Annotated in this window: 51 protein-coding genes (2 of these 51 cut by a window edge); 29 read left to right on the plus strand and 22 right to left on the minus strand. The window is 55.4% G+C overall.

The features are described from left to right. Positions 1–3,578, minus strand: partial view of a two-partner secretion domain-containing protein gene (locus ACFQPC_RS05680; RefSeq protein WP_382270697.1) — the 5' portion only. It extends 1,231 nt beyond the left edge of the window; only the first 3,578 of its 4,809 coding nucleotides appear in the window; it begins with the start codon at positions 3,576–3,578; the stop codon falls past the left edge of the window. Positions 3,579–3,790: 212 nt separating this feature from the next. Here ACFQPC_RS05680 and ACFQPC_RS05685 point away from each other — a divergent pair, with 212 nt between their 5' ends. From ACFQPC_RS05685 to ACFQPC_RS05695, 3 genes are read left to right on the plus strand one after another with little or no spacing between them, the layout of a single operon-like run. Continuing rightward, positions 3,791–4,486 carry a response regulator gene (locus tag ACFQPC_RS05685; protein ID WP_382270699.1) on the plus strand — a complete coding sequence of 232 codons (696 nt, stop codon included), beginning with the start codon at positions 3,791–3,793 and terminating at the stop codon, positions 4,484–4,486. 53 nt (positions 4,487–4,539) lie between these two features. Next, positions 4,540–6,465, plus strand: coding sequence for a sensor histidine kinase (locus ACFQPC_RS05690; protein ID WP_382270700.1), 1,926 nt, complete (start codon positions 4,540–4,542; stop codon positions 6,463–6,465). A 27-nt stretch (positions 6,466–6,492) separates the two neighbouring features. Then, a complete protein-coding gene (locus ACFQPC_RS05695) occupies positions 6,493–6,810 on the plus strand; it encodes a GNAT family N-acetyltransferase (RefSeq protein WP_382270702.1) in 318 nt (105 codons plus the stop codon). A gap of 56 nt (positions 6,811–6,866) precedes the next feature. On the opposite strand, the gene ACFQPC_RS05700 is transcribed toward ACFQPC_RS05695, so the two are convergent. The 3 genes from ACFQPC_RS05700 to ACFQPC_RS05710 are packed head-to-tail and all read right to left on the minus strand — an operon-like array spanning position 6,867 to position 9,460. After that, entirely contained in the window at positions 6,867–7,925 is a 1,059-nt protein-coding gene (locus tag ACFQPC_RS05700) for an alkene reductase (protein ID WP_382270703.1), read from the minus strand. A gap of 38 nt (positions 7,926–7,963) precedes the next feature. Then, entirely contained in the window at positions 7,964–9,142 is a 1,179-nt protein-coding gene (locus ACFQPC_RS05705; protein ID WP_382270705.1) for an MFS transporter, read from the minus strand. Positions 9,143–9,163: 21 nt separating this feature from the next. Beyond that, the gene (locus tag ACFQPC_RS05710; RefSeq protein ID WP_382270707.1) at positions 9,164–9,460 is read right to left on the minus strand and encodes an ArsR/SmtB family transcription factor; all 297 of its coding nucleotides are present in this window, start codon (positions 9,458–9,460) and stop codon (positions 9,164–9,166) included. A 346-nt stretch (positions 9,461–9,806) separates the two neighbouring features. On the opposite strand from ACFQPC_RS05710, the gene ACFQPC_RS05715 reads away from it, so the two are divergent. From ACFQPC_RS05715 to ACFQPC_RS05730, 4 genes are read left to right on the plus strand one after another with little or no spacing between them, the layout of a single operon-like run. Beyond that, entirely contained in the window at positions 9,807–12,227 is a 2,421-nt protein-coding gene (locus ACFQPC_RS05715; protein WP_382270709.1) for a HAMP domain-containing protein, read from the plus strand. 53 nt (positions 12,228–12,280) lie between these two features. Continuing rightward, a complete protein-coding gene (locus ACFQPC_RS05720) occupies positions 12,281–13,000 on the plus strand; it encodes a methyl-accepting chemotaxis protein (RefSeq protein ID WP_382270711.1) in 720 nt (239 codons plus the stop codon). A gap of 6 nt (positions 13,001–13,006) precedes the next feature. Then, positions 13,007–13,558 (plus strand): hypothetical protein, encoded by a 552-nt coding sequence (locus tag ACFQPC_RS05725; protein ID WP_382270713.1) that lies wholly within the window; start codon positions 13,007–13,009, stop codon positions 13,556–13,558. 18 nt (positions 13,559–13,576) lie between these two features. Continuing rightward, on the plus strand, positions 13,577–13,942 hold the full coding sequence (locus ACFQPC_RS05730; protein WP_382270715.1) for a response regulator: 366 nt from the start codon (positions 13,577–13,579) through the stop codon (positions 13,940–13,942). A 17-nt stretch (positions 13,943–13,959) separates the two neighbouring features. Here ACFQPC_RS05730 and gltS read toward each other — a convergent pair whose 3' ends face one another. Both gltS and ACFQPC_RS05740 read right to left on the minus strand, forming a co-directional pair. Further along, positions 13,960–15,171, minus strand: coding sequence for a sodium/glutamate symporter (gltS, locus tag ACFQPC_RS05735; protein ID WP_382270717.1), 1,212 nt, complete (start codon positions 15,169–15,171; stop codon positions 13,960–13,962). A 131-nt stretch (positions 15,172–15,302) separates the two neighbouring features. Then, the gene (locus ACFQPC_RS05740) at positions 15,303–16,199 is read right to left on the minus strand and encodes a LysR substrate-binding domain-containing protein (protein ID WP_382270719.1); all 897 of its coding nucleotides are present in this window, start codon (positions 16,197–16,199) and stop codon (positions 15,303–15,305) included. A gap of 135 nt (positions 16,200–16,334) precedes the next feature. Between ACFQPC_RS05740 and ACFQPC_RS05745 the strand changes: the two genes are divergently transcribed. Both ACFQPC_RS05745 and ACFQPC_RS05750 read left to right on the plus strand, forming a co-directional pair. Then, positions 16,335–17,582 carry a YbfB/YjiJ family MFS transporter gene (locus tag ACFQPC_RS05745; protein ID WP_382270720.1) on the plus strand — a complete coding sequence of 416 codons (1,248 nt, stop codon included), beginning with the start codon at positions 16,335–16,337 and terminating at the stop codon, positions 17,580–17,582. A 1-nt stretch (position 17,583) separates the two neighbouring features. Further along, positions 17,584–18,177, plus strand: a complete 594-nt coding sequence (locus ACFQPC_RS05750) for a glutathione S-transferase N-terminal domain-containing protein (RefSeq protein ID WP_382270722.1) — start codon at positions 17,584–17,586, stop codon at positions 18,175–18,177. Here ACFQPC_RS05750 and ACFQPC_RS05755 read toward each other — a convergent pair. Beyond that, positions 18,170–19,399 (minus strand): MFS transporter, encoded by a 1,230-nt coding sequence (locus ACFQPC_RS05755; protein WP_382270723.1) that lies wholly within the window; start codon positions 19,397–19,399, stop codon positions 18,170–18,172. The two genes, ACFQPC_RS05750 and ACFQPC_RS05755, sit on opposite strands and share 8 nt — an antisense overlap. 101 nt (positions 19,400–19,500) lie before the next feature. Between ACFQPC_RS05755 and ACFQPC_RS05760 the strand changes: the two genes are divergently transcribed. From ACFQPC_RS05760 to ACFQPC_RS05780, 5 genes are all read left to right on the plus strand, one after another. Then, positions 19,501–19,950 (plus strand): winged helix-turn-helix transcriptional regulator, encoded by a 450-nt coding sequence (locus tag ACFQPC_RS05760; protein ID WP_382270725.1) that lies wholly within the window; start codon positions 19,501–19,503, stop codon positions 19,948–19,950. A gap of 127 nt (positions 19,951–20,077) precedes the next feature. Beyond that, positions 20,078–20,788 carry a phosphatase PAP2 family protein gene (locus ACFQPC_RS05765; RefSeq protein ID WP_382270726.1) on the plus strand — a complete coding sequence of 237 codons (711 nt, stop codon included), beginning with the start codon at positions 20,078–20,080 and terminating at the stop codon, positions 20,786–20,788. A gap of 81 nt (positions 20,789–20,869) precedes the next feature. After that, positions 20,870–21,532, plus strand: a complete 663-nt coding sequence (locus tag ACFQPC_RS05770) for a response regulator (RefSeq protein ID WP_382270728.1) — start codon at positions 20,870–20,872, stop codon at positions 21,530–21,532. After that, the gene (locus ACFQPC_RS05775; RefSeq protein ID WP_382270729.1) at positions 21,529–22,920 is read left to right on the plus strand and encodes an ATP-binding protein; all 1,392 of its coding nucleotides are present in this window, start codon (positions 21,529–21,531) and stop codon (positions 22,918–22,920) included. The genes ACFQPC_RS05770 and ACFQPC_RS05775 overlap by 4 nt, the downstream gene beginning before the upstream one ends. Beyond that, positions 22,898–24,355 carry an ArnT family glycosyltransferase gene (locus tag ACFQPC_RS05780; protein WP_382270731.1) on the plus strand — a complete coding sequence of 486 codons (1,458 nt, stop codon included), beginning with the start codon at positions 22,898–22,900 and terminating at the stop codon, positions 24,353–24,355. Before ACFQPC_RS05775 ends, ACFQPC_RS05780 begins: the two co-directional genes overlap by 23 nt. 13 nt (positions 24,356–24,368) lie before the next feature. On the opposite strand, the gene ACFQPC_RS05785 is transcribed toward ACFQPC_RS05780, so the two are convergent. Beyond that, positions 24,369–25,076: a response regulator transcription factor gene (locus ACFQPC_RS05785; protein WP_382270733.1), complete on the minus strand. Its 708-nt coding sequence runs from the start codon at positions 25,074–25,076 to the stop codon at positions 24,369–24,371. A gap of 146 nt (positions 25,077–25,222) precedes the next feature. Then, positions 25,223–25,996: an SDR family oxidoreductase gene (locus ACFQPC_RS05790; protein ID WP_382270735.1), complete on the minus strand. Its 774-nt coding sequence runs from the start codon at positions 25,994–25,996 to the stop codon at positions 25,223–25,225. Positions 25,997–26,108: 112 nt separating this feature from the next. Between ACFQPC_RS05790 and ACFQPC_RS05795 the strand changes: the two genes are divergently transcribed. After that, positions 26,109–27,008 (plus strand): LysR family transcriptional regulator, encoded by a 900-nt coding sequence (locus tag ACFQPC_RS05795; RefSeq protein WP_382270737.1) that lies wholly within the window; start codon positions 26,109–26,111, stop codon positions 27,006–27,008. A gap of 355 nt (positions 27,009–27,363) precedes the next feature. Beyond that, on the plus strand, positions 27,364–30,018 hold the full coding sequence (locus tag ACFQPC_RS05800) for an autotransporter family protein (protein WP_382270739.1): 2,655 nt from the start codon (positions 27,364–27,366) through the stop codon (positions 30,016–30,018). A 121-nt stretch (positions 30,019–30,139) separates the two neighbouring features. On the opposite strand, the gene ACFQPC_RS05805 is transcribed toward ACFQPC_RS05800, so the two are convergent. From ACFQPC_RS05805 to ACFQPC_RS05820, 4 genes are all read right to left on the minus strand, one after another. Next, complete coding sequence (locus ACFQPC_RS05805) at positions 30,140–32,194, minus strand: TonB-dependent receptor domain-containing protein (RefSeq protein WP_382270740.1); 2,055 nt, start codon at positions 32,192–32,194, stop codon at positions 30,140–30,142. Between the two features lie 89 nt (positions 32,195–32,283). Beyond that, positions 32,284–32,913: a hypothetical protein gene (locus ACFQPC_RS05810; RefSeq protein ID WP_382270741.1), complete on the minus strand. Its 630-nt coding sequence runs from the start codon at positions 32,911–32,913 to the stop codon at positions 32,284–32,286. Beyond that, positions 32,855–33,679, minus strand: a complete 825-nt coding sequence (locus tag ACFQPC_RS05815) for a hypothetical protein (RefSeq protein WP_382270743.1) — start codon at positions 33,677–33,679, stop codon at positions 32,855–32,857. Before ACFQPC_RS05815 ends, ACFQPC_RS05810 begins: the two co-directional genes overlap by 59 nt. Before the next feature lie 206 nt (positions 33,680–33,885). Further along, on the minus strand, positions 33,886–34,341 hold the full coding sequence (locus ACFQPC_RS05820; protein ID WP_382270745.1) for a winged helix-turn-helix domain-containing protein: 456 nt from the start codon (positions 34,339–34,341) through the stop codon (positions 33,886–33,888). 305 nt (positions 34,342–34,646) lie between these two features. Here ACFQPC_RS05820 and ACFQPC_RS05825 point away from each other — a divergent pair, with 305 nt between their 5' ends. Then, entirely contained in the window at positions 34,647–34,859 is a 213-nt protein-coding gene (locus ACFQPC_RS05825) for a hypothetical protein (RefSeq protein ID WP_382270746.1), read from the plus strand. 154 nt (positions 34,860–35,013) lie between these two features. Here the strand turns inward: ACFQPC_RS05825 and ACFQPC_RS05830 are convergent, their stop codons facing one another. Continuing rightward, positions 35,014–36,663, minus strand: a complete 1,650-nt coding sequence (locus tag ACFQPC_RS05830) for a methyl-accepting chemotaxis protein (RefSeq protein ID WP_382270748.1) — start codon at positions 36,661–36,663, stop codon at positions 35,014–35,016. 704 nt (positions 36,664–37,367) lie between these two features. Between ACFQPC_RS05830 and ACFQPC_RS05835 the strand changes: the two genes are divergently transcribed. Further along, complete coding sequence (locus tag ACFQPC_RS05835) at positions 37,368–38,540, plus strand: hypothetical protein (RefSeq protein ID WP_382270750.1); 1,173 nt, start codon at positions 37,368–37,370, stop codon at positions 38,538–38,540. 27 nt (positions 38,541–38,567) lie between these two features. Here the strand turns inward: ACFQPC_RS05835 and ACFQPC_RS05840 are convergent, their stop codons facing one another. The 3 genes from ACFQPC_RS05840 to ACFQPC_RS05850 form a co-directional block, all read right to left on the minus strand. After that, positions 38,568–39,647 (minus strand): hypothetical protein, encoded by a 1,080-nt coding sequence (locus ACFQPC_RS05840; protein WP_382270751.1) that lies wholly within the window; start codon positions 39,645–39,647, stop codon positions 38,568–38,570. A 29-nt stretch (positions 39,648–39,676) separates the two neighbouring features. Then, complete coding sequence (locus tag ACFQPC_RS05845; protein ID WP_382270752.1) at positions 39,677–40,543, minus strand: mechanosensitive ion channel family protein; 867 nt, start codon at positions 40,541–40,543, stop codon at positions 39,677–39,679. A gap of 82 nt (positions 40,544–40,625) precedes the next feature. Beyond that, positions 40,626–42,128 (minus strand): arylsulfatase, encoded by a 1,503-nt coding sequence (locus ACFQPC_RS05850; RefSeq protein ID WP_382270754.1) that lies wholly within the window; start codon positions 42,126–42,128, stop codon positions 40,626–40,628. A 410-nt stretch (positions 42,129–42,538) separates the two neighbouring features. Between ACFQPC_RS05850 and ACFQPC_RS05855 the strand changes: the two genes are divergently transcribed. Beyond that, a complete protein-coding gene (locus ACFQPC_RS05855) occupies positions 42,539–44,224 on the plus strand; it encodes a mechanosensitive ion channel family protein (protein WP_382270756.1) in 1,686 nt (561 codons plus the stop codon). A 72-nt stretch (positions 44,225–44,296) separates the two neighbouring features. Continuing rightward, positions 44,297–44,653: a DUF1622 domain-containing protein gene (locus tag ACFQPC_RS05860; RefSeq protein ID WP_382270758.1), complete on the plus strand. Its 357-nt coding sequence runs from the start codon at positions 44,297–44,299 to the stop codon at positions 44,651–44,653. 45 nt (positions 44,654–44,698) lie between these two features. Here ACFQPC_RS05860 and ACFQPC_RS05865 read toward each other — a convergent pair whose 3' ends face one another. Both ACFQPC_RS05865 and ACFQPC_RS05870 read right to left on the minus strand, forming a co-directional pair. Then, complete coding sequence (locus ACFQPC_RS05865) at positions 44,699–45,340, minus strand: 2OG-Fe(II) oxygenase (protein WP_382270760.1); 642 nt, start codon at positions 45,338–45,340, stop codon at positions 44,699–44,701. Between the two features lie 80 nt (positions 45,341–45,420). Beyond that, positions 45,421–46,071, minus strand: a complete 651-nt coding sequence (locus tag ACFQPC_RS05870) for a helix-turn-helix transcriptional regulator (RefSeq protein WP_382270761.1) — start codon at positions 46,069–46,071, stop codon at positions 45,421–45,423. A 68-nt stretch (positions 46,072–46,139) separates the two neighbouring features. Here ACFQPC_RS05870 and ACFQPC_RS05875 point away from each other — a divergent pair, with 68 nt between their 5' ends. Continuing rightward, a complete protein-coding gene (locus ACFQPC_RS05875) occupies positions 46,140–47,564 on the plus strand; it encodes an MFS transporter (protein ID WP_382270763.1) in 1,425 nt (474 codons plus the stop codon). A 66-nt stretch (positions 47,565–47,630) separates the two neighbouring features. Here the strand turns inward: ACFQPC_RS05875 and ACFQPC_RS05880 are convergent, their stop codons facing one another. Next, positions 47,631–48,776, minus strand: a complete 1,146-nt coding sequence (locus ACFQPC_RS05880; protein WP_382270764.1) for an alpha-hydroxy acid oxidase — start codon at positions 48,774–48,776, stop codon at positions 47,631–47,633. A gap of 369 nt (positions 48,777–49,145) precedes the next feature. On the opposite strand from ACFQPC_RS05880, the gene ACFQPC_RS05885 reads away from it, so the two are divergent. Both ACFQPC_RS05885 and ACFQPC_RS05890 read left to right on the plus strand, forming a co-directional pair. After that, entirely contained in the window at positions 49,146–50,330 is a 1,185-nt protein-coding gene (locus ACFQPC_RS05885; RefSeq protein WP_382270766.1) for an HPP family protein, read from the plus strand. Between the two features lie 35 nt (positions 50,331–50,365). After that, positions 50,366–50,833, plus strand: coding sequence for a PAS domain-containing protein (locus ACFQPC_RS05890; protein WP_382270767.1), 468 nt, complete (start codon positions 50,366–50,368; stop codon positions 50,831–50,833). Positions 50,834–50,932: 99 nt separating this feature from the next. On the opposite strand, the gene ACFQPC_RS05895 is transcribed toward ACFQPC_RS05890, so the two are convergent. Continuing rightward, positions 50,933–51,523, minus strand: coding sequence for a restriction endonuclease (locus tag ACFQPC_RS05895; RefSeq protein WP_382270769.1), 591 nt, complete (start codon positions 51,521–51,523; stop codon positions 50,933–50,935). A gap of 91 nt (positions 51,524–51,614) precedes the next feature. Between ACFQPC_RS05895 and ACFQPC_RS05900 the strand changes: the two genes are divergently transcribed. From ACFQPC_RS05900 to ACFQPC_RS05910, 3 genes are all read left to right on the plus strand, one after another. Next, entirely contained in the window at positions 51,615–52,406 is a 792-nt protein-coding gene (locus ACFQPC_RS05900; RefSeq protein ID WP_382270771.1) for an AadA family aminoglycoside 3''-O-nucleotidyltransferase, read from the plus strand. Positions 52,407–52,495: 89 nt separating this feature from the next. After that, on the plus strand, positions 52,496–53,548 hold the full coding sequence (locus tag ACFQPC_RS05905; RefSeq protein ID WP_382270772.1) for an adenosine deaminase: 1,053 nt from the start codon (positions 52,496–52,498) through the stop codon (positions 53,546–53,548). Between the two features lie 53 nt (positions 53,549–53,601). Continuing rightward, complete coding sequence (locus ACFQPC_RS05910) at positions 53,602–54,036, plus strand: GNAT family N-acetyltransferase (RefSeq protein WP_382270774.1); 435 nt, start codon at positions 53,602–53,604, stop codon at positions 54,034–54,036. Here ACFQPC_RS05910 and ACFQPC_RS05915 read toward each other — a convergent pair whose 3' ends face one another. Then, the gene (locus ACFQPC_RS05915) at positions 54,037–54,993 is read right to left on the minus strand and encodes a DMT family transporter (RefSeq protein ID WP_382270776.1); all 957 of its coding nucleotides are present in this window, start codon (positions 54,991–54,993) and stop codon (positions 54,037–54,039) included. It abuts the gene before it with no gap. A 94-nt stretch (positions 54,994–55,087) separates the two neighbouring features. Here ACFQPC_RS05915 and ACFQPC_RS05920 point away from each other — a divergent pair, with 94 nt between their 5' ends. From ACFQPC_RS05920 to ACFQPC_RS05930, 3 genes are all read left to right on the plus strand, one after another. Continuing rightward, on the plus strand, positions 55,088–56,005 hold the full coding sequence (locus ACFQPC_RS05920) for a LysR family transcriptional regulator (RefSeq protein WP_382270778.1): 918 nt from the start codon (positions 55,088–55,090) through the stop codon (positions 56,003–56,005). Positions 56,006–56,168: 163 nt separating this feature from the next. Beyond that, on the plus strand, positions 56,169–57,536 hold the full coding sequence (locus ACFQPC_RS05925) for a sensor domain-containing protein (RefSeq protein WP_382270780.1): 1,368 nt from the start codon (positions 56,169–56,171) through the stop codon (positions 57,534–57,536). A 28-nt stretch (positions 57,537–57,564) separates the two neighbouring features. Next, positions 57,565–57,671, plus strand: partial view of a M15 family metallopeptidase gene (locus ACFQPC_RS05930; protein WP_382270782.1) — the start only. Its footprint extends 451 nt past the window's final position; only the first 107 of its 558 coding nucleotides appear in the window; its start codon is at positions 57,565–57,567; the stop codon falls past the right edge of the window.

Below are 57,671 nucleotides of genomic sequence, written 5' to 3' on the forward strand. Positions count from 1 at the left end.
ATGGTAACCGGCGTCAGGAAGGAGCGCAGCAGGGGTCCGCTCAAGCCGTCATAGATACGCCAGATAGTCGAGGTGCCACCACTGGTGCCGATGTCCCAACCCGCATTCACAAAGGTGGCGGCTTGCTGTGCCTGGGCACTGCTGATACCTGTCACACCAGTGCTGATACCCTGCCCCACGCCTATGCTGTTCGTATCGCTATTCCAGAATGAACCACTGACAGCTACGCGGTTGAAGCCTGCGAAGCCACCAAAATATCGTGTCCCTTGTACGCCGCCGGTGGCATAGCTATTGGAAATCAGATTATTGTTCATGCCTACCAGGCCGCCAATGAAGTTGTTACCAGCCACACTTCCAGTCGCATAACTATTCGAAATGCTGCCGTCATTCAATCCAACCAGGCCACCACCCAGGTTATTGCTATTTACCTGGCCTGTCGCATAAGTATTGTTGACATTGCCACTTGTGAAGTTGACGCCAAGCAGTCCACCCAAGTTCGAGCCACCGCTGACGCTACTATTGGCATATGCGTTGCTGATCTGGCCGTCGTTCGCCCCCACCAGGCCACCACCGTCCGAAATTGCATCCACAGTACCGCTGGCGTGGCTGGCGCTGATAGCGCCACTATTGCCGCCAACCAGGCCACCTACATTCATCACTCCAGATACTTGCGCATCTGCATGCGCATTTCTTACCGTGCCACCGGAGTTGTATCCGATCAGGGCACCAACATGCATCTCACCGGTAACCGAGGCACCGAGTAAGCCCACGTCGTGCACAATGCTGCCGATACCTGTCCGGCCAAACAGACCCGAGTATTCGCCAACCGGCTTGTTGATGTACAGATTGCTGATCGTATGGCTTAATCCATCCAGCGTTCCGGTGAAGGCAAGCGGTCCATTCCCGATGGAGGCAAAGCCAGTTGTGTTCCACATACCGCTGGCATTGCTGCCGCGTGTCGCGCTGAGGTCTATGTTTTTTGCAAGCGTGTAGTTTGCCGAGAGGTTCGCCGCCATCAATTGCAACTGATGCGCATTGCCTACCGTGGTCGACCATTCGCTGTAAAGGAAAGGTCGGGTTGAGCCTTCGACCATCACCCATTGTGGATTGTTGCTGCCGTCATAGGCGATCCAGACACCGGAGCCGGTCACAGTTTCTTGCCAACTTCCCAGCGCGCTATACGCACTATGCTGGTAACGGTTGCCTGCATTGACATCGGTAGTGTTCGTCGCGCTGCCGATAGTCCCGGTATAGCTTACATGCCCGGAGCTACTGCTATCCCAGACTGCATTTGTAGTCGTTGAGCTATCGGAACCGATCAAACCACCGGCATAGGTACCGGAAAGGGCCGGATTGACAACAAGTGTGACATTGCCGCTGGCATAAGCATTGCTAATCGATCCGCCAGGATAATTCCATGCTACCAACCCACCTACCAGGCTATCCCCGGATACGGCACCGGTTGCATAAGCGTAGCTGATAGCACCGGAATTCAATCCGACCAGTCCACCGGCACGGCTACCGCCAAAACTACCAATGACATTGCCGCTCGCATAGGATTGGGTAATCGACGCACCGGCATTATTGGTGCCGACCAAACCGCCCACCAGTCCGCCAGCGCTTATTTCACCCTCGGCATAAGAGTTAGAGATACTGCCGCTATTGGTGCCTACCAATCCACCACTGCTGCTATTACCACCGACGACAGTCACATTGGAGTATGAATTACTGAGCATGCCACCATTCAGATAACCCAGTATGCCGCCGATGCGCGTGGTCCCGCCTACCGTCATCCCGGTCGCATAGACATTATTGATAGTGCCGCCAGAACTGCGCCCTGCGATCGCGCCAACATCGCCACTCGCACCATAGATACTGCCGCCTACCATACCCAGGTCACGTACCACAGACCCTGCACCTATCAAGCCAAACAAACCTGCGCCACCCGCGGCATTGATGGTGAGATTGCTGATGGTATGCCCCATCCCGGCAAAGGTGCCGAGGAAAGTGGTACTGCTGCTACCGCCCAGCAAGCTCCTCACATAAGTTGTACCGGCCGCATCCAGGTCTTGCGCCAGCGCGTAGTAGCCATTGTGCTGACGTGCTGTCCCGCTATTCGTCACAGAGTTTTGGCCATCCAGCAGGTCCAGCTGCGACATGCTGCGTATCAGGGTGTAATTATTGCCGTTGATGTTGAGCGTTGAGCTGCTGCCGCTCAAAGTGACAGGCGCTTTGACTTTGTAATCGCCGGCATACGTTAACTTCAAACCTGCAGTCGCGCCGGTAGCGGTCACAGCAGCATTGAAGTTGATATCGCGCTGCGCGATCAGTTCGAGGACGCTGTTGCTGCTCCAGCTGACTGCATCATTGACATTGATATCGCCTGCCGTGCCATTCGCACCTTGCGTATTCATGATGGTGACCAGGCCGTTATTCGCGAGCTGCGTCGAGAGCGCCTTGCCGGTGATATCGCCACCGCTGGCGGCTACTGTGAAATCGACCGGGTCGATCAGCCAGCTGCCGCTGGTGCCATTGTTTGCCTTGGTGGTGATGAGTGCATCGTCAGCGATTTTTACGTGCGCGGCGCTGGTTTCGATGAAGCCGCCGTTACCGGTGGTCGGCGCACTCGCATCCAGCGTGCCTGCCACATTCACCGTGCCGACCTCCATATCGCCCATCAACATGATGCGACCGTTGCGGTTCTCTATCGTCTTCGCTTCGATCAGGCCGGTATTATTGACGACTGCGGTCGTCAGTGTATTCAGTGCCTTGGCCGACATCAGCACCTGACCGCCATTTGCCTGTATCAGTTGTTTGTTTTCCGCCAGCGCATTCAAGGCTCCCTGGTCTATGCTGTAAGCAAGCAGGCTGCCATTATTGATATTCAGTGTGACTTTATTACCGGCCGCCAGCAAGGCCGTGCCCAGCTTGGCATTGATCTCGCCCTCATTACGCACCGTAGCGGCGATCAGCGCAATGTAACCGCCATCCGCTGCATTGATCTTGCCCTTGTTGACCACGCTGCCATTCGTATTGCCATCCAGCGCAAAGACCATGCGCCCCGCCTGCAGGTCGGCATTGCTCATGCCCAGCGTCGAAGCCACCAGGCCGCCGACGTTGACCTGCGAGCCTGCACCGAACAGCACACCGTTCGGATTGAGGATGAAGACTTGCCCGTTCGCCGTCAGGCTGCCAAGCAAGGTACTGGGGCTGGAGCCGGTAATGCGATTGAGTGCGATGGCGGAAGAGTTGGGCTGGTTGAAGATCAGCGCTTCGTTGGCGGCTGTCGACAAACCGACCCAGTCGATGGCGAGGTTTTGCGAATTCTGCTTGATGGTGGTGGTGTTGCCTACCGTGCTGACGCTGCCGCTGCCCAGTGTGACCGTCGCATCGGCTGCATTCGCCGCATGGCCGGAAGGAGTGATAAGCATGGCACCGGACAGCAGTATCAGCGGTGGACCAAGTGCTGCAGCTAGCTTGCCCACCCGTGTCGTTTTCCCATGCGCCCTTGCATTTTCTGCAACTGCGACCCATGCTTGCGCCAAGGCGCTCCAGACCAGCCGATAGATGTGGTTCATTTTTATTCTTCCCTATAAGACGACAACAGGCGCTTGTTTCAGTCAGCAAGCGACCAGACCAGCTGCGCTGTCGTCCCGTCAGGACGGTGTGCGCTTGTATGGTATTTTTAAGTGCCATGACTATAGGGATTGCGGCCGCCTTTGTATGTAGAACAAATGCGCTACACGCAACTGCACACAACTGTAAACACCGGGCGTAGAATGGCTGACCCATGAATTCACCTATCAACAGCTCCGAGTCCCTGCCCATCCACGTCGTCATCGTCGAGGATGACCCTGGTTTTCGCTCAGCTTTAAGCAAGGTGGTGCAGGATGCACCCGATATGCACCTGGCCGGTTCGGCCGGTACCCGCGCCGAAGGCCTGACCTTATTGCAGGGCGCACCGGCAGATGTCTTGCTGGTCGATCTCGGCTTGCCTGACGGTTCGGGCATAGATGTGATCAAGGCGGCAGTGCTGCTCTGGCCCAGCTGCAGCATTATGGTGAGCACCAATTTCGGCGATGAGACGCACGTCATGCGCTCAATTGAGTCCGGTGCAGCAGGCTACCTGTTGAAGGATAGTTCGCCGAGCCGGATGATAGATGAAATCCGCAGTATCGCCAGTGGCGGCAGTCCGATCAGCCCTATCATTGCGCGTCAGATCCTGGCCCGCTTCCGCACCAGCGCTCCTGTCAGCACCGAGGAGCAGCCGCCGCTCGAAGACAGCTCCGCCCTGCTTTCCAGCCGCGAACGCGAAGTACTGGACTTCATCAGCAAAGGCTTCACCACACAGGAAATCGCCAAGCTGATGCAACTCTCGCATTTCACCGTGCGTACTTTTGTCCGTCGTATTTATAGCAAGCTAAAGGTCACTTCCAAAGCCGAAGCATTGTATGAGGCCAGGACCCAGGGCTTGCTGTCGAGCTAGCGCCCAGCGATGTGCGCCTTTCCTTTGATCTTCCGCATCGGGCTGCTGCCGGCATGAATCAACGGCCATCCCTGATCTCGACCATACTGCTGATATTTTCAGTAGCGCTGTTGATTTTGGTGGCGGCATTTTCTTTTGGTGGCTATAGCGATTCCAGTGTCGACCTGCATGCACAGAAAATTGAATGGCAGGTACAAGCAGGCACCGGATACGACCCGCTGACACCATCAAATTTCGACAGCCGGGCCCTGCCTGCAGAGTGGAAGTCCGTGAGCCTGCCGTTTGCACCGCCGGTCGCCCTGCTGCGCCAGGCCGGTACGATGCGTACTCCCGACGCGACCCAAACCACCTGGTTCAGGCTGCAACTACCGGACATCTCCACCAGTGACAAACCGCTCGCGCTATACGCCGCACGGGTACGTACCGGCGGCACCGTCGCGATTTATGCAAATGGCCAGCTGGTGCACCGCGCCCAGCAAGACGGCACTTTATGGAATAGCAGCCGCACCCCGCTCTGGATAGAATTCGCCAAAACCGATGACAGCCCACCACTGCGCGAGATCCTGATACGCCTGGAACACAGCGCCAAAAGCCAGGTCGCGCTGTCGTCGATCTGGATAGGTCCGACAGAATCGCTGTACAGCCGTTACCACCTGCGCTTATGGCTGCAACAAGAATTGCCCGCCATGTTGAGCATGGCATTTCTCGCGGTCGGTATTTTCGCCTTATTTGTCTGGACGCAAAGAAAGCATGAGATCGCTTACCTGCTGTTCTTCCAGTTGGCCGCCACCGCTTTCCTGCGCGGACTGCATTTCTACAGCAGCATACCGATAGCAAACGACTGGTTTGCGTGGCTGACGGTCAACTCACTATTCTGGCTCGTCACCTCGGTGCATTTCTTCCTGCGCCAGTTACATGGACGGCCGCTGAAATGGCTCACGCGCGCGCTGGTCGCCACTACCGTGCTGGTAGGCATACTGACGCTTCCCTTCTTTACCTTGCTGCCGAATACACCCAAGATTACCCCGTTGATATACCTGGTCGCAGCGCTGATGGGGGCGACTGCCGGCCTGATCGGCGGTATCAATGCATGGCGCGTATCGGGTGAAGGCAGGCTGATCGCGATCGGCATACTGATTTGCACATTGCTCGGCGTCGATGACTGGCTGCTGCAAAATAATTTCATCAGCCCGGAGGGCTGGTACCTGGGCGCGTACACCAATGCAGTCTGCTTCACCGTATTCGGCGTGCTGATGTACCGCCGCTATGTACGCGCCATCAACGAAGTAGAAGAAGTCAACGCCAGCCTCGCGCTGCGCCTGCAACAGCGGGAAGCGGAACTCGAATTGAGCCACCGACGCTTACGCGAAGTGGAAATGCGACAAACCATCAGTGACGAACGTCAACGCCTGATGCAAGACATGCACGACGGCCTCGGTTCCTCACTGATCAGCGCGATCCGCTCGATGGAAAACGGCGGCATCAGTGAAGGCCAGGTTTCACAGATTTTGAAGGATTGCCTGGACGACTTGAAACTGACCATAGACTCGATGGAACCGGTGGAAGCTGATTTGCTGCTACTGCTCGCCACCTTGCGCTTCCGCCTCGAACCGCGACTGGAAGGCACCGGCATCGCCTTGCAATGGGAGGTCAAGGAATTGCCGACACTGGGCTGGCTCGACCCCTCCAGCGCATTGCATATATTGCGTATCGTGCAGGAAAGCATCGCCAATATCCTGCGCCATACACGCGCCAATGCGATACGTGTCGCCACTGCGCGCGACACCCATGGCGTCATCATCAGCATAGAAGACAACGGCCACGGCTTTGATATAGAACATGCACTGGCCAACGCCAGCGGACGTGGCCTGCATAACCAGCAGCGCCGTGCGCAAGCGCTGAACGGCAAAGTCAGTTGGCACTCGGGGGATGCAGGAACCTTGTTCCAGCTATGGCTGCCATTGCAACGCGGCGCATAAACCGGCAATTTGCTTTATCCTGCCGGAATGAAACTGGTCCCCTTGAACGAAGACAATGTCTTGCAGCGCTACGAATGGATGGATGAAGACCGTCTGATCGGCTTCGTCGACTATTACGTCTTTGATCAGGTATGCATGATTATGCATACGGAAGTATCACCGGCACTCGCTGGCCAGGGTTATGGCTCACGCATGGCGGCCAGGGCGGTCGCGCACGTGCAGGCTATGGACAAACACATCGTCCCTGTTTGCGGTTTTTTCATCAGCTATCTGCGCAAGAACCCGCAACATCACGCCCTCGTAACAGCAGAAAGCCGACGCATTTTCAGCATCGGCTTTCCATGACAAGTGTTGATGTCGATTACACCTGTCCGTCCACGGACAGGTGCTGGCAACGCTGATTAACCCAGCGCAGGATAATCGGTATAGCCTTCCGCATTACCGCTGTAGAAGGTTTCCGGATGTGGCGCATTCAAAGGCGCATTGTCTTTCAAGCGCCGTGGCAAGTCAGGATTCGAGATAAACAATTTGCCGAATGCTACCGCATCGGCTTCGCCGGTGGCAATCACGTTTTCAGCGATTTCCTTGCTCATCTTTTCATTCGCGATATATACACCGCCGAAGGCTCGCTTCAATTGCGGACCCAGGCGGTTTTCGCCCAGCGATTCACGCGCGCAAATGAAAGCGATGCCACGCTTACCCATTTCGGCAGCGACATAGCCGAAGGTTGCCGCCGGATCCGAATCACTCAAATCATGCGAATCACCGCGTGGTGCCAGGTGCAAACCGACGCGGCCCGCACCCCACACTTCGATACAGGCATCGGTTACTTCCAGCATCAGGCGCGCACGGTTTTCAATCGAACCACCATAGATATCGGTACGCTGATTGGTGCTGCTTTGCAGGAATTGATCCAGCAAATAGCCATTCGCGCCATGTACTTCAACGCCGTCGAAGCCGGCGCGTTTGGCGTTTTCCGCACCTTTGCGATAAGCCGCAACGATGCCCGGGATTTCATCCAGCTCCAGTGCACGCGGTGTTGGATACTCAACTTGCGGACGCACAATGCTGACGTGACCGGCAGGCTTGATGGCACTTGGCGCCACCGGCAAATCACCGTTCAGGAACATAGGATGCGAGATGCGACCGACATGCCACAGTTGCAGCGAAATCCGGCCACCGGCTTTATGCACTGCGTCGGTCACCTTCTTCCAGCCCGCGACTTGCTCTTCGGACCAGATGCCGGGCGTATCCGCATAGCCGACGCCTTGCGGTGTCACTGCGGTGGCTTCGGTCAGGATCAAACCTGCCGATGCACGCTGCACATAATATTCGACCATCAGGTCATTCGGCACACGACCGCCGCCGATCGCGCGCGAACGGGTCAGTGGCGCCATGATGACGCGATTAGGAAGAGTCAGGTCACCGACTTTGATAGGGGTAAATAAATGGTTAGTCATCGTATTCTTTCTGAAAAATTGTCTGGAATTAATTTAAGTTAACACTGAGCGACTGCCACGGCGGGTGTCGTCGTTTCATCACCGGCCAGGCGCATCGATACGCGCATCGCCACTACTGCCGTCAGCGCAAGCACGCCTGCCGCCAACGGAACTGCCTGCAAACCAAAACCGGCACTGATGACGGAGCCGCCGACCCACGCCCCCAGCGCATTACCAACATTGAACGCGCCGATATTCAGCGTCGCCACCAGGTTCGGTGCCGCCTTACCGAAGATCATCACGTTGACTTGCAAACCCGGGACTGCAGCGAACGACACCATCGCCCACAGGAATAAATTGATTTCGACCGGAATCAGGCTCGGGCTGGTCCAGCGCACCAGCGAGCTGACCACTGCCAGCACCAGGAAGATGCCGGTCAATGCAGTGCCGAGACGCCAGTCTGCGAGGCGACCGCCGAGGTAATTACCGACCGTCAGGCCGAGACCGATCAGGAACAGGGTCCAGGTCACGCCATGCGGCGACAGTTTGGTGACGTCTTCCAGCAAAGGTGCAACATAGGTAAACAGCGCGAACGTTGCGGCGGAAAACAGCATGGTGGTTGACAGCGCAGCCCACAGGCCGGCATTGCGCAACTGCCCGATCTCGGCCCGCAAGTCGGTTTTTTCTTCATTGCGATTGACCGGCATCACGCGCCACAAACCGATCAGCGACAAAACGCCGAGTACCGCTACCGCCCAGAACGGCATTTGCCAGCCGGCGATCTGGCCCAGCGCGGTACCCAAAGGCACACCGAGTACATTCGCCAGTGTCAAACCGGTAAACATCAGCGCAACGGCAGATGCCTTGCGGTTTTCCGGCACCAGGCTGGCAGCCACCACCGAACCGATACCGAAGAATGCTCCGTGGCACAACGCAGTGATAATGCGCGCCACCATCAGGAAGTTGTAATCAGTCGCCACCGCACACAGCACATTGCCGACGATGAAGATACCCATCAATAAGAGCAAAGCACGTTTGCGCGGCAAGGAAGCCGTCGCGACCGCCATGATGGGTGCGCCTATCGCGACGCCCAGGGCATAACCGCTGATCAGCCAACCGGCACTGGGGATGGATACCGACAAACTGCGCGCCACATCGGGCAACAGGCCCATGATGACGAATTCGGTGGTACCGATGGCAAAGGCGCTCAGCGCCAATATGACTAAAGCTAAGGGCATACAGTCTTTCTGAAAGTGGGATTACAAATCGCCGTGCATCGCATCCAGGAAGGCCTGGATCGTGACTTCATTGCGTTTAAAGAAAACCCACTGACCGACGCGGCGCGGGGTAATGAGCTCCGCCGCCTGCAAGGTCGCCAGGTGGGCGGAAATAGTCGATTGCGACAAACCACTGCGTTTGTCGATCATGCCGCAGCAAACACCAAAATCCAGCGGGTGCTCCTGCTCTGCGAAATATTCTTCCGGCGATTTCAACCAGTGCAGGATTTGCCTGCGTACCGGATTTGCCAAAGCCTTGTGGATAGCATCGATGTCCATATTGATGTCCTGTATCTGTACGATTCGCCAAAAGACGAAACAAATATCGCCTTCTTCAAAATTTAATATCGTCATTATACGATATATAAATCGAGCTTGCTGGCGACCTCTGTTTTTGGGCCAATCCTTTATAAATAAAGGCTTTCCGCGCAGTTCCGATCATCATCAAATTCCAGTTTTGCGATTTTTCCTATATCAATTTCTTTCAATTTCCCCGTGTCATAAGCCTGTCATGCTCCAATGCAACAATGCCGCCAAGCAACAAGACTAAGCAGGCCACATCAGATCTTCACCTCCAGGCCGGCTGAGCCTCTGCCCCCGAACATCCAATGGAAGGCCCTCTGCCATGACTATCCGCCTGCGTATCACCCTCCTCGTCATCCTGACTTTCATCGCTATTTCACTGATCGGCGGCTACGCGGTATTCCAGTCGCGTGGCAGCGCGGTCGAAGTTAAAACCGTCACCGAAGGTGTGGTGCCGAGTACCCTCGCCTCATCCGACCTCGTTGCGCAATTAAAAGAAGTGCAGTTGTCGGCGATGGCCATCGTGTCCGAGCCGAACATGCAAATCGCAGTACAAAACAATGAAAAGCTGAGCGGCAAGAAAGACATCCTGGAAAAAGCGCTGGACCTGCAACTGAAACAGGTCGACAGCCAGGCGCAACGCGGCCTGGTCGAGCAGGCGAAGGAAAGCCTGGTCAATTACTTCGATGCGATAGACAGCACGATGCAATTGAAATTGGCCGGCAAGGATGAAATCGCCAAGGCTTCGCTGTTCGGCAATGTGGTGCAATTCCAGCAGGAACTGGAACAGATCATCGATACGCTGCGGATTGAAAAGAACCGCAGCAAGGACGTCGCAATTGCCGCCCTGAATGAAAACCTGGCGACCACCACCACCGCGATTACGGTTGTCACTATCTTTGCGGTCATCTTCCTCGCGACCATCGGCTTCCTGCTGTATCGCCAGATCACCGGTCCGATCAGCCGCATGCAAAAAATGATGAGTGAAATCGCCGCCAGCCAGGACTTCACCCGCCGCGTGCCTATCGACCGCATGGATGAAGTCGGCCACTCGATCAAGGCCTTTAACGGCATGCTGGAAAAAATCGAGGAAGCATCAGCGCTGGTACGCCAGAAAACTGCTGATATCCAGACCATGTTGCAAAATATCCCGCAAGGCATCCTGACCATCGTCGATGGCAACAAGATCCATCCGGAGTATTCGGCTTATCTGGAAACCGTGTTCGAAAGCAAGGATATCGTCGGCCGCGACATCATGGACTTTGTGTTTGCCGATACCAACCTCGGTGCCGATACATTGGCACAAATGGAAGCCATCGGCGGTGCCTGCATCGGTGAAGATTTGATGAACTTCGAATTCAACCAGCACTTGATGGTCGGTGAAATCGAAAAACGCATGCCGGACGGCCGCGTCAAGATCCTTGACCTCAGCTGGTCGCCTATCGTCGATGATAACGACATGATCGTACGCCTGATGCTGTGCGTACGCGATGTGACCGAGCTGCGCCAACTCGCCGCCGAAGCCAACGAACAAAAACGCGAACTCGAAATCATCGGTGAAATCCTCGCCGTCAGCCAGGATAAATTCCATGACTTCATCGTCAGCTCGCTGAAATTCATCGATGAAAATGAACTGGTGATCCGTCACAACACGGAAAGCAGCGACTTCACCGTTGCCAAGCTGTTCCGCAATATGCACACCATCAAGGGCAATGGCCGCACCTATGGCTTGTTGCACCTGGCCGATATCGTGCACGAAGCCGAGCAGCACTACGATGAATTGCGCAAACCGGACAGCGGTCGGGTCTGGGACCAGGCTTTGCTGCTGGATGAGCTGGCCGGTGTACGCGCCGCCGTTGAACGCTATGCCCGCATCAATGAAGTCAGCCTGAGCCGCCAGGGTCCGGGCCGTGGCGGCAAGGTTGACAGCTATCTGATGATCGATAAAAAGCATATCCAGGAAAGCCTGCATCGCCTGGAAAACGTGAATACCGCCAACCTGCACGAGCTGGTCGCCGTGCGCAATGCCGTACGCCGCACGCTGCGCCTGCTGGGTACCGAACGTATCGATGAAACACTGTCCGGCGTGATCGAATCGATGCCGGCACTGGCGCAGGAATTGGGCAAGAAAGCACCGAAAATAGAGATCAAGGATGGCGGCTACGTCGTCCACAACCAGATCAGCGCCCTGCTCAAGGATGTCTTCATGCACCTGATCCGCAACGCGATGGACCACGGCATCGAAACGCCTGAGGTACGCGTCGCACTGGGCAAACCGGAAGCCGGCAAGATCAGCCTGGGCATGGACATGGCAGAACAGATGCTGAACATCACACTGCGCGATGACGGCCGTGGCCTGGCCTTGAAACGCATACGCCAGATCGCTTTGGATAAAGGTTTGAGCGAAGCGCCGGAACAGCTGGATGATTTGGCCGCGGCACGCCTGATCCTGCAAGCCGGCTTCTCGACTGCCGACAAGGTCAGCGAAGTATCCGGTCGTGGTGTCGGCATGGATGCGGTACTGGCTTTCGTCAGCCGTGAAAACGGCAGCATCGATATCCGCTTCGACGATGACGCAACAGGCGCGGATTTCCGCCAGTTCCACATCATCGTTGCATTGCCGGCCGCCTTTGCCGTCAAAGCCGATGAGGCGGACGACACATTGCTGCAGGAATTGTTGCAAACACCATTGTCCGAACACAGCAATACCAAGGATCTTCCGGACGATAGCCGCGTGGCCTGAGTACCGAACCGGAAGTGCCCTGAGAACCACTGAACAGAGAATCGATTGCCATCATGCTTAACTCTATTATTTTCCTTGTCATCGGCCTGCTGCTTGCCGGCTTGTTCCAGCAATGGCGTATCCGCAAACTGAATCGCCGCCTGGCCGGCATGGTCGATATCGCACAAGCGCAAGCACTCGAACATGACCTGCAAAACGTGATGCGCGATATGCAGCAAAAGATGGAACAGCATGAACAATTGCTGGAACAGGAAAAGCTCCTGAACCAGGATCAGCTGTCGCAGTTACAGGAAGAGCATGAACAATTGATCCGGAGCTTGTCCGAACGCAATGCAGACAGCAATGCAATCGCAGTGGAGAACTGCGAACGTGCGGCCGATACCATTGCCCGCCTGATGGGTCTGATCAAAACCTTCGAACGCTGGCATGACGATATGGGCGTGCTGATCAAGCACAACCGTGAAATGCGCGTGAAGAACGATGAATTTGCACTGATCGTCAACCAGGTCATCATCGTCGCCTTGAATGCATCTATCGAAGCAGCGCGCGCCGGGGAACACGGTCGTGGCTTTGCCGTGGTCGCTGCCGAAGTCCGCTCACTGGCACAGCGTGCCGAGAAGCTGTCCAAGAGCTATCGCAGCAACCTGCATGAAAGCGACCTGATCACCACCACCACTTTCCAGGACCTGCAAGCCGGCGGCAAGATGATCGTCGGTGCCGTCATTGGCCTGAACCTGGTCAACGACAAAACCAAAGAAGCACTTACCGTTTAAAGCATCATGATCAGTCCACACGCGCAAGAAGGCTTCGACACCTTACTCATCCGTTCGCTGAAGGCCAGCCTGCCGGCGGCGATTGAACACAGCGATATCTGCATTACTTCCGAAGTCAGCGAGCTGGTCGACCAGGAAGCTGTGGTACTCACGGTTTCGTCCTACCTGTTCCGCCTGATGGTGATGATCCATTTCAAGCAAGACAGGCAAACCACCGCATACATGGTCGGCAGCCAGGAACTGGCGGAAGAAGGCAGCGAGCGCCCGGCCTTCCATGATGCAATCGCGGAATACGGCAATTTGTTTTGCGGCATCCTGAATCGCGAGCTCGGCAGCTACTTCCCGCACATCGGTATGTCGACGCCCAACTTCCTCGACGGCCATTGCCTGTCCTATATAGAAATGCTCAACTGCAGCCACATCCAGCACTTCGCCGTCAACGTTGACGGCGCACCGCTGTTCCACGTCAGCCTGTGCGTCAGTGCATATGACGACCTGGATTTTGAAGTGGCGGAAGATGAAGCCAGCGCCAGTACCGGTGAACTCGAATTATTTTAATTACTTGAAAAGAAAAACATGGCACAAATACTCGTAGTCGATGACTCCGCCACCGTCCGCAATGAAGTGGGCGATTTCCTGAAAAAGAATGACCTTGATGTGATCCTCGCGGTTGACGGTCGCGACGGCCTGGCCAAGCTGAAAGGCGATTCGAGCATCAAGCTCGTGATCTCGGACGTGAATATGCCGAATATGGATGGCCTGACCATGGCTGAAAAAATCCGCAGCGAACTTGGCAACACGAACGTCAACATCATCATGTTGACCACTGAAAATTCACCGATGATGAAAGAACGCGGCAAGGCTGCCGGTATCAAGGGCTGGATCGTCAAGCCATTCAAAGGTGATGCGGTCCTGGCGACCTTCAAGAAACTGGTAGCCTGACAGGCTTACAGGCGCTGCTAGTTATAAATAGGCAGCGCCAGGAATAGTTTGATCACCAGCGCATTCGCGATATCGATAAAGAATGCGCTGACCATAGGCACCACCAAGAAAGCCACATGTGACGGCCCGAAACGTTCCGTCACTGCCTGCATATTGGCAATCGCGGTCGGCGTGGCACCGAGGCCAAATCCGCAATGCCCCGCTGCCAGCACCGCAGCATCGTAATTGGAACCCATCACGCGGAAAGTGACGAATGCCGCATACGCTGCCATCGCCACTGCCTGCACCGCCAGTATGAGCAAGACCGGCAAGGCCAGCGTTGCCAGGTCCCATAAGCGCAAACTCATCAGCGCCATCGCCAGGAACAGCGACAGGCTGACATTGCCCAGCAACTGGATCGCACGTTCAAATATCTTGTAGCCAACCAGCGCCGACAAGCCATTACTCAGCACGACACCGACAAATAACACGCACACAAAAGTCGGCAATTCAAATGCGGTGCCGTTCAATTGATTAGCGAATACGGTACCGACCGAAAGACTGATCGCGATCAATGCGAGGGCCTCGATAAAAGCTTGCGGCGTAATCAGTTGTACCGCTTTCGGCTTTTCGAAGCTTTGCTGTATCTTGTCTTCGGCATCCTGTTCCGTTTCAGTTGATTGCAACTGAAAACGTTTTACAAGAAATCCCGCTACCGGGCCGCCTACCAGGCCACCCAGGATCAGACCGAAGGTGGCACATGCGATCGCAATTTCAGTCGCTGCCGCCAGGCCATGCCGCTCGGCAAATACCTTGCCCCATGCTGCGCCGGTACCATGGCCACCGGATAATGAAATCGATGCACCCAGCAAACCGATGAGCGGATCCAGCCCCATCAGCTTGGCCATGCTGATGCCTATAATATTTTGTGCGACCAGTAAACCCAGCACGACAACGAGGAACAGGGTCAGCGTGCGACCGCCCGATTTCAGGCTGGCCAGATTCGCATTCAAGCCTATGGTGGCAAAGAAAGTCAGCATCAGCGGGCCTTGCAGGCTGCCGTCGAACTGCACCTGCGCATCGGACACGCTGCGCAATGCAAACAGCAACAAGGCGACCAGCAAGCCGCCGACCACCGGTTCGGGAATGCTATAGGTTTTGAGGAAAGTAGACGACGCGACCAGTTTGCGCCCCAATAACAATACGAGCGATGCAGCCACCAGGGTTTGCAGGACATCTAAACTAATCATTTACTGCCTTTCGTTTCTTTGAACGACTATCAGAAAACCGGACATCCGCAGGCTGGAACCATCAAAAGACGGCAAATCGCTCTACGTATATGGGCAGACGCCATGCATCAATTAACATCTGATACACCACATTACAGCATCGCAATTTTTCCTTCAAGCTGCTTCGATGCCGTCACATGAGCGAGTGCCTCGGCAAACGAAGCGAGTGCCGGTGCCCAACCCGTGCGCGGCGCAGCAACGAAATAGGTATCCACCACGCCGAGTCGCGATGGCAGCTTCAGGCAATAAATCGGGAAGCGGTGTTTGTGTGCGTCGAACACGACCTTGGGCATCAATGCATAGCCCATGCCGGCCCCGACGCAACCGAGGATGGCATCGAGTGAGCCGAAGTCGACCATGCGCGAGGAAAAGACGCCGCTGTCAGCCAGCAGCAAATCGACCCGCTGGCGATAACTGCAGCCCTGGCCAAACACCAGGAAAGTTGACGCGCGTAACTCATCGGCCGATGGCATGGCTTTCAGCGGCGACGCTGATACCAGCACCAACTCTTCGCGATAAGCCTTGTATTGGTACAAACGCGGATTTTCCAGTTTGCCGGCAATGAAGACACAATCAAAGCGCCCTTCATGCAAACCGGCCACCAGCTTTGCCGTCGGCCCGGTCGTCAGCTTCAGCTCCACGTCCGGATGACTCGCATGGAATTGCGTCAGCAAGGGCGGCAAACGGAGCGCGGTCGTGGTTTCCATCGCCCCCACCCGCAAACTGCCGCTAACCTCGCCCCCCTTGAACAGGGCCAGCGCTTCATCGTGTGTCTGGATCAAGCGCTCGGCATAAGCCATCAGGGTAAAGCCGGCCGAACTTGGCCGAGCGGGTGTGCCGCGCTCTATCAATTGCGCGCCGACTTCATCTTCCAGTTTTTTGATATGCGCGGTCACATTCGACTGCACCGTGTGGTGTCGTTCGGCAGCTGCGACAAAGCTGCCGGTTTCGGCCACCGCAATGAATAAGCGTAATGATTTCAGATCCATATTCCCACCTCCGGCATACAGCCGTGCATCTCTAAACGTGATACAGCTTATCATTACTAATCGTTTGTAGTGCTATCTTTGCGCGACTATGATGCTATCAACAAGAGTCCTTCTTGCATCGAAAATAGAAAACATATGCCCTCACGCAGCGACTTACCCGCTATCGCAGTTGGCACCACGGCAACCTTGGCCGCCGTTGGCTTGGCGCGGCTCGCCTACACGCCTTTGTTGCCGGCTGTCATCCATCAGGGCTGGTTCCCCAGCTCGCAAGCGGTCTACCTGGGTGCCGCCAACCTGCTGGGTTACCTGCTGGGTGCGCTACTGGCATTTCGCCTGTCCGAACGTTTTGATGCACGCAAACTATTAGGGCTATCCTTTGCCGCCATCGTCCTGAGTTTCGTCCTGTGTGCATTACCGGCACCGTTTAGCTGGTTTTTTATCTGGCGTTTCATCTCCGGCCTGGCCGGCGGCTTGCTGATGGTGATCGGGCCTGCAGTGGCATTAACCGCAATACCACCGGAACGCAGGGCTACTGTAGCGTCCTTCGTCTTCACCGGGATCGGGATGGGCGCGATACTCTCGGCCAGCCTGATCCCGATGTTGTTGCGCCTGAACCTGAGCGCAGCCTGGCTGGTACTGGGACTGTTGACCCTGGTCGCAGGCCTGCTGGCGGACTGGGGCTTACGGCGGCTCGCCAATCTTGCCCCCGACAATAAAGCTGCAAGCACCCGGGCGGATACAGCTGCGGTTGCAGATCAGCCGCTCCCGGCTTTAAGCATGGCTGCTTTGCTGGTTGTGGTTGCCTATGGTTTCGATGCCGCCGGTTTCATTCCGCACACGGTATTCTGGGTCGACTTCCTCGACCGCGAAAAAGCGCTGGGTACTGATGCCGCTTCGTTCCAATGGCTGCTATTCGGCATCGGTGCGATTATCGGCCCGCTGCTGGCAGGTTTCATAGGGCAGCGTTTCGGCTGGCGCCGCAGCCTGGCACTGGGCTTCTTTATCAAAGCCGCCGCGATTGCGATACCGTTGTTATCGATCACCTTGTTTTGGCGTTCCGCATCATCGTTGATCGTCGGCGTCATGGTGACGGGATTGGTGACCCTGACTTCCGGCCGTGTGATGGAACTGGTCGGCCCCACCGCGTACAAGCGGGTCTGGGGCATAGGCGCAGTCTCCTTCTCCAGCGCACAAGCCTTATCCGGTTACGGCATGTCAGCACTGTATGGTGTGCTCGGTAGCTACCTGCCCCTGTTCGCACTTGGCAGCTTGCTCATGGCCAGCGGCTGCCTGTTGCTCATGCTCACACCAAAAACGACCAGCGTTAATAATGCCGCCGCCCCTATTCCAGCCACACTCGGTCTATGCAAAAAGGAAAATTGATATGCAATTACTGTTGAACCGGACCTCGCCTTACGCTCGTGTCGCACGCGTAGTCGCGATTGAAAAAGGCTATGCCGACAAGCTGGTGCTGGTCTGGAGCGATCCCTGGAATGAAGACGCGCACTTGCTGCGACATAATCCGGTGCGCCGCGTGCCGGTACTGGTGACGCAAGACGGCGTCAGCATTGCCGAGTCGCTACTGATCGCCCTGTATCTCAATCAAACCGGCGATGGCGATAACTTACTGCCGCCCGAGCACAGCGCATCCATCCTGCACCTGACCGGCTTGGCACAAGGCTTGATCGATGCGGCCTTCACCACCATGATTACGCGCAAACACCACGGCAAGGAAATCGACGATAGCGTACTCGGCCAGCGCCGCCTGCAGGCGATAGCGCGCATCCTGCCGGTACTGAATGAGGATTGCACTTCATCTGCTTCCCTGACATTGGCAGACATTGTCATTGCCGTCGCGCTCGACTACCTCGCTTTCCGTTTGCCCGAAGTCGCGTGGCAGCAGCAATATCCGGCGCTGGCTGAGTTGCATGCGCGCATGCTGCAACGCCGGAGTTTTGCCGAAACGGTTTTCAGCTAGGGCGGCCTTGTAGCGGGCGGCTTACGTACCAGAATAGCAAAGCCAGCCCACTCACCATTGCACCCAGCAGGCATACCGCTGACCAGCCGCCGAGCGCAAAAGCCTTGGTGGCGGCAATCGCACCGAGGCCGCTGCCGACTGCATAAAACATCATGTAGCAACCGACCAGTCGACTCGATGAGCCTTCCTGTACATTGAAGATCATGCTTTGATTCGTCACGTGTATCGCCTGCCCGGCCAGATCCAGCAAAACAATACCGAGGATCAGGAAAACCCAGCCATAGTGCATCAGCGCCAATGGCAACCATGACAGCAGCAGCAAGAGCAATGCCGCCGCACTGGTCCTTTGTCCCCAGCCTTGATCAGCCCAGTGCCCGGCCCGGCCCGCCGCCAGTGCGCCGACCACACCTATCAGGCCCAGCGCTCCTATCGCCGTCTTTGAGTAGTGATAAGGTGCGGTACTCAAAGACAAGACCACCGCACTCCAGAATATGCTCAGTGCGGCAAACATCAGCATTGCAATCACGCCGCGCACTTGCAGTACGCGCTCCTGCCACATCAACCTGCCCATCGAAGCCAGTAGCTGCAAATATGACAAACCGGTAGCCGGCGTATGGCGTCGCGGCAGGATGCGCAGCAAGACCAATCCCAGCAATAACATCAGGCTGGCGGAAACCAGGTACACCATGCGCCAGCTTGAAATATCCGCGATCGCACCGGCCAGTACCCGCGCCGAAAGCAAACCAACCAGCACCCCGGCCTGGGTGGTGCCGACCACGCGCCCGCGCTCGTTCGGCGCCGCAATCGTCGCGGCATAGGCGATCAAACCTTGCGTCATTGCAGTACCGAGCAAACCGACAAAGAACATCCCCAGCAACAAGTAAAGCGGTGCCGCGGCCGCAGCAACCAACACCAGCGCCAACACCAAAGCTGCCAATTGCACGAGCAACAGGCGACGCCGATCCAGCATATCGCCCAGCGGCACCAGCAGCAGCAATGCAAATGCACTGCCCGCCTGCGTCACGGTGACCACGATGCCGATCACGCCTGCAGTCAAACCAAAATCCGTCGCCAGTGCCTCCAGCAATGGCTGCGCATAATAAACATTAGCGACACTCAAGCCGCAAGCGGTGGCAAACAGCCACACCATCCAGCCCGGCACGCTGATCGCAGCATTGGCTTTCGCACACACCCCCGCTGCGCTTAATTGTTGACACGTCATGACACACCTCAATCTGGTTGCAATTTAAAACCAATTGAAGTATGCCCAAAATGGTTTTAAAATGCAACCAGATTAAAACACTTCGTTGAAACAGGACAAATATGGCCAGGAAAGACAACTTGCAAACAGAGCCCTGCCCGGTTGCACGCGCGCTGGAAGTAATCGGTGACCGATGGGCCTTGCTGATCGTGCGCAATGCTTTCGACGGCATGACCCGCTTTGGCGATTTTCAAAAAGATTTGGGGATCGCGAAGAATATCCTGTCGGATCGTTTGCACAAACTGGTCGCGCAAGGCGTGCTGGAAGCAGTTCCGGCGGCGGACGGCAGCGCTTATCAAGACTATGTCTTGACCACCAAAGGCGAAGCGCTGTTCACCATCATCGTCAGCCTGCGGCAATGGGGCGAGGAATATCTGTTTGACAAAAATGAACCGCGTTCAGTCCTGGTAGAACGCGCGAGCGGCAAAGCGATTCCCAAACTGGAACCACGCTCCGCTAACGGCCGCAAACTCAATGGTGGCAATACCCTGGTACGGAAAATCGATAGCTGACCCAGGCCCCGACTTCGATTCCACCATAGCTACATTGCAAGCTTGCCGGAATGACATCCACCTTAAGTCAGCCTTAAGTATTGCCGCCTAATCTGCCTCCCGTACCAGTCAACAACGGGAAGTCAGCATGAAGCAGACAAATCAGGCAGCACCCTATACGTCCGTCACGGCGCATGGCACTGCGCACACCTTCTCCATCAACAGTGTGCTGCCTTTGCTCGGCATCTTCCTGCCGGTATTGCTATTTTGCGCACTCGCAATCGATATTAAAAACGATGTCGGCTATGCCCTTGACGCTTCCATCCTGCTGGCACTCCATGCATATGCAACGCCCTTACTGGACAACATTGCACTCAAGGTTTCTGCCGCCGTCACCGCCATCAGCCTGTTGGTGTTGGCCTTCCTCGTCATCAAACGTAAATGGTATGTACTGACATTTTGGTTGTTGACGGTCGGCGGTTCCGCCATCCTGAATATCACCGTCAAACACATCGTGCAACGACACCGGCCGGCCTTGTGGAACCTGGTCGCACCGGAAAGCACGTTTAGCTTCCCCAGCGGCCACGCGATGCAGGCAATGACGCTCGCGCTGGGACTGGTGTTCCTGCTACGCAATGCGCACCACCTGCGCAACATCGCGGTCGTCGCCACCATCTTTGTCGCCCTGGTCGGCGTATGCCGCATGTACCTCGGCCTGCACTATCCATCCGATATTGCCGCCAGTTCATTGCTGTCGCTGGCATGGGTGACAAGCGTCATCATGCTATTTGATCAATCACGTCTATTTATCACTACACCCGGCGACAACTTTCCATCCGGCAAGTATCGCCATGCTTAACCCACTCTTAACGTCGCCGGCGTTAGCCTGCGCGGACAGGCCGCCCTGCAGCAGGGCGATGTTGCCGTGAATGGAGCAAGCATGCGTGTATTACTGGTAGAAGACGATTCGATGATAGGTGAAAGCCTGGAAGAAGGACTGCGCAAGGAAAACTACGCAGTCGACTGGGTGCAGGACGGCCATGCGGCGGAGCTTGCACTGTGCAATCACACTTACGATCTCATCCTGCTCGACATCGGCTTGCCGCGCAAGGATGGCATACGCGTACTCGATGACTATCGCCGCAAGCATGGCGATGCGGCGGTGCTGATCATCTCGGCACGCGATGCAACCAGTGCCCGCATTGAAGGCCTGGATGCGGGTGCCGACGACTACCTGATCAAGCCCTTTGACCTCGACGAATTATTTGCCCGCATGCGCGCCCTGATAAGGCGCCGTGCCGGGCGCAGCAATCCGGAGCTGACTTATGCGGATTTAAGTATCAATCCGGCGACCCGCACGATTACCTACAAAGGCGCACCACTGCATTTATCGGCACGCGAATTCGCGCTGCTGCTGGCGCTGGTGGACCAGCCTGGCCGCGTGATGTCGCGCGCACAGCTGGAAGAACGCCTGTACGGCTGGAATGAAGAGATAGGCAGCAATGCGATCGAAGTCTATGTGCACGGCTTGCGTAAAAAGCTCGGGACGGATTTCATCAAGAACGTGCGCGGCATAGGCTACAAACTGGGGCTGGCAGCATGATCAGTATCCGACGCAAGCTACTCATGTATCTGTTTGGCGGCATGATCTCCGCCACCTTGCTGGCCGGCTTTGCCACCTATCTGCAGGTGCGGCATGAGATGAATGAAATGTTCGATTATCAATTGCAGCAGATAGCGACGGCCTTCCCTACCGAGTTATCGGTCGGGCATACGCTGCCGGTAGGTGATGATTCGGAAGATGAAGTCATGCTGCAGATCTGGGACAAGGATAATCAACTCTTGTTTACCTCGGCCCCGACCATCAACCTGCGCCGGGTTAACACCATAGGTTTCAGCAAGACCAAGCTGAACCAGCAAAACTGGCGCGTCTATAGCCAGCTCGACCAGGGACGTTTCATCCAGGTCTCGCAACCCACCGCCATCCGTAACCGTATGGCGGCATCCATGGCTTTGCGTTCCCTGATTCCGTTCGTCGTATTGATACCCTTGCTGGGCTTGCTGATCTGGATCGTGGTCGGGCGCGCGCTGCAGCCGATAGGACGCCTCGCCTCTTCCATTAACCAGCGCACGCCGGAAGCACTGGAAGCGATCAGCGACGGTTCATATCCACCGGAATTGCAACCCATGCTGCTCGCCTTGAATGGCTTGCTGGCGCGACTGGAACAGGCGCGCACCACGCAACGTGCTTTCGTCTCGGATGCCGCACATGAATTGCGGACCCCGCTGGCGGCTCTCAAACTGCAACTGCAACTCGTCGAACGCGACAACCAGGACCCTAAATTGCAGACCGGCCTGGGCAAATTACATGAACGCCTGAACCGCGCCAATCACCTGGTGCAACAGCTGTTGACGCTGGCACGCCATGAGGGACGCCTGCCGGATCGGCGCTACCAAAAAGTGGACTTGCACAAACTGGTGGCAAGCGTGGTGTCCGAGTTGGCCCCGCAAGCGGAAAACAAACACGTCGACCTCGGCGTCGTTGCATCGGAAGCCTCCGGCAACGGGCCGGTCTTCGTCTCCGGCGACGTCGAAAACCTGCGCATCCTGCTCGGCAACCTGGTCGACAACGCAGTCCGCTACACCCCGGCACATGGCCGGGTCGATGTCAGCGTTGCGTCAACTGACGGCCATGCCTTGCTGCAAGTCGCCGACAACGGCAGCGGCATCCCGCCCGCAGACAGGGAACGTGTATTCGATCGCTTCTACCGCCGTGAAGGCAGCGGCGAATCCGGCAGCGGACTCGGCCTCTTCATCGCCAAAACCATCGCCGCCCAGCACGACGCAACGATAGAACTGGGCAGCGTCAAGGACGGCAGCGGCTTGCTTGCCACCGTACGCCTCAAACAACTCCTCGTCACCGATCAGGCACCGCGCGCTGACGCCACATTCATCCTGCGGGAAAAACATGAATCACCAAGCATTTCCTAAATCCATGCCGTTTGCAGCACCATCCTTGCCGGCCCGAGCCCGCCCGCTCCCGTCCTATGCCTGGTACTTGCTGGGAGCAGCCTTATTGTTGCTGGCCTATCGCATCGGCTTGATGGCGCTGCTGCCGCTGGCTGACACCACGGAAGCGCGTTATGGCGAAATCGCGAGGCAGGCGGTCAGCAACGGCTTCTGGCTGATGCCGCATATCGATCCGCAAACACCGTTCTTTGCCAAGCCACCGCTGTCGACCTGGGCCAGTGCCGTCTCCATGCAAATGTTTGGTATCAATGAATTCGCCGCGCGCCTGCCGGCATTGCTGGCATCGTTGCTGGCAATCGTGGTCGCGATGGCTTTTGCGCAAGAAATGAAGCTGCGGCGCAGCTGGCTGGTCGCCCCGGTGCTGGCCGCTTCGCCGCTGTTCTTCCTGTGCGCCGGTGCTGTCATGACCGATGCACTGCAAATGGTGATTATCGTCGCGGCACTCTACTTCGCATGGCGCACATTAAATACTGTCGGCGATGCAGCCTTCAAATGGCGCCTCGCATTCTGGAGCATGGTCGGCCTGGGTGCCTTGTGCAAGGGCCTCGCGACCTGGGCATTGATAGGCTTGCCACTGATCGCTTATGCACTGGTGGAACGACGTCCGTGGCAAATGTTCCGCCAGGTATTCAGCTGGGGCGGCCTGGCGCTGGCTCTCGGTATCTTCATGCCGTGGTATATCGCCGCTGAATACACTCATCCCGGCTTTCTCAATTACTTCATCATCGGCGAACACTTTTCCCGCTTCCTGGTACCCGGCTGGAAAGGTGATCAGTACGGCATCGCACAACAGCAACCTATGGGTGCGATCTGGGTCTTCTGGAGTATAGGCATGTTGCCGTGGCTGGGCGTGTTCATCAGTGAATTGCTGCGCTTCTTCAGCAAGCGTCCCAAACAGTCGTTGCCGATAGAGCGTTTCCTCTGGTGTGCGACGCTGGCACCCTTGCTGTTCTTCACTTTCAGCCGCAACATTATCTGGACTTACGGCCTGACTGCGGCCCTGCCTTTCAGCGTACTGGTAGCAAGGTGGCTGGAAAATACCAGCGCAACAACGCAAAGCCGCACCGGCATCTCGGTCGCGATGCTGGCCGTACTGGCACTCATGTGTGGCCCGTATGTCATCAGCAAAGCCAGCGCCAATTCAGACCGGGATTTGATACAAGCCTTCCATCATATGGCGGCACCGGGAACCCAGCTGGCGTATCGTGTCCGCCCTGCATACTCGTCCGATTACTATGCACGCAATGCATTGCACTACGAACCTGACGCTGCCCTCAGCAAAAATACGCGCAATGAACTGGTGGTAATAGATCGCAGCGAATTGACGCGACAGGCCATCCCGGCTGATCACATTTTGTTTGTCGGGAAAAGCCGGGCCTTGGTAAGGCCGGAGTGAAATTACTATTGAACTATAAGACATCCAATCTATATCCGATGGTATAGATAGTGACCAGCCTTATATTGTTGTCCGGGTTGAGCTGCAATTTGCTTCTCACCCTCGACATATGGGTATCCAGGGTGCGAGCACTCGTCACCGACGCCCGCCCCCATACTTCGTTCATGATTTGTTCCCGCGAAATCACCTGTCCCGCATGGGTGAAAAGCAGCACTGCTATATCGAATTCCTTGGTTTGCAAAGCAACGGCACAGCCACGGATAGTGGCAACCCTTTGTATCAAATCAAAACAATAAAAACCCACACCCAATAAATCAGGCATGCGTTTAATGGCCTTATTGCTTTCATAGACAGACGGGGGAGTTATTTTCGATAGCGTATGGATGCGAACTGCCAGCTCTGCGGCGCTGACAGGTTTGGTGACGTAGTCATTGGCCCCTGCCCTGATTCCCTGCACTACCTCTGCGTCCGAGCTGCGATGGGTAAGAAACATCACCATCATATTTTTACTGGCGCTACTCCTGATCAACCTGATGAGCTCACTTCCAGCCATATCCGGCAAAAGCCACTCCAGTATCAACAGATCAAATTTTTTGTAATGCAGAGCATCTATCAACGATAGTCCGGTAAAAAAGGCTGTGCATTCATGTCCTGCGTCAACCACCATGCGTTGCAAGATGTTGGACTCATGCTGGTCAAGCTCCAGCGTCGCTATTTTCATTTTTGATGTATGTATCGGTGATCATTTGCATTAAACAAATAGCGCAGCTGGACGCGCCCCTTTCGTTTTCAGGACGAAAGAGACGCATCATAAAAAAAGCACTAGGGAAAATGACGGCGCTACGCCAGTTGAGCCTGGCAAGCAATTTACTTCGTGGTGTAACCGCCGTTGATCAGGATGGTCTGCCCGGTGATCCACCAGCCATCGCTGACCAAATGCCGGATGAAAGGCACGACATCTTCGATATCGGTCAGGCCGGTTTTGCTGTAACCGGAAAGTGCAGCCGCTGTCTTGTGATAAGCGACGGCGTCCGCGCCTTCAGCCGGATAGAAAAATGATGTATCCATCGGGCCCGGGCCAACAGCTGTTACCGAAATGCCGCGTGCACCAAACTCCTTGGCCGCAGCACGCGTGTAATGCTCCACTGGCGCTTTGGTACCAGCGTACGCCGCATAGAACGGAGTGAATGCACCAAGCAGGGAAGTCACCAGCGTGCAGACCTTGCCGTCGTCATTGAGGTGCTTGCCCGCTTCTTTCAGGAAGAAGAAAGCTGTCTTGCTATTGACCGCCGTCATCTCGTCGTACTCGGCTTCGCTGATTTCTGTCATCGGTTTCTTTAGTACCTTACCGACGGTGTTGATGGCAATGTCCGGGCGACCAACCGCTGCGATTACGTCTGCAAACAGTTTTTCCACCGCGGCCGCCGAAGTCAGGTCGCCCTGCAGGATGACTGCCCTGGCACCGGCACGCTCTATCGCGGCGGCAGTCTCTTTTGCCTCAGCCGCACTGGCAGCACTGTTGTAATGGATGGCAACAGCTTTGGCACCTTGTGCAGCCAGATCGCGTGCAATCAGGCCGCCGAGGTTCTTCGCACCGCCGGCAATGAGTACGACTTTGTCTTTGATGGTGTGCTTGGTCATGGGAATTCCCTTGTATAGGTTGTAGGCCTGACCACTGTACGGTTGGTAACACTTGTTAATAAATAGCTCATTTATGTATAAACTATTCAGAATTCATTACCAATAAAGTGCCATGGACCGCCTAGACCAGCTCAATATCTTCATCCGCGTCGCACATAGCGGCGGCTTCACGGCAGCGGCCGATCAGCTCGGTTTGCCACGTCCCACTGTTTCGCTGGCCATCCAGCAATTGGAAACACGGCTGGATACGCGCCTATTCCATCGCACGACACGACGCGTCAGCCTGACCCGCGAAGGTGAAATGCTGCTGGAACGTGCGATCAACCTGGTCGCCGACAGTGAAACACTGGAACAGCAATTCAAGTTGCGCACGCGCGGCATGGCGGGTCGTTTGAAAGTGGATTTACCCAGCCGCATCGCACGTCGCCACGTTGCACCTGCGCTACCAAAGTTCTTCGATCGCTTCCCCGACATAGAGATAGACCTGGGTTCCAGCGACCTGCCCATAGACCTGGTACACGAAGGTATCGATTTCGCATTACGTGTCGGCCAGATTGTTTCCGACAGTCTGGTCGCCCGTCCCCTCGGCAGCTTCCAATTGATCAATTGCGCCAGTCCTGCTTATCTGCGGCGCTACGGCGTGCCGCAAAGTCCCGCCGACCTGTCGCAGCATCAGACGGTGCACTACGCGTTGCCGAATGGCGGTCGCGCCGTGCAATGGGAGTGGGAAGAAGACGGCCAGCTACAAACCGTGACGATGGGCGCACAGGTTTCAGCCAACACTGCGGAAACCTATATAGCCTGCTGCCTGGCCGGTATGGGACTGATCCAGATTCCAGCCTTTGACGTGCGTGAACACTTGCTGGCCGGAGAGTTGGTCGAAGTCATGACACCATGGCGCGCTCCATCCATGCCGGTGCAAATCGTGTATCCCCACCGGCGCGGCCTGTCACCGCGCGCGCAGGTTTTGAGCGACTGGATGACTGAACTGCTGGGGCCCCACCTGAACTAGTTGCAGCGCACCGTTTTGTTGCGCAAAGGAAATTTTTCATTCAGTATGCAGACATATCCGTCGAGATTCCACACAGGGATGCGTAATTAATATCGATTTCTTAATCGGCCTTGAATCGACTATGCAGAAATCTACATCTGCATACTGAATCAATAGGGAACCCTGCATGCCTATTTCCAATACTGATTTTTTGCTCCGCTCCAATCCTGTAACCGCTTCCAAAGATGAGCTGCCATCGTGGTGCGCGGCATATCGCCGAAACCGCCAGACGAAACATCGAAGCACGCCCCTCCCTTATCGCCGCCCGCTGGTCCTGTTAACCGCGTTTGCCGCATTGATATATGCAAACACGACCATGCAGCAAGCTCATGCGCAATCGATCACCTTCAGTGGTGACTTGAATTATCTCCCGCCCGGAGGGACTACGCATTGGAACGTTGGCGACGATCTTGTCGTTGGAGATAGCACTACAGGGACCTTGCTTATAGATGCAGGCGCGACTGTGAACAATCGTGACAGCTACATCGGCAACCAAGGGCTCGCACAGGGAACTGTCACGGTTCAAGGCAAAGACGGTGCCGGAAGTGCTTCGACCTTGACGGCGACCGGCGCGCTTTATATCGGCGTTGAAGCCGGTAGCATTGGCACCCTCAGGATCCTAGATGGCGGCACCGTGTCCAACACCAACTGGGCTATTCTTGGCCGCGATAGCGGCAGTACAGGAACGGCCATAGTGTCCGGCCCGGGATCGACCTGGAATATTACTCCCACGGTCGGAATTCAAGTCGGATCTACTGGCAGCGGCACGCTACAGATCAACAACGGCGGCACGGTAAACAGCGGCCAGGGCATTATTGGCTACTACACCGGTAGCGATGGTCACGTCACCGTCTCAGGCGCCGGAACAAACTGGAATCCGCTAAACAACATTTTTGTGGGCTTCGAGGGTACAGGTACGCTGGAGGTGCAGGATGGCGCCACAACAAGCACCATGCAAAGTGGAGGCGGTGCCGCGACTATCTATGTGGGCTATCGGAATGGGGCTCAGGGTACAGTCACGGTAGGTAGCAGCACCGGCGATACCTCGACCTTAAGTGCAACTGACAATCTGATAGTGGGTGCTGAAGGTAGCGCCACGGTGACCATCGAAAAAGGCGGCTTGGTAAAGATAGGCACTGACGTATACATCGGCAATACGGCTACGAGTACTGGCACCCTGCATCTTAACGGTGATGCCAGCGGACGCGGCATCCTCGAAACGGGTGCCGTCATCGCCGGAGCTGGTACTATCAATCTCGATCTCAACGGCGGCATACTCCGCGCCAACCGCAATGAAGCCAATTTCCTGGAAGGATTACCGGCACTCACCGTCGGAACCGAAGGCGCATGGTTCGACACCAATGGGCACACCATAGGTATCAGTACCGCTTTTACCGGCACCTCCACCTTTAACAAGCTGGGTGCCGGCACACTGACACTGACTGGCAATAGTTCAACCTTTACCGGCGACACGGCGGTGAGCGCAGGAACCCTGCAGATGGACGGCATCCTCGGCGGCACTATCGATGTGCAATCCGGCGCACGCCTGACGGGTATCGGCCAGGTCGGGGTTACCACCAATCGCGGCGTAATCGCTCCGGGTCACAGCGGCAGCCTCGGCACACTCACCATCGCCGGTAATTACATACCGGCGGGCGGCAGTATCGAAATCAGGACGCAACTGGGAGACGACAGCTCAGCAACAGACCGCCTGATCATCACTGGCAGCACTTCGGGCGCCACGCCGGTCAAAGTAACTAACTTTGGCGGAACTGGTGCGCAGACGACCGAAGGTATCAGGATTATTGAAGTACAGGGTGCTTCTAATGGCACCTTCTCACTCGTGGGCAATACTACCTTCGAAGGCCAACAAGCTGTCGTAGCTGGCGCTTATGCTTATCGTCTCTACGCAGGCGGCGCATCCACACCCGCAGATGGCAGCTGGTATCTGCGTTCCGCTTTACTAAACGCACCGGGCACACCGCTCTACCAACCCGGCGTCCCCAGCTACGAAGCCTATCCGCAAATCCTGCTGGGGTTGAATGGTTTGCCGACACTGCAGCAAAGGGTAGGCAATCGTTTTTGGAATGATGGCAGCAGTTCGTCTGCCAAAGACAATGGGCGTGGCGTAACTGGTGCCTTTACCGAAACGAATGGTATGTGGGTACGGGTAGAAGGTGGACATAACCGGATGACGCCGAAAGAGTCAACATCCGGCAGTGACTATCAGTACGACACCTATAAAATGCAGGGCGGCATCGATGCCATGCTCAGCGAAAACAGCGACGGCAAACTCGTCGGCAGCGCCCTCCTCCACTACGTGCATGGCAGCGCCAAAACATCGTGGCGTTACGCTACCGCCAACTATGGCTCCGGCCGCATCTCCACCGACGGTTATGGTGTAGGCGCGACGCTGACCTGGTATGGTGCCAACGGTTTTTATGTCGATGGCGCGGCACAACTGACCTGGTACAGCAGCAACCTGTCCGCCAATTCAGTTCACAGCCTGACCAGCGGCAACCATGCGTTCGGCCAGGCCTGGTCAGTCGAAAGCGGCAAACGCGTCAAGATGAATGGCAACTGGTCTGTGATACCGCAAGCGCAACTCAGCTATTCCAAAGCAAGCTTCAATGATTTCACCGACGTCTTTGGTGCGTCGGTCAGACATGGGCGTGATGATAGTTTGCAGGGGCGTCTCGGCGTCAGCCTCGATTATCAGGAAAACCGGACACGCTTCTATGGCATCGCCAACCTGTACAACGAATTCTTTAACGGCACCTCAGTCATGGTTGCCGACCGGACCTTTTCCAGTCGCAACGACCGGTTGTGGGCAGGGCTTGGCTTCGGTGGCTCGCATAGCTGGAACAATGACAAGTACTCGGTCTACGGAGAAGCCAGCTACAACACCAGCCTGGCCGGCGGCAATTCGTATGGATATGGCGGAACCGTAGGTATGCGTATCAAATGGTAAGTTGCATGCCGTTGGTGCTATATCAAAACGAATAGACATCAGCCCTGCCCGAATCAAAACAAAGATGTAAATAAAAAAGGCGAGCACCAGGCTCGCCTTTTTACTATGCACAACTATGTCGTCAGTAACGTACGCGCAAGCCTGCGTAAGCCGAACGTCCCGGTTGCGGGAAACCGTAGGAAGTCGAGTAGTTACGATCAAACAAATTGTCTATGCCCACATACAATTGCGTCTTCTTGTCGATGTCATAGCTCACACGTGTGTTGACCAGTACATACGACGGCAATTCTGCAGAGCGCAGCGTACCGGTACGCGAATAGTAGGTTTGGTCAGTCACATACAGCAGGCTGCCGAACAACGATAACTTATCCGTCAGCGGCTGCCATGCATCCAGTGTCAGGCGATGGCGCGGCAGGTATTGCAATGTGCGCGACTCTGCATTTACCAGGTTCTTCGCACTCAGGTAGGTATAGCCTGCGCTGACAGTGCCCTTGCCGACCGCGGTACGCGCCAGCAATTCCAGGCCGGTATTGCGGAAGCGATCCTGATTTTGCTGGGTGCTATTGCTGTCCGGCTGGATGAAGTTACGGATCGCAGAATTGAATATGGTCGCATCGACTGTCGTTTGCGTACCCGCTTTCCAGACCACACCGACTTCGGCGGTGGTTGATTCTTCCATCTTCAGGTTAGGATTGCCGCGCGAACTCTCATACAGCTGCGTCAGGCTCGGCGCACGTACCTTGCGTGCCAGACCACCCTTGAGACGCCAGGCCGGAGCTACATCGATGTAGCCGCTCAGTGCTGCAATCGGAGCCGACTGGTCACTGCCGCCATCGTCACGACGCTGGCTGACCCAGCCTGCGCCGGCGGTGATACCGCTGATGTCATTGATCTTATAGGCCGCTTCGGCACTAAAGGTATCAACATGGCTCTGCTGACTGAAATTGAGCGTGCGGATGTTGAAGGTACCGGCACCACCACCGCCACCTCCGCCGCCGCCCCCACCACCTCCTCCGCCACCGCCGCCACCGCCGCCACCTGCGGCGACGTCACGGATGCGGCCGTTTTCACCGTAGCTATCGCGACGGGTGTCAACAGCAGCACTCAAGGTCAGGCGATCAGTTGCCAGGTGCTCGACCTGCAGGTGATACCCGAGGCTGCGGCTATCCGATGTTTTATCGAAACCACCGTTGATACGGTTACTTTGCAACAGTGCATAGTTGGAGCCGTCAAAACGACGTTCATCCTGCCGCAACTGACTCGCATAAATCCAGCCACGCAAACGCGTGCGATCAGTAATCGCCCAGTCAGCGGAAAGCTGTGCCGACAGTTGTGAAATATTGTCATAGCGCTCGTAACGCGGTACTTGGGCAAAGGCATCGGTGCCTGGATAGATGCCTGGTGGTTTGCCCTGGTTACCATCGCCGGCATTGATGCCCAGGCCTATTTTCAAATCACGATTGACCTGGTAACCAAAATTACCGGTGATGGTCGTGCTGTCCAGATCGCTGTTGCGACGTTTGCCGCGCGGTTGCTCGACCGTACCTGCGTAATCGGAGGACAAGCGGGTATCGCCATGTTCCTGATGATCGGCTGCGATGAACCAGTCGAGTGCACCAGCCTGGCCACCAACGCTGGCACTGACTGCGCGCGATGCATTGGTGCCAAAGCGGGCATCGACATTCGCTGTCGTGTGATCTGCATTACCGCGACGCGTGATGACGTTGATCACACCTGCGGTACCACCCTCGCCATACAGGACCGACGAAGTGGCACTGCGCACCACGATTTCATCGATTTGCGTCACAGGTATCAAGGCCGGATTGAACTGGCCGTCAGCATTCGAATTGACCGGTATGCCGTTCACCAGCAATTTGATCTGGCGTGTGCGTTGTCCACGCATATCAATACGTGGCGAACCTTCACCACCGGTGCGGATATTCAAGCCGGGAATTTGCGCCAGCGCTTCATCCAGCGTACGTGCACCGCGACGCTCGATATCCTCGGCGCTGATACGCCAGACTGTAGTGGATTTTTCAGCGACATCGGCCTGCTGGCTGCCGGCAACTTCGATCTGGCCCAGTGTGTAGGCTTCGTTATCGGCAAATGCCTGCGTGCCGAGGGCGCAACTGGCTAAGCCTGCGATCAGCAAGGAGTGGCGTGCGGGTTTCTTCATAATGACTTTCTGGTTATAGCTGTTTGAATATAACGACAAATAAATACCAGCCCTGAACAGGCTGGTACCGGAACTACAGGAAAAACAGATTAGTGACGGCGTTTACGGCTGCTACCAAGATAAAGCAGCAATCCGAGGAAGGCACCGACCGCGCCGAACAGCGCATGGGTGGAAAGCGGATAGCCTATACCGTTGATGAGTGAACCGAATTCGATAGCACCGGCACTCAGGCTGCTGAAGATATTACGCGTCAACGGTGCGATCATATGTGTCAGTGCCCCGACCACGGGCAGCCAGATGAAATAAGGCAGCAAGGAACGTATGCGTGCGTCAGGACGGAATACCAGCGCATCAACGATGCAACCTTGCAGGAAGTAAGTCAGCATCTGCGCAGACTTGCCGTCCAGTCCGATGCCACCCGCATAGATACATGCGGTGGCTGCGGCACCGAGGCCGACGAACATACCGGCCGCGCCGCGGTTGGACAGCAAACGTGCCAGTATCAACAGCGCGAACCATTCCATGCCGTGATAGCCAGGCATGCGCAGCGGAATGCGGAACGACTGATGCAACACCGCCGCCAGTGCGCCCACGCCAAGCAAAAGTATCAACTCAAGTGCCAGCGGATACTTGGCTGCCTGCTCGCGTGTGCCCGGCCAGCTAAAAGCGCTTGACGTAGTTTTTGGAAGCTGCGCGCCATCCGTTGAAATCGCCTTCATCTACTTTCTCCACTAATAAAGTTGCTTGCCCCTGCAAAAAAACCGCACGCGGCCATTCACCCAGTTCAATACTGTCTTCTGCGTTGATCACCACTTCGGCACCCAGCTTGCTCTGTATCGTCACGCCCGTTGCTTCCGCAAGTGCACCTGCCTTCCAGCATTCAGAGGACAGGCCGCGCAATTGTTTGAGCCAGAGGAAGCGACCATCACATCCACTCGCATTCAGGCCGACCGCTGCCAGCGCACCGATCACGCCACCATGCGTACCGGTCAGTCCGGCCATGTCTATCTTGTGTCCGACGATCAGCTTGCGCGCATCAGCTTGCGTCAAGACCTGTTCCTTGGCCGCACGCCCGAATTGCCGGACGGCTTCAGGCAAATCCTTGCGTTGCACCAGCACAGTGCCGGCATCCGAACCTTCGGCGCTTTCTTCCAGCAGATAGCGACAGGTGTAATCAAAGATCGTCTTGCGATCGACTATCGATGGCAGCACCAGGCAAGCAGAGCTGTTATGCGAGGTATAAGGAATGCGCGGATCAACCAGCAACTGATGACGCGTGATGGCCTTGACCTCGGCGATGCCAGCCTCCGCCATACGCAAGGCCAGCTGCCGGGCAAGAAAACCGGTACCACGCGAAGTCAGGTTGTCGGTGTCATCGATGGCCAGCAGCCAGTCGTCTTCATGCGGCGACGACCAGCGCTTGCCTATCGCATCCAGCGCACGCCACTGTGCTGCATTGATCGGATCGGAGCCAAGTGGCTGCATATTGGATTTGCCCTAAAAAAGTCGATATGTTACATAACGACATATCGAATGCGCAATACCCAAATGAAAATAACGTAAGGCTACTGTTGTTGCCAGGCGATACTACGCGCCTGCCGGAGGTGCATTTACAGAGTGAGGATCGGTACTAAGGAAGCACGCAAAGAAAATTTGCGGCGCTGGCTGCAACAGATGTGCAGCCGGGAGGATTAACTATTGTCGGCTTCTTTCAGCGACGCCAGCTGCACCAGGCGCGCCAGTTCTATCGATGCCGCCGTGTTGATACGCTGCTCCAGTGATGAGTATGTCGCAAGAATATCGCTGCCCAGCTCGGTCAGCTGCGCCCCGCCCCCGCCCTTACCGCCTTTGACGGTAGCGACGACTGGTTTGCCAAAGCCCTGGTTCAGCGACTCGATCACCAGCCACGCATTTTTATACTGCATGCCGAGCGCACGTGCTGCGGCGGATATCGAATTCAACTCAGCGATTTGCCTGAGCAGCTCTATTTTTCCAGGGCCGATGGAAATCGAATTCCCGATAAAAATACCGGGACGAATAATCGCCACTTCACCCCTGCGCTTGCTACCAGGCTTACGGCCAGTCTGGGCACCGGATACATCGGTGATGGCTGCTTTGTTCTTATCCTGTTTTAGCTTGGATTGCATGCGTCGGTATGAGGTTGGCGAAGCGTCCATTGTATTTGCACTTCCTTCGAAATGGAAAGGCCTATCGTTCTCTATGGATGCTTGCTAAGCTTTTGCTTACAACTGCTTTTCACTTCGCCCCAGACTGGGACACGCCCCCGATCAAGTCAGTGAGGTCCTTTTGATGTGCTATGTTTTTTAGATGAAAACTGATCAAAAATGAATAAGCCCCCTGCTTGCCAGGTAAATGACACTTGTGTCCATCCCGGCTTTTTGCCATTCACTTCTGACAGTTCTGTCCGTACAAGTAACAGTTGGGCTATGCGATGAAAAAAGGCTTTGGCGAAATCCGCTGTAAATTCTGCATGACCTGGCAACGGTCCGAGATACAGCACTACGACGAGGAAAGTTTCCTGGCTGTCGCGCCAGGAACCGAGGGGCAGGAATGCATCAATCCCTGGTGCCTGCAATGGATTCCGGCGGATAACGACAACTTCCGCTGGCGCACGGTAAAAGTGCCGGATCCGAACAAGTCCTGAGACTGTTCGTCACGCGAACGGACCACGTATTCTTTGCTATAGTCTCGCTCACTTACCGATATTCGCAGTTGAAGAAGTGGTCGCCGACCCTTCATAAAAAAAGGCTCAGTTTTTCAACTGAGCCATTCACTGCACCGGTCTGTGCAATTACAAATCAGACCTGGCTCAAGCGTTTCGCTTCCGACACCGATCTGACGTTCAATCCAAGTGCAGGTATAGCAGGGTTTTGCACGATCACAGTCTCATACATAGAAGCGTCGTTCAGGACAAAAGTCTGAACCAGACCCGCAAGCTTATCCGCCTGATCGCGCAGTGAGTCTGCCGCAGCAGAGGCTTGTTCAACCAAGGCGGCATTTTGTTGCGTCCCCTGATCCATTTCAGTGATGGCTCTGCTGACTGCGCTTATGCCTGTGCTTTGCTCTTGCCCGGCAACGCTGATCTCCGCCACCACTTCAGTCACACGACGCACGCTGGCGACGACTTTTTCCATCGCCACACCGGCTTCGTTGACGAGCACGCTACCTGCTTCAATCCGGCCGACAGAATCATTGATGAGCGTCTTGATTTCTCTTGCCGCGCTGGCTGAGCGTTGCGAAAGACTACGCACCTCGGCGGCGACAACCGCAAACCCACGCCCCTGCTCACCCGCCCTTGCCGCTTCAACTGCTGCATTCAACGCCAGGATATTCGTCTGGAAAGCAATGCCATCGATAACTGAAATGATCTCGACTATCTTGCGTGACGACGCGTCTATCGATTCCATCGTCTCTATCACCTGTTCTACAACCGTGCCGCCGTGGGTGGCGATTTGTGACGCACTTACTGCGAGCTGATTGGCTTGTTGCGCGTTGTCAGCATTCAGCTGGACCGTCTCGGTCAGCTTCAACATTTCAGCATTTGTTTTTTCAAGTGCAAATGCCTGCTGCTCGGTACGCGACGATAGGTCAGAATTGCCGTGCGCGATATCTGACGAAGAAGCTGCCATCGTATCCGTACCGATACGTACCTCACGAACTATGGAAGCAAGGTTGTCGCGCATGGCCTTGAGTGCATACAGCAGACTGGATTTGTCTTCAGGACGAGTAACGATGTCAGTCGTCAGATCACCTTGCGCTATCTGCCCGGCAATCATGACTGCATATGACGGCTCACCACCAAGCTGGCGCAGCAAACCACGAGTGATCATGACGGCAATCGCGATGCTGACTATCAGTGCGATTGCAGCCAGGCCCAACACGAACTTCATCGACTCATTGAGAATACCTTCAGTCTTCTGCGTTGCCTCAGCGTTTTCTGCCAGTACCTGGTTCAGTACGACATCGATATCAGTCACGATCTGACGGCGCAACGGACTGCATTCCTCAACCAGAAATTTTCCGTAAGCAGCCATATCATTAGCGTTGCGGTAACGGCGCGGACGCTGTAATTCTTCCGCCATCGCGAGCAAGCCGGTTTCCACCTTCTTGAAATTGGCATCGTTGCCGAAACGAGGCGCAAGCTCTGCCAGCGCGGCAAGATAAATTCCTTTTTGTTCATCAAGGATGGCCAATTCCTTCTGTGCGCTCGCTTCATCACTAAAAATCAAAGCATTGCGCGCCGCCAAACCGGTTTGCGCCAAGGCTTCGCGAGCGACGTAAAGCGGCGCCAGTTTTTGCAATTGCACCTGATGCTGATCGTTGAACGCATCTGTCACGCCGGACAGACGCACCATCGCAAAAGTCGCCAGCAAAAGCATGAGTATGGTTACCGCGCCGAACCCCAGGCCCAGTTTTTTGCCGATATTTAAATTTCTTACGGATAGCATGACGTTTCCCAAGATGCGTGTTGCGGAGTTGTGCAACTACGCCTGACTGACATACTCCGATCACCAAATTAGAAAGATGATGAGTATGTTTAATATGAAGATCACTACCGATCAGCCTGACATGTTAGTGATTTATGCCGATATGCCAAGCAAACAAATGTCATATTTAGTAAATTTGTGGATGATACGTATGTCATCAGATGTCAATTTACTCACAAAATGACGTACATCTGCTTCAAAGTGCGTCCTTGCTTGCGCACCATCCTCGCCCGGCTTACACCTAGGCTGAAAGTTTGCATGTGTTTTTTTCGAGAGAGCTTGGGAACCTGCCGCGCCCAAGCAGCCGTTCGTCTGCCTGCGACAGATGATCAGTATGGCTGTTGGTGCAATAGGTAAAGTCGGTGCATTGCTTCCGTCCATTATTGACGAAGTTACATACGCTCCTCAATATTTCACCGCAGTCAGATAGCTGTCATCAGACAAATCCAATCCGCATCAGATCCCCAAAGTTCGACCTTGATTGCATGCAGATTCCTTGCAATGCACCAAAGGGCAATTGACAGTAATAGCGTTGCTTGAAAAGCTGTGTCATATCGTCTCCGCAAGCATTTTTTAGTCGTCCTAGAGCCAGGGTACGTTGCGGCTCCCTTTCCGCAATCATGACATGCAGGTGCCACAAATTTGCGTTCACAAATGGGGTCTATATGAACAATCCGCATGCATTGGCCGAATCATTTTCCATCGTGCGCAATGACGCATTGTTCCGTCTTCAAAGGGCTATCGGTTTAATCCCGGAAGAAGGCAATGGCATACTACGACGTGCAATTATCTATAGCTTGCTCTGCTGGGTACCGCTTGTGATCTGGGCTTTCTTCACGGGGCGTCTGATGCCCGACGACGATCCCGAATCCCTCGCCGGACACTACGGGATCCATGTCCGCTGCCTGATCGCCATTCCCCTATTGATCATCGCCGAGGCCGGTGCACAAGCCATCCTTCCCGTGTGTCTCGCACAATTTTTGCGCACGGGCCTCATCGACGAAAAACTGGAACCTGCATTTCGCGCGATCATCGCCGATGGCATACGCCTGCGGGATCGCATTTTTCCCTGGGTAGTGATTGCCGGCTTGATCCTTACGTGGACCGTATCGTTTGCACTGGCTCCAAACAAGGAAGAAGTATCGTGGGCCGGTTTGGAAGTAAACGGTCATGGCTTCGGAAGCTGGTGGTTTCTTCTGGTGATACGCCCCATTTTCAATGTCTTATTGTTAGCCTGGATATGGCGCCTGATTCTGACCAGCATCGTCCTCTTTCGTATCGCAATGCTGCCGTTGAATCTGGTGCCAGCCCATCCTGACGGCGTGGGTGGCTTGGGTTTCATTCAACGCATACCTATCATCTTCAGCCCGATGGCATTTGCCGTGTCTGCTGTCATCGCCTCATCCTGGGCGCATAATGTGATCTACCACGGGCTGCCGGTCCCTTCCCTCTATATCCAGATGGGCATGCTGGTAGCTATTTTGGTTTTCCTGATACTGATGCCCTTGCTATCGTTCTCTCCTTTGCTGGCGAAAACCAAGAAGCGTGCGGCGCGCGAATATGGCGCCTTGCTGGCAGGACATGGACGCCTGGTGCATGAACGCTGGATACAAGGGAAAGAAATAGAAGACACGCCGATACTTGATGCACCTGAACTCGGCCCTTCGGCAGATATTCAAACCTTGTACGAGGCAGCGAATGCAATGCGCCCGGTTGTCATCAACAAAGTCACTCTGTTAATGGTGGTCGTACCTACAGCCATACCGATGCTGCTGGTCGTCGCAACCCAATGGCCACTCCGCAGTACGTTGGGCAAGCTTTTAATGGCTCTCCTTTAGCACTGCTGTGCCATCAGTATTCCATTCTCAATTGGCCGGCACGGTAATCACAGGAGCCAAAGGCGGCGTGCCGGTCTCCGCGAGGGAAAAGAACAACAGGAAAAATGAAAACTTGGATTTGCTACTGAGATCCCTGTCATCTATCCAATACCAGGTATCGCGATACTTCACTGTGGAGTAAGCCTGCGTCGGCCGTTCGGCTCCTGCATAAATGGTTAAGAACGGCGGCTCGGAACCGTCCGCCAGCGTCGACAGACGCGCCGCCCTTCCTTCCGCCAGGTGCTGTTCCGGCACACGGATTCCAGCCCCCGCCTCTATCATAATTTCAAGCATGGAACGCGTAAGCAAAGCGATTTCAGACGACCGTGTCTGATGTGCGCCGAAGGTCAGGATAATCTCGCCCTTCTTTTTCAACTCCAGATTCAAGGTCTTTGCAACGAACTCAATATCCTTCAATAACTCGGGGCCGACTTCCTGACGAAAGAAGACGATAGCCGCCTCTTCCGGCCCGCGCTTTTCCACCCGCATTCCCATTGCTTCCGACCTTTGTATCCTTTGCATAGCGGCAATCAAAGGAAAAAAAGCCGGATCTGCATTGCGTGCACGGGCGTTGGTGGAGGATTGGTTATAGACGCCATTGATCGCACGCACCGTCAGTTTCATGACGATCTCAGCCGGGTAGCCGGCCTGGATCAGGGCAAAGACAGCAACCGGTTGAATAGGCTGTAGCAGGTTTTTGGCGAACTTATCGCCGGTGACCGGAGAGTAAGTAATCGTGGGGCGATCGGTATATTTCCCCATTGCGCCTAGCGCCATATTATCCCCGGAGGTATGCGGGAAGATGCCGAATGCCGCACTCGCCTGCGACTCCATCGAATAAGAGCTGATCAGGGATGACACATCTAAAAACACGGGGGCGTCGGAATAACGCAAACGCACCATATTGAGCAGCGTCTGTTCTTTCCAGGAATCTGCGATGGTCGAAATATATTCGACCCGATCGCGCTGCACACTGGTCGGCCCCAGACCGGCGCATCCACCAAGCAACCAGGCTGCGGCCAGTCCGCCTAGTGCAGTTTTTGTAACATGATCCCAGGCAGGTTTCATTGGATTACCCCATGACATGACAGTAGCCCTTACTCGGCGACTTGATCGGATGACTTTTGAATTGATACATCACGTTGATTTGGATTCGGCAACACTATACCGGCACCTTCCAGCGCATTGATGATGGCGACCCGAACGTCGGAAGCGACTAATCGCAGCCTGGTTCTCCTGGAGTCTGTCCAGAATCTGGTTTCTATATAAAAATGCTCGGCAGTCAGATCCCGCAGCCTGATCGAAGCAGCAGGATTCTTGGCCACACCGGGCACATCCATCACGGTTTTCAAGATAACGGACATGGCAAGTTCGACGTCCTGGTTGTACTCCAGATAGACAAACACCGACGTGCGACGTAAATCAGACGCCGTGTTATTCGTCACCCGTGACATGAAGACTTCGCCATTTGGAACCAGCACCAATCGCCCGTCATAGGTGCGGATGTGCGTTGCGCGTATCTGGATGCGCTCCACCGTGCCTTCCGTTTCACCGACCACAATCTGATCACCGATTTCGAAAGTCTGGGCGATGAGTATGAATAGGCCACTCACCAGATTGGACAGCACATCCTTTAATGCAAAGCCCAGGGCTACACCGCCCAGCCCCAAACCTGTTACCAGGGAACCAGCGTCAACGCCCATCACATCCAGCGCAACAAAGATGCCTATTAACCAAACTGTGTAGTAAGAGACCAAACGGACCAGGCTGGCCTTCATCGGATTCTTGATGAACCTGGAACCGTATCGCGCTACCCGACGCACGACTACCGCCACTATCCCAAAAGCAAAAAGCACGACGATGGCTGACAATAACAATGGTAAGCCAGCGCCCAGGCGTTCAAACAAATGCACGATAGCGACCTGAATATTTTCCAAAATTGATGCGCTCGGTAAATCATCCATTGGAAATCCCTGCGTAGCCCATGAATCAGGAAAGCTGCAGAGTGTAATCATCTGCACTCTGCACTACCTTGCATACAAAGTTTTAGCTACCGTTGGATGCTTCGGTCATTTTTGCGATCACCTGATCCAGGCTAAAACTGGCGGCTTTTTGGCGCGGCGGGAATTCCTTGAAAGTGGCAAGGAATTCGGCAACAATGGCCTGCGCCGGAACCAGCAGGAAGATATGCCGGAACATCCAGTCGTAGAAAGTATTCGACGTAATTTGTGCGCGCTCGTAAGGATCCATACGCAAATTGAAAATGTACGGTGTGCGCAGCACGACGAATGGTTCCTGCCAGATTTTCAGTGTGCCGGGAACGCGCTGCTCCAGGAATAGCATTTTCCAGTTGTCATAGCGCAAAGCGGCGACATCTCCGTCATCAGTGAAGTAAATAAATCCCTTGCGCGGGCTCTTCGCTTCCTTACCGGTCAGATAGGGCAGCAAATTGAAACCATCGAGATGGACCTTGAAGGTTTTTTCTCCAATCTTGTAGCCCTTTTTTAACTTGTCGGTGATGTCGGCCTCACCGGCGACTGCCAGTATGGTGGGGAACCAGTCCTGATGGCTCACGATTTCGTTCGACTCTGATCCGGCAGGAATATTATTTGGATAACGCACCATGCATGGCACGCGATAGGCGCCTTCCCAGCTCGAATTTTTTTCGTTGCGGTAAGGAGTCGTACCGGCATCCGGCCAGGTATTCATATGCGGACCATTATCGGTGCTGTACTGCACGAAGGTGTCGTCTGCAATGCCAAGTTCATCCAGCAGATCAAGCAATTCACCTATGCATTTATCGTGGTCGATCATGGCATCGTGATACTCCGATTGCCAGCGACCTGATTGGCCCAGGCTTTCGGGTTTGATATGGGTCCATGCATGCATGTGTGAAGTATTGAACCAGACGAAGAAAGGTTCGCCGGCATCATGCGCTGCTTTAATGAATTTCTTCGCACCGGCGAGAAATTCATCATCGATGGTTTCCATCCGTTTTTTTGTCAGCGCTCCGGTATTTTCAATTTTCTGGCCGCCCTTGCCATCAGCCCAGCAATGCAGCACGCCACGAGGACCGTATTTTTTCTTGAAGTTGGGAAAATCCTTTTCGTTCGGATAATCGATTTCCTCTGGTTCTTCTTCAGCATTCAGGTGATATAAATTCCCAAAGAATTCATCAAAGCCATGTACCGTAGGTAAATGTTCGTCACGATCACCCAGGTGATTCTTGCCGAACTGCCCTGTGCGATAGCCCAGTGGTTTAAGGGCTTCGGCGACAGTAATATCCTCCGCCTTCAGTCCAAGTTCCGCGCCCGGCAAACCGACTTTTGTCAAACCGGTACGCAAGCCGCATTGTCCCGTCAAGAATGATGCGCGACCGGCAGTACAACTTTGTTCCGCATAAAAATCCGTGAAGATCATGCCTTCTTTGGCTATGCGGTCTATGTTCGGGGTACGGTAACCCATCACACCCCGGGTGTAACAACTGAGATTCGACTGACCAATATCGTCACCCCACATAACGAGGATGTTCGGTTTCTTGCTTGCCATGATCTTTCCTTTCAGTTGAAAGAATGCGCATCGCATCCATAAGATTTAATTGGACATCAGTGTTTGCTCACAAAAATATGTACCTCTGACGAACACACTTCGGCCGTTCGTCTTACCGACACCGATTACAGTGTTCGCCCGAAGAATTTGATGTTTAATCGAAAGAAAATGAGCGTCAATTGTCCTTTGGCAGCCATGCCCTGCCCTTTGGTGCATGCGAAATTGTCTCGATGGGCAAACTGCATAGAGTTAGGTGCACACGTGTTGACGCGTCCGCATTTTCACCTTTAGGATCAATATCGCAGTTGCATACTCCGCAGCCTGTCATGCAGGTTTGGTGATTACTCTTTTCAGGCAGAAACCTTATGATCGAGTTTCGCGACACAACGGCAGCCTGCATGTATCGACTAATGATTCCCGCTCTTTTTACGATACTGTTCGTCCTTGCCGCACCTGCATTTTGCGCGCAAGCCGATACCTCTTTACCCAAGGCAGTACAGTCCGACTCTTCGTCTCAAACTAAGACGCAGCAAAGCGACGATGCCACTTCGGTAGAAGCAGCTGTCACAGTCTTGAATCGCAAAGTCGCCACCTTTCGCTCGTCTCTGCGCGGAGTGTCACCGGCGAGCCGTGCGGAACGCAGTCGGCGAACACTGAATGAAATTCTAAATGGCGTTGAAACAGGAACAGTCACTGTCAATCACGAACCGCAAGGAAATGTGTTGCTGGTCGACGGCAAACTGGCTTTCATCCTGTTGCCGAACGATGTTGATGCTGTGCGCGGCGAGACGCTGGATTCCATCACCATACAAACCGTCTCCGCCCTGGAGCAAGTGATTGCGGAAGCGAAAGAGGCGCAGGATCGCAAGCGACTATTGCGCAACTTTGGCCATTGGGTATTGGCGACATTGATATTCTGCTTTGCGGTTTGGCTGGTGTTTCGCATACGCAAATGGCTATCGCGACATCTCGCACGTATGTTTCAATCGGGTGCGGCCAACATACAACTCGGCGGCGCCCGACTGTTGGCCGAGGAACGCGTCAGCATGTTGGCGCACAGCGCAGGCAGCATCATCGCCTGGCTGATCATCTTGTTGATGTCTTATGAGTGGTTAAGCTTTTCCTTACGCCAGTTTCCCTATACGCGTCCGTGGGGCGAACAATTAAACCAGTATCTGATTGGCGTAGCCTTGCAAATAGGCAGCAGCATCATCCATGCCTTACCCAATTTATTAATCGCGCTCATCATTTTCGCGTTGGCGCGCACCACCATACGCATGCTTGCTCCATTCTTTGACAGACTGGAAGCGGGAACAGCACATTTGGGCAGCATAGACAGAGACACAGCAAAGCCGACCCGCTGGATTTTTAGTGTCGGTGTATGGTTGTTTGCGATCGTAATGGCTTACCCATACTTACCCGGCTCACAAAGTGATGCTTTCCGCGGTATGTCGGTATTGGTAGGCTTGATGGTGAGCGTCGGCGGTGCCAGCCTGCTGGGACAGGCTGCCAGCGGTTTGGTGTTGATGTATTCACGCACCTTGCGCATCGGTGAATATGTGCGCATCAACGATCACGAAGGCACCGTTACGGAACTACGCACCTTCACGACAAGGATACGTACCGGGCTGGGAGAAGAATTGACTTTGCCCAATGCCCTGGTATTAGGCACAGTCACCAAAAACTATTCCCGCACAGTCAAAGGAAAGGGATACATCGTCGATACGGTTGTGACGATTGGTTACGATACGCCATGGCGACAAGTGGAAGCGATGTTGATGGAGGCCGCAGCAAAAACAACAGGCATCATTGCAGAGCCTCCGCCCAGGGTATTCCAGACTGCACTGTCGGATTTCTATCCCGAATACAGACTGGTTTGCCAGGCGATCCCTAGCGAACCCCGGCCACGCGCAGAAGTATTGGCGCAGCTGCACGCCAATATTCAGGATGTCTTTAACGAATACGGGGTACAAATCATGTCACCACATTATCTCGGGGATCCGGACACTGTAAAAATAGTGCCGAAACCGATGTGGTTCGCTGCGCCGGCAAAAAACGACAGCCCTATCAATGCAGATAGCGCTTCCGGCAAATGAAACCGGGCTTGAACTGCGGGGCGTCATCGCATTCATTTTGCAGTGATATACGCTTTTAACAAGTGAGGCACTATGGAAGAATTCATCAAAACGATAGCCGCGCATATCGGACTCGCGATTGAATCGATAGGCATTTTAATGATTGCAATCGGCACCGCAGTTACGCTTGCGAGGGTGTTGCAACATATCCTGGTGCAACGACGAAACAACGCTGAACAACGCGACGTATACCTGCGATATGCTGGATGGCTGGTTGCCGGCCTGACCTTCCAATTGGCCGGCGATATCGTACATACCGCCATCGCACCCAACTGGGATGATATTGGCAAGCTGGCGGCGATTGCGCTTATTCGTACCTTCCTTACTTACTTTCTGGATAAGGATATGGAGTCCATGCGGGAAAAGCAGAAGTTGCACGCAAATACCTGAACTTCTGTTGTTCGCGTACCGGAAGTATTGATCCGTATCAGGGTCTCAGCCGCGACGCCGGAACCAGCCCGCCAGCGACAAACGATCACGCGTTGCCGGCAACACTTCATGCGGCATGCTGGCCGAGAGGAACAAGGCCAGGCGACCGGCGAGCGGCAAGACTTCAATTGCCGGTTTGTCTTCCGGATGCATGCGCAGTGCACCGCCATGCTCGGGCAACCATCCTTCATTGAGGTAAATCACTGCTGAAATGGTGCGCTTGTCGTCATCGCGGAAACGATCGAGATGGGTCTGGTACGCAGTGCCCGGCGGATAAAAGGCGAAATGACTTTCGTATTCTTCGAGGCCGAGGAAGAAGCTGCGATTCAAGGCCAGTCGCAATTGATCCATTAATTGCAGATAACTGTCACAAGCCGGTGACTGCCCCGTTCGCAGCCACACAATGTGGTCACCGCGTATATCAGGACGTATCGTTTGTTCTTCGCCACGACCTATGCCCGCCTTCTTCAGCGCACCGGCCGCCATCAGGGCGCGACATTCTTCTGCCAGTGCCGCACTCAAGCCGGCGGATAAAAATCCATCCTGTTGCGACCAGCCCTGATCAAACAAGTCATTCCCTATGCGCAGCTCGAGCTCCTCGCTCAAGTGCGTATTTGGTTCATCCTGCGCGCTGGAAGCGGTATGCATGGTGTGTCGGCCCGGGAGGCCTGATGGATTTTATTTGGAAGCAGCAGTTTATTCTGTCGCGTCACAATCGGAAAGCAGATTTACTTCGCGACGATCCGATAAACGCAACGTCCGGCATCCGCTAACAAGTGTTGCTCACGGACCACGGTCGCTTCAGCGCCGACAATTTCCTGGAACAGGCGCAATTCGGAGCGACAAAATCCCTGGCAGCTACGTGCGGCGAAACAAATCGGGCAATGATCTTCTATCAACAGCCAATCCTTGCCGTCGCGCTCGACCCGCGCCATATAGCCTTCGGCACTGCGGACTTCGGCCAGGCTCTGCAAACGCTCAGGCAACTTCTTGTTGCTGCATGCCTGCATATAAACAAGCCGTGTTTCTTCTTCGCGCTGGCTGATCATGCGCTCCAGTCCTTCTTCGCCAAACAGCTGGCGCACGCTGCCCAGCAGTTGCACCGTCAGTTGCGCATGGGTGTCCGGGAAACGGGCATAACCGGCTTCGGTCAACACCCAGTTCTGGCGTGGCCGGCCGACGCCGGCGCTCGCCTCTTGCTGTCCGGCAATCAAGCCCGCCGTCATCAATTTTTGTACTTGTTGGCGCGCCGCTTCCGCGGTCATATTCAACTGATGCGCCAATCCTGCAGTCGAAATCGGCCCTTTGGTTTTGATCAGCAAAAGCATGCGTTCATGCGTCGCATCCTTATTTTCAAAGTAATTACTTGCATAATTCATTGCTCAAGCCTATTATCCAAGACAATGTTTGGATAATAGGCCATGACGGCTATCGTGTCGAGGAAAGAATGAGCAATACCCACATACCTACCGCCAGCTGGGGCAGTTTATTGCGCGGCGAAAACGGCTTGCGCGCACTGGCATTGACCGGAGGCGTCGCACTGCATGCCATCAATGTGCATATCGTCACCACCGTTTTGCCTTCCGTCGTACGCGAAATCGGCGGCCTCGACTGGTATGCATGGAACACCACCCTGTTCATGGTGGCGTCCATCATCGGCGCGACATTTTCCGTACGTGTGCTGGCGGCACTCGGGCCGCGCTCGGCCTATCTGTCGGCGCTGCTGACATTTGCACTCGGCTCTGTCATCTGTGCAATGGCGAGTTCAATGCCGATGATGCTGGCCGGACGCAGTGTGCAGGGCCTGGGCGGCGGCTTGCTGGCAGCACTCAGTTACGCGCTGATACGCATCGTATTTGCCCCACCTCTATGGCCGCGTGCGGTGGCACTGGTATCCGGCATGTGGGGCATTTCGACCTTGTGCGGACCGGCGGTCGGTGGCTTGTTTGCGCAAGCCGGTCACTGGCGCTGGGCCTTCTGGACCCTGCTGCCGATTGCATTGGCGCAGGCCACCCTGGTTTTCATCCAGTTACGTCCGGATAATCTGGTCGAAATCCCGAAACACACAAGCCCGCCCGCAGTGCCGCTGCAACAAATCGCTTTGCTCGCTGCTTCGGTATTGGCCATTGCGGTCGGCAGCATGTCGCCACTATTGCTATGGCAAGCCCTGGGGGTCGCCATCGGCCTGCTGCTCGGCGTGGCAGCCATCTTCTGTGAGCGCCGGGCCAGCGTCCACATGTTGCCAACCCGCGGCACTGATCTCGGCACACCACTGGGTGCTGTCTATGCCAGTGTCGCCCTGCTGCTGATCGGCATCATGACTGAAATTTTCGTGCCCTACTTCCTGCAAACCCTGCACGGCCACGCTCCCTTGACTGCCGGTTACCTGACGGCGGCGATGGCTGCCGGCTGGAGCATAGGTTCGCTCTGGTCGTCCGGCCATCAACAGGCCGGCGCGGCCCGCCTGTTACGCACCGGACCGGCTTTATGCACGATCAGCTTGCTGGCGCTGGGCATACTGATTCCATTCGATCTCGGCATGCATGTACATCTGCAGACGACGCTCTGCGCAGTGGCACTCGCCGGCGTGGGTGCCGGCGTCGGCATCGGCTGGCCGCATCTGGTGACACGCGTCATGACGGCGGCACCGAAAGGCGAAGAATCCACCGCATCCACCGCCGTAACCACCGTGCAGCTGTATGGCATGGCAATCGGTGCATCGATTGCCGGACTGGTGGTCAACGCGGCCGGCATCACATCTCCGGGCGGCGTGGCGGGTGCGCAAGCGGCGGCGGCCTGGCTGTTCTTCAGTTTTGCGCTGGCACCGGCGATGGCAGTACTGCTGGCGCGTCGTATCAATCCCAAGGTTTAGCCCAGTCCATCAATAAAAAAGCGGTGCCACCTCGAAAGGTGCACCGCTTTTTTCTGTTTACAACGATTAGTAAGTACCGGGGATCAGGATATTTTTATCGACTTTCTTGACATCGGTCAGGCCACAAAATGCCATCGTCAAGTCGAGTTCGTTTTCAATAATCTTCAGGCATTTGGTCACGCCTTCTTCGCCCATCGCGCCCAGCCCATACAGGAAGGAACGACCGATATAAGTGCCCTTCGCACCAAGTGCCAGCGCCTTGATCACATCCTGCCCGGAGCGTATGCCGCCATCCATTTGCACTTCAATCTGGTCACCAACCGCTTCGACGATAGACGGCAAGGCCGCGATGCTGGACAAGGCGCCATCCAGCTGGCGACCACCGTGGTTGGAAACAATAATGGCATCGGCACCACTGGCCACCGCCAGGCGTGCGTCTTCGGCATCCATGATGCCCTTGATAATCAGCTTGCCGCCCCAGCAGCGCTTGATCCATTCAACATCTTTCCATGACAGCGCCAGGTCGAATTGCTGCGAAGTCCATGACGACAACGAAGACATATCCGAGACATCGCTCGCATGGCCGACGATATTGCCGAAACTGCGGCGCTTGGTACCCAGCATGCCCATACACCAGCGTGGCTTGGTCATCATGTTGATGATGTTGGCAACCGTCAATTTAGGCGGTGCCGACAAACCATTTTTCAAATCCTTGTGGCGTTGTCCGAGGATCTGTAAATCCAGCGTCAAAACCAGTGCCGAACATTTCGCAACCTTGGCGCGTTCGATCAGGCGTTCGATAAAGGGACGGTCCTTCATCACATAGAGCTGGAACCAGAACGGCTTGCTGGTATGGGCCGCGATATCCTCGATCGAGCAGATGCTCATGGTCGACAGCGTGAACGGGACACCGAACTTTTCGGCCGCACGGGCTGCAAGGATTTCGCCATCCGCATGTTGCATACCGGTCAGGCCGGTTGGTGCAATCGCCACCGGCATATGTACTTCCTGCCCGACCATGGTGGTCTTGAGCGTGCGGTTTTCCATATTCACCGCGACCCGCTGGCGGAATTTCATAGGTGCAAAATCGCTGCTATTGGCCCGGTAAGTCGACTCTGTCCATGAGCCGGCATCGGCGTAATCGTAGAACATGCGGGGGACACGCTTCTGCGCCAGTACGCGCAAGTCTTCGATATTGGTAATCACCGACATGGAAATCTCCTTTTGAACGAGCTATGCAATTGATGCGTTATTGGTGTGTGCAAAGCCGGGTTTGATACCGGATTCTTGATTTTTCTGGCATCTATTCTATTTCTTCCCTGTCGGCATTGAGATGAATGTTTTTAACCTATAAGCTGTGTTTTGGCTCATGCCCGACTTCCGGCATCAGTATTCACAGTAGCAATACTAACAATATGCTCGATATATATTGCATTTCATATGCAACATATTTAAACTTTGACCTTTGCAAGGCATGCGCTGGTTTCAGATGGCATGCGTCAACACCGCAACTTTATAAAGCAGCTCCGGACCGGCATGCTGTGATGTAATGCCGGATCAAGTCATTTCGCTAGGAGCAGTATGGTTCAATCGGCTTGGAAGTCGCTCACCCGCATCTTCCCGACACCCGGTACCGTTGATCGTTATGAAAAAATGCGCGCCTGCGCCGGCGCCTTGTTCGGTCTCGTCCTCACCGGCTTATGCAGCTATTTCATCCTCGGTAAAGATATCCATGCAGCCTGGCTGATCGCCCCCATGGGCGCATCGTCGGTCTTGCTGTTCGCAGTCCCGGCCAGCCCGCTGGCGCAACCATGGTCCATCATGGGTGGCAACATCCTGGCCGCCATCATAGGCGTGACCTGCGCCAAGCTGATCGATGAACCGATCCTCGCCGCCGGTGTAGCTGCGGCACTGGCGATCGCCGCGATGTTCGCCGCCCGCTGCATCCATCCGCCCAGCGGTGCGGTCGCGCTGACTGCCGTACTCGGCGGGCCGGCGGTACATGCGATGGGCTACAGCTTCGTCATCATCCCGGTCGCCTTGAATTCCGCCCTGCTACTGATCACCGCACTGTTCTACAACAATGCCACCGGCCGCCGCTATCCGCACCGCCCCCTGCCACCGGACACTGCCAACAAACACAACACCAGCGATGTCGCGCCGACCGAACGCATCGGTATTGCTCCCGCCGACCTGGATGCAGTATTGACGCGCTACAACCAGGTACTGGATATCAGCCGCGACGACCTCGAAGCCATCATGCTGCAAACCGAAATGCAGGCTTACCGCCGCCGCCTCGGTGAAACTGTTTGTGCGGCGGTCATGTCCAAGGATGTAGTCACCGCCGAATTCGGCACCACTTTGGCTGAAGCATGGACACTGCTCAAGCAACATGACCTGACCGCCCTGCCCGTGATAGATCGCGCCCGCCATGTCATCGGCATCGTCACCAAGGCCGACTTCCTCAAGCATGCGGAAATCGAACCGCATGAAGGTTTGACCGAGCGCCTGAAGCATTTGATCACGCCGTCGATGCTCAGCCATACAGAGAAGCATGAAGTAGTCGGGCAAATCATGACTACCGAAGTAATGACTGCCGATGCCAATCAATCCATCCTGGATTTGGTGCCGCTGATGTCGGATTCGGAACTGCACCAGGTGCCGGTCATTGATGAGCGTGGACGCCTGGTCGGCATGATTTCGCAAACCGATATGATCGCCGCCCTGTATGAACACAGCCTGACCAGCGAATATGTAAAACCCTGATTTTCTGTAGCCGCAGCTGCCAACGAGGAGAAACAATGCAAAGTACCAATGACGCAGTCAACCTGGCTTTATCCAAAGCCATCGTGGACCAGGCACCCGATGCCATCATCTTCGCCGACCAGGAAGGCTTGATCCGTATCTGGAACAGCGGCGCGCAAAGGATTTTCGGCCACAAGGCGGAAGACGTGATTGGCGGCCCGCTCGACATCATCATTCCTGAACAACTGTTGCAAGGCCATAACAACGGTTTTAACCATGCGATGTCATCCGGCCAGATGAAATATGCGGACAAGGTACTGACCACACGCTCCATGCATAAGGACGGCACCCGTATCTATGTCGATATGAGCTTCGGCTTTGTAAAGGATGAAGCCGGCAAAATACTTGGCGCATTGGCTGTCGCACGCGACATTACCGAACGCCAGGCCAATGACCGGGCCCAGCGCCTGCGCATCGCCGAACTGGAAAAAGCAGTGCAGGAAAAGAACGCGGACAATAGCTAATCGCATCGCTCAATAAAAAGCGGCAAACAGCCTCACGCTGTTTGCCGTTTTTATTTGCCTGCATGCCGAGCCTGGAAGACTAAATCCGGATGCGTCGCGTTATTGACCGGCTTGCGCCGTCTTCATCTTGCGCAGCAATTTGGCCAATCCTTCGCCATGTACCAGGCGCATCTTGTTTTCAACTGCAAACTGCATGGCATTTTGCGTAAAGTCACCGGACGTAATATAAAAGCAATCATGCGCACCGCGTGCTTCCTTGGCTTTAACCAGCTCGCGCAAAGGCTCAACGCCGGTACTCGCTGCTTTCCAGCGCTTGCAACTGACCAATGCAGTACGTCCCTGGCTGCTGATCGAGAAATCCGCTTCCGGCAAATCGATACGCGTCAGTTCAAAGCCATCACGCTTCAGCGCATTTTCGATTTCCACTGAAAAATCGCGCCACGCCATCCCTCGTACCGTTTTCAGGATTTCCGCTACGCGCGCCTGGCTGGGCTTGCCCCATTGGCGGCGCAAGGCAATCACGCTGACAATCATGAAAGGCATGCCGGTAAAGATGCCGTAAATCACATACTGCCTGGGAACAATTGCCACCGCAATCAACGCGATTACTAGTGCGATGCCTCCGCTCACCCACCACGGCGAGCGCAGCAACAAGGCAAAGATCGAATTTTGAGCCATCTTGAATTTCACGTGTCACCTCTTGGTTTCTTTGGCACGCATCATAACGCAGTTCGATTCCCTGGCAAAAAACTGCGCGTTTTTTCCTTTAAGATATGCCGCTATGACCAACACAATCCCCGGCGAAATTGCCGCACAATTGGCAAGCGCACATACCATTCTTGCTCGCCATCTTGGCGATACCCTGCAAGCCATCCATTTATTCGGTTCCTCTGTTGATGGCGGACTCAAGGCACAGAGCGATATCGATTTGCTGGTCACGGTAAGCCGCGCACCTGATGAAGCTGTCAGGCGCGCATTGATGATGGAACTACTGTCTATCTCGGCATGGCCGGGCACGGATGACTCCTTGCGTGCGCTGGAAGTCACCGTACTCGCGCACGAGCAAGTCATTCCATGGCGCTACCCGGCACGGCGTGAATTGCAATTCGGCGAATGGCTGCGGGAAGACCTGCAGGCCGGCATCTTCGAACCGGCAATGATAGATCCTGACCTGGCGATCCTGCTGACCAAGGCGCGACAACACAGTGTCTGTCTGTTCGGTACTCCGGCATCCGTTTTTTTTGATCCGGTACCGCCCAAAGATTTCACGCGAGCCCTGGTGGATACCATTTCACAATGGAATGAAGAAGCGGACTGGCTGGGCGATGAACAAACGGTCGTGCTCGCGCTCTGCCGCATCTGGTACAGCATCGTTGCCGGTGGCATTGCGCCCAAGGATATTGCCGTGGCATGGGTAATGCAACGCGCGCCGGATGAGCATCAAGCCATCTTGCAGGCCGCACAGGCAAGTTATCTTGGCACAGAGCCCGACCAACTACCCGACCGGATGCAGGAAGTAAGCGCATTCATACACTATGCAAAGTCAGTAATAGCAAACATGCGCATATCGTAACAATGATATAGCCGCGGCATTAGCCGGATTCCATCCGACATCAGGTAAGATCAGGCATCAGCTCACCCATACCTGAAAGTTACGTCGCCATGCACACACCAGCCACCGTTCCTCTCACCGATGCCATGCGTTCCTTCATCGAAGGTATGCCAAAGACCGAGCTGCATCTGCATATCGAAGGTACGCTGGAACCTGAATTGCTGTTTGCACTGGCACAGCGCAACAAAATTGAATTGCCTTACGATAGCGTCGAGAGCCTGCGCGCGGCTTATGCCTTCACCGACCTGCAATCCTTTCTTGACCTCTACTATGCCGGTGCCAATGTCTTGCGTACCGAACAGGATTTCTACGACATGACCGCCGCCTATATTGCGCAGGCACGTGCCGACCAGGTGCGTCATGCAGAAATTTTCTTTGACCCGCAAACACATACCGAACGTGGTATCCCGATTGAGATTGTATTTGCCGGGATCGCCCGCGCGCTGCGCCACGCACGTGACGAATATGGCTTCACCAGCGTGATGATCATGTCTTTCCTGCGTCACCTGTCGGAAGCGGAAGCCTTCATCACACTGGAACAGGCATTGCCGTTGCGCCAGCAGTACGCCGACTTATGGACAGGTATCGGCCTCGACTCGTCGGAGCGTGGCAATCCGCCGGAGAAATTCCAGCGCGTCTTTGCCCGTTGCCGCGAACTTGGTTTCCGCGTCGTCGCCCATGCAGGGGAAGAAGGACCGCCGGCCTATGTCAGCGATGCACTCGACCTGTTACAGGTGGAGCGTATCGATCACGGCGTACGCAGCGAAGAAGATCCGGCGCTGATAGAACGCCTGATCGCACTGCGCATGCCCTTGACGGTGTGCCCGCTGTCCAATCTGAAACTATGCGTGGTGGAGGACATGGCGCAGCACAATCTGGCGCGCCTGTTGCGCGCCGGCCTTACCGTCACTGTGAATTCGGACGACCCGGCCTATTTTGGCGGCTATATGAATGCCAATTACCTGGCGGTGGCCTCGGCACTGGCGCTGAGCCGTGACGAAATCGTACAGCTGGCACGCAATGGCATCGCCGCCAGTTTCATCAGCGTCAGTGAGAAAAAGCGACTGGGTGCGGAGCTGGAACAATACGCTGCTTTACATTAAGCCCTGCATTCACGCTTGCGTCACGCCCTATCCTTACTACACTACAGGCTAGTATGTTTTCCATTCGTACCATGCAGATAGGCGACTACGACTCAGTCGCCGCCCTGATGCAAGAAACTCCCGGCATCAGCCTGCGCGATGCCGACTCACGGGAAAGTACCGCACGCTATCTGGAACGCAATCCCGGCCTGAGTTTCGTCGCCTGCATCGAGCAGAACATCATCGGCTGCATTATGTCCGGCCACGATGGCCGTCGCGGCTATCTGCAGCATTTGCTGGTACATCCGCAGCAGCGGAAAAAAGGTGTAGCGCATGCCTTGCTCGAAAGCTGCCTCGCCGCACTGGAGCAGATCGGCATACACAAATCCCATATCGATGTGCTCAAGACGAATGAAGCCGGTGCAGCCTTTTGGCAGCATCAAGGCTGGCACAAGCGCACAGATATTGAGCGCTATTCCTTCATCCGTTCCGCTGACGCCAACGCCTGACTACTTGGCCACCGCAGCATCAGCTGTCATTTCCGTCTTTGCAGCTTTCGGCTTGAGCCGCGATACGCCAAACATGACAAGCGCCAGGCCACCCAACTGGAATGCGGAGATCGGCTCACTCAGTAATACCCAGGATGCCAATACCGTCAGCACCGGACCGAGGCTGCCCACTGCCGCCGCCTGCGTTGCACCCATGCGCTGCACCGCCAAAGCCAGCCAATAGACCGGCAGCACTGTCGACACTACCGCCATCAAGCCAGCATTGAGCCAGACTGCAGACGGTAAAGCCGGCAAGTCAGATACATTGCCGCTGAACGCAAAATGCATGATGACGAATATCGAAGATGCACTACCGGCCAAACCGGCCAGGCGCATCGAGCCGAGCCTATGCACCATCGCACCGGTGCCAAGGTAATAAAAGGCATAGGTAACGGCACTGGCAAAGACCCATGCCGCTCCTTTTATGACCTGCGCACTGTGTTCGGTCATCCCCACATCGTGGATGAAAGCAATGGCGAGGCCGAGGTAGCAAATCGCCATCGCCTGCACCACGCGTGACGATGGACGGCGACGTGTAGCAATCGCCTGGAACACCAGCACCATGGTCGGGTAAAGATAGAGGATCAGGCGCTCCAGTCCGGCGCTGATGTATTCCAGCCCATAGAAATCGAACAGGCTCGACAGGTAATAGCCAACCATACCCAATAAACAAATGCGCAAGCCATCCATCGCCGTCAGTCGCTCCGCCTGCGGATCGCGACTCAGCCACACCAGCCAGGCGAACAAAGGCAACGCCAGTCCCATGCGTAAGGTCAGCAAGGTCAAGGCATCGACCGGGCCCGCGGCATAGCCCAATTTGACAAAAATTGCCTTGAGACTGAAACCGGCGGCGGCCAGGATTGCATACAGGCGGCCGTCTGCCGCCCATTGCTTGAATGACAAGTTAAAGGATTTCATCGTTTAGATATTCCATAGATTCCTTATTCTGGCGCGAAGAGAAGCAGGCTAAAATGCTTATTTCAGCAAGTTAGGCTTCTCGCCAGGAGAAAGCATGCACTTCGACCTCATAGATTTACGCCTGCTGGTAGCGATCGCCGACGCCGGTAGCCTGAGCAAGGCGGCGGCCTCCTTTCCCATCGCCTTATCGGCGGCCAGCAATCGCCTGCGGCATTTCGAGCAACGTAGCGGCCTCACCCTGTTCCAGCGTTCCGCCGAAGGCATGCACCTGACGCCGGCCGGTCGCCTGGTGCTGGACCGGGCACGCCATGTCTTGCTCGAAACCGAAAATCTCAAAGACACGCTGCGCGACCTCACCGGGCAGCGCCGGATTACCTTGCGCCTGGCCGGTACTACGGTTGCCAATAGCACCTTCCTGCCGGCAGCACTCGGCCCTTTCCTCGCCGACTATCCGGAAATCGACCTGCAACTGGTCGAACACAAAAGTGCGGATGTACTGCTGGCGGTGCAATCGGGTGAAGTCGAAGTCGGCGTGCTCGATGGCAACCTGGCTACCAGCGACGTGATCCCCTTGCCGTTCCGGCACGACAAACTGGTGTTGCTGGTCCCGAGCGGACATGCGCTGGCCGAGCGACCTTCAGTGCAGTTAAAAGATGCGCTCGGCTTTGCCTTCGTCTGCCTGCCGCCGGAACGCGCGATGCAACGCTTCATCGAAGAAATGGCGGTGCAGAATTCGCGGCCGCTACGGGTACGGGTGCGCGCCCCCAGCTTTTATGCAATTGCCCAACTGGTAGCGGAACAGGCCGGCATCGCGATGCTGCCGGAAGCGGCTGCCTTGCGCCACATACGGGAGTTACCGGTGCATATGGTCGCGCTGGAAGATGCCTGGGCCACACGCGAGCTGCGCATTTGCATACGCGCATGGGACACACTGTCTACACATGCGCGCCAGTTGGTCGACTACCTGGTTGCCAACGACCAGCCACACGCAGAAGCACGCAGCCGCCTGTAAACATTCTTTCCGTGCGCAAGGATGGCGCGCCCAGGGAAGTCGCGCAGGCCTCAACATGCGTGCATCTGTTAACTTTATTCGGTCTATAAGCAATGCCTGCTGCCATTCCGGCAGATATCCGGGCATACTCATGCTAACTACCCTGTTGAATTAGCTTTCCCCGATGGAAACGAAGCCTTACACCCCCAGCGCCAGCTTCATTGATCTCTTGATCGATGCAGTTTTTGCCGTCGATGTGGATGGTCGTGTGCTCTTTGCCAGTGCTGCATGTGAACGCATTTTTGGCTACACACCGCAGGAAATGCTGGGACGCATCATGTTCGACATGGTCGTGCCGCAAGATCGCGAACGCACCCGGCAATCTGTCAAATATGTGATGGCAGGTGAACCACAACTGCATTTCGAAAATCGCTACATCCGCAAAGACGGCCAAATCGCCTACATTATGTGGTCGGCACGCTGGTCACCGACGGACCAGGTCCGCATCGGCGTCGCACGTGACATCACCGAACGCAAGCGGGCCGAATCCATGCGGGCCGTGCTCTACTCGATTTCTGAAGCCGCTGCCACCGCCGAAGACCTGAACACGCTATTTCAAAATATCCATCAAATCATAGGCACCTTGCTGCCTACCGATAATTTTGCCGTTGCGCTATACGACCAGGAAAGCGATGAGCTGAGTTTTCCTTACCATATGGACGAGCACGAGCCGACACCCACGCCATGCAAACCGGCCGGCACGCTCTGCGCGGCTGTGATCCTGGAGGGGCAACCGCTGCTGCTGACACCTGAAACCTTGCAGGAGCATGTCAGTGAGCAGCAAGTCATGCTGGCCGCCATGCCGCTGTGCTGGCTCGGCGTCCCGCTCAAGTCGCACAAAGGCACGATCGGTGTGTTGGTATGCAAAAGCTACCCGGGCGGTATCCGCTACAGCGAACAAGACAGGGAATTACTGCAATTCGTTTCGACCCAGATCGCCACCGCAATCGAACGCCAGCAAATGCAAGCCCGCCTGCAATACATGGCGCAATACGACCAGCTCACAAGCTTGCCGAATCGCGCGTTACTGTATGACCGCTTGCAAGTCGCCTTGCTGAAGGCGCGCCGCGAACGAGGCTGCCTGTCCTTGCTGTTCCTCGACCTGGATAAATTCAAACTGGTCAACGATACCCTCGGCCATCATGTCGGCGACCTCTTGCTGCAGGAAGTCGCGCGACGCCTGAAGCAATGCCTGCGCGAATCAGATACGGTGGCGCGCGTTGGCGGCGATGAGTTTGTCATCCTGCTGCAGCTCATCCCATTGCCGGAACAGGCGGCACTGGTCGCCGAAAAAATCCGCCACGCCTTGTGTCCGCCCTTCCATATCGATAAACACGTACTCAATATCGTGCCGAGTATCGGCATCGCGCACTATCCCGAGCATGGCAATGATGAGGCGCAATTGCTGAAGCACGCCGACCAGGCCATGTATCTGGAAAAACACAGCCGTGATCGCAGTCGGCAAACTGCAGAGCTGGGACTTCCGGAGTAAGCTTTAGCTTTCGTCGATACGCATACGCATGAAACACGATCTCTCATCCCTCAGTTATCAGGATCGCATCCACCAGGAACTGGACAAGCTCGGCATCTCGCTCGAAGTAATTGCCGCGAAGCGCCTGCCCTTCTA

The sequence above is a fragment of the Herminiimonas glaciei genome (assembly GCF_042664955.1).
Taxonomy (GTDB): domain Bacteria; phylum Pseudomonadota; class Gammaproteobacteria; order Burkholderiales; family Burkholderiaceae_D; genus Oxalicibacterium; species Oxalicibacterium glaciei.

Coding starts and splice junctions, on each gene's coding strand:
- ACFQPC_RS05685 (WP_382270699.1), top strand. CDS start 3,791: ATGAATTCACCTATCAACAGCTCCGAGTCCCTGCCCATCCACGTCGTC.
- ACFQPC_RS05690 (WP_382270700.1), top strand. CDS start 4,540: ATGAATCAACGGCCATCCCTGATCTCGACCATACTGCTGATATTTTCA.
- ACFQPC_RS05695 (WP_382270702.1), top strand. CDS start 6,493: ATGAAACTGGTCCCCTTGAACGAAGACAATGTCTTGCAGCGCTACGAA.
- ACFQPC_RS05700 (WP_382270703.1), bottom strand. CDS start 7,925: ATGACTAACCATTTATTTACCCCTATCAAAGTCGGTGACCTGACTCTT.
- ACFQPC_RS05705 (WP_382270705.1), bottom strand. CDS start 9,142: ATGCCCTTAGCTTTAGTCATATTGGCGCTGAGCGCCTTTGCCATCGGT.
- ACFQPC_RS05710 (WP_382270707.1), bottom strand. CDS start 9,460: ATGGACATCGATGCTATCCACAAGGCTTTGGCAAATCCGGTACGCAGG.
- ACFQPC_RS05715 (WP_382270709.1), top strand. CDS start 9,807: ATGACTATCCGCCTGCGTATCACCCTCCTCGTCATCCTGACTTTCATC.
- ACFQPC_RS05720 (WP_382270711.1), top strand. CDS start 12,281: ATGCTTAACTCTATTATTTTCCTTGTCATCGGCCTGCTGCTTGCCGGC.
- ACFQPC_RS05725 (WP_382270713.1), top strand. CDS start 13,007: ATGATCAGTCCACACGCGCAAGAAGGCTTCGACACCTTACTCATCCGT.
- ACFQPC_RS05730 (WP_382270715.1), top strand. CDS start 13,577: ATGGCACAAATACTCGTAGTCGATGACTCCGCCACCGTCCGCAATGAA.
- gltS (WP_382270717.1), bottom strand. CDS start 15,171: ATGATTAGTTTAGATGTCCTGCAAACCCTGGTGGCTGCATCGCTCGTA.
- ACFQPC_RS05740 (WP_382270719.1), bottom strand. CDS start 16,199: ATGGATCTGAAATCATTACGCTTATTCATTGCGGTGGCCGAAACCGGC.
- ACFQPC_RS05745 (WP_382270720.1), top strand. CDS start 16,335: ATGCCCTCACGCAGCGACTTACCCGCTATCGCAGTTGGCACCACGGCA.
- ACFQPC_RS05750 (WP_382270722.1), top strand. CDS start 17,584: ATGCAATTACTGTTGAACCGGACCTCGCCTTACGCTCGTGTCGCACGC.
- ACFQPC_RS05755 (WP_382270723.1), bottom strand. CDS start 19,399: ATGACGTGTCAACAATTAAGCGCAGCGGGGGTGTGTGCGAAAGCCAAT.
- ACFQPC_RS05760 (WP_382270725.1), top strand. CDS start 19,501: ATGGCCAGGAAAGACAACTTGCAAACAGAGCCCTGCCCGGTTGCACGC.
- ACFQPC_RS05765 (WP_382270726.1), top strand. CDS start 20,078: ATGAAGCAGACAAATCAGGCAGCACCCTATACGTCCGTCACGGCGCAT.
- ACFQPC_RS05770 (WP_382270728.1), top strand. CDS start 20,870: ATGCGTGTATTACTGGTAGAAGACGATTCGATGATAGGTGAAAGCCTG.
- ACFQPC_RS05775 (WP_382270729.1), top strand. CDS start 21,529: ATGATCAGTATCCGACGCAAGCTACTCATGTATCTGTTTGGCGGCATG.
- ACFQPC_RS05780 (WP_382270731.1), top strand. CDS start 22,898: ATGAATCACCAAGCATTTCCTAAATCCATGCCGTTTGCAGCACCATCC.
- ACFQPC_RS05785 (WP_382270733.1), bottom strand. CDS start 25,076: ATGAAAATAGCGACGCTGGAGCTTGACCAGCATGAGTCCAACATCTTG.
- ACFQPC_RS05790 (WP_382270735.1), bottom strand. CDS start 25,996: ATGACCAAGCACACCATCAAAGACAAAGTCGTACTCATTGCCGGCGGT.
- ACFQPC_RS05795 (WP_382270737.1), top strand. CDS start 26,109: ATGGACCGCCTAGACCAGCTCAATATCTTCATCCGCGTCGCACATAGC.
- ACFQPC_RS05800 (WP_382270739.1), top strand. CDS start 27,364: ATGCAGCAAGCTCATGCGCAATCGATCACCTTCAGTGGTGACTTGAAT.
- ACFQPC_RS05805 (WP_382270740.1), bottom strand. CDS start 32,194: ATGAAGAAACCCGCACGCCACTCCTTGCTGATCGCAGGCTTAGCCAGT.
- ACFQPC_RS05810 (WP_382270741.1), bottom strand. CDS start 32,913: ATGAAGGCGATTTCAACGGATGGCGCGCAGCTTCCAAAAACTACGTCA.
- ACFQPC_RS05815 (WP_382270743.1), bottom strand. CDS start 33,679: ATGCAGCCACTTGGCTCCGATCCGATCAATGCAGCACAGTGGCGTGCG.
- ACFQPC_RS05820 (WP_382270745.1), bottom strand. CDS start 34,341: ATGCAATCCAAGCTAAAACAGGATAAGAACAAAGCAGCCATCACCGAT.
- ACFQPC_RS05825 (WP_382270746.1), top strand. CDS start 34,647: ATGAAAAAAGGCTTTGGCGAAATCCGCTGTAAATTCTGCATGACCTGG.
- ACFQPC_RS05830 (WP_382270748.1), bottom strand. CDS start 36,663: ATGCTATCCGTAAGAAATTTAAATATCGGCAAAAAACTGGGCCTGGGG.
- ACFQPC_RS05835 (WP_382270750.1), top strand. CDS start 37,368: ATGAACAATCCGCATGCATTGGCCGAATCATTTTCCATCGTGCGCAAT.
- ACFQPC_RS05840 (WP_382270751.1), bottom strand. CDS start 39,647: ATGAAACCTGCCTGGGATCATGTTACAAAAACTGCACTAGGCGGACTG.
- ACFQPC_RS05845 (WP_382270752.1), bottom strand. CDS start 40,543: ATGGATGATTTACCGAGCGCATCAATTTTGGAAAATATTCAGGTCGCT.
- ACFQPC_RS05850 (WP_382270754.1), bottom strand. CDS start 42,128: ATGGCAAGCAAGAAACCGAACATCCTCGTTATGTGGGGTGACGATATT.
- ACFQPC_RS05855 (WP_382270756.1), top strand. CDS start 42,539: ATGATTCCCGCTCTTTTTACGATACTGTTCGTCCTTGCCGCACCTGCA.
- ACFQPC_RS05860 (WP_382270758.1), top strand. CDS start 44,297: ATGGAAGAATTCATCAAAACGATAGCCGCGCATATCGGACTCGCGATT.
- ACFQPC_RS05865 (WP_382270760.1), bottom strand. CDS start 45,340: ATGCATACCGCTTCCAGCGCGCAGGATGAACCAAATACGCACTTGAGC.
- ACFQPC_RS05870 (WP_382270761.1), bottom strand. CDS start 46,071: ATGAATTATGCAAGTAATTACTTTGAAAATAAGGATGCGACGCATGAA.
- ACFQPC_RS05875 (WP_382270763.1), top strand. CDS start 46,140: ATGAGCAATACCCACATACCTACCGCCAGCTGGGGCAGTTTATTGCGC.
- ACFQPC_RS05880 (WP_382270764.1), bottom strand. CDS start 48,776: ATGTCGGTGATTACCAATATCGAAGACTTGCGCGTACTGGCGCAGAAG.
- ACFQPC_RS05885 (WP_382270766.1), top strand. CDS start 49,146: ATGGTTCAATCGGCTTGGAAGTCGCTCACCCGCATCTTCCCGACACCC.
- ACFQPC_RS05890 (WP_382270767.1), top strand. CDS start 50,366: ATGCAAAGTACCAATGACGCAGTCAACCTGGCTTTATCCAAAGCCATC.
- ACFQPC_RS05900 (WP_382270771.1), top strand. CDS start 51,615: ATGACCAACACAATCCCCGGCGAAATTGCCGCACAATTGGCAAGCGCA.
- ACFQPC_RS05905 (WP_382270772.1), top strand. CDS start 52,496: ATGCACACACCAGCCACCGTTCCTCTCACCGATGCCATGCGTTCCTTC.
- ACFQPC_RS05910 (WP_382270774.1), top strand. CDS start 53,602: ATGTTTTCCATTCGTACCATGCAGATAGGCGACTACGACTCAGTCGCC.
- ACFQPC_RS05915 (WP_382270776.1), bottom strand. CDS start 54,993: ATGAAATCCTTTAACTTGTCATTCAAGCAATGGGCGGCAGACGGCCGC.
- ACFQPC_RS05920 (WP_382270778.1), top strand. CDS start 55,088: ATGCACTTCGACCTCATAGATTTACGCCTGCTGGTAGCGATCGCCGAC.
- ACFQPC_RS05925 (WP_382270780.1), top strand. CDS start 56,169: ATGGAAACGAAGCCTTACACCCCCAGCGCCAGCTTCATTGATCTCTTG.